This is a genomic window from Ruminococcus sp. AM26-12LB (assembly GCF_003480785.1).
GTDB lineage: Bacteria > Bacillota > Clostridia > Lachnospirales > Lachnospiraceae > Blautia_A > Blautia_A fusiformis.
Genome location: NZ_QUJX01000018.1, coordinates 1,834 through 59,504 on the forward strand (window position 1 = coordinate 1,834; position 57,671 = coordinate 59,504).

Consider the following 57,671-nt stretch of genomic DNA (forward strand, 5'->3'; position numbering starts at 1 on the left):
GAATGGAACGTTGTGCCGATCTGGTTTCTGTATTCTTCGGTACTTATAGTGGTACGCTGGGCCGATCTGGTCCCTGTATTCTTCGATATTTATGGTGGTACGCTGAGCCGGGCTGCTGCGGAGGAGGGGTGATTACTACTTGGGCTGCGGGAGATGGCGTTATTGCGGCAGAGCCTGCTGTCTGAGCCGAAGGCGAGTTCTGTACTTGGCGATCTTTGTGATCCCTTTCACAAAGGTGACCGTCGTCAGCCCTGTATCTCCCGCAAAAATTCCCGGATACGCCGAACTCTCACCCACATAACCATGTGTAACCATTGATGCAGGGATATGGATACGGGTAAGACTTGTACATTGCTTAAATGCACCTGCTTCTACCACCACCCCATTATCCAGAATGTGGATGGAAGAAAGGAATGTACAGCCGGAAAAAGCTCCTCTTCCACTGCCTGTTCCACACTCTCTTCTGCTGAAAAATCAGCTGCACTGACCAGCATTCCCGAATCCAGGCTGCCAGCCAGAAGCGTCATTTCAGCATCAATGCCAGTTTTCTTTTCATACCCAATCCTCCTTAAAAAATATAAAGCAGCCATATTTTATTACTGCTTATTATCCTGATTTTCTTTCTGATTCTTTTCTTTTTTCTGAGCAGCACTGTCGGACTCTGCAGAATCTCCCTGCATGATCTTATTCAGTTCCTGGATCATCTCTTCATCCTTCAAACGGAATTTTACCTCTACACGTCTGGACGCATCCTTATCTACATTTCCTTCTGCATCCAAAACCGGATCTGACATGGAATGCCCATTCACTGTCAGACAATCCTTCAGTTCCTGAACCTGTGAATCCTTCAGAAAATCACTCTTAATATCCAAAAGATACTGCGCTACCGCTAGAGACCTCTTCTGTGACAGCTCCAGGTTATAACTGTAATCTCCGTCTGTATCCGTATAACCATCAATAATGATCTCGCCAAGATATTTCTTATAGGAATCATCCAGCAATACCTTACAATATGTCGGCAGTACCATAGACAATGTCATCTTACCGGAATCGGTAAGCTCTGCCTGATCATAATCAAACATAACATTGGCATTCAACGTCAGCGCACCTGTCTGTGGATCAATATCCACATTGAGGTTCTTTTTCTCAAATTCCTTCTGCAAAGCTTCCACAACCTCCGCTTTCACGCCGATGATCTTGTCGATCTTCTCCTGTTGCTCTTCCAGAAGCTCTGTTTTTTCATCCAGCGCAGACTGCTGCTCTTTCAATGTATCCTGCTGGCTGGAAAGCTTCTTTTTCTGAGAGGCCAGCTTTTTCTGCTGCGCCTCAAGCGTTTCCTGCTGTTTGGCAAGCTTCTCCGCCAGAGAAGACAATTCTTCATCCTGAGATTTGATCTGCTTGTCCTTGGACTTGATCTGCTCATCCTGGCTTTTTAATGTCCCCGCCTGCTCATCCAGCGCATTCTGTTTTTCCAGAAGCTCTTCTGTATATTTTTCCTGAAGAGCGATTTTTTCATCCCGTTCCTTCAGACTGTCCTGATAGCTCTTCTGTGCCTGAAAAAGTGTCACACACATGATCAGAACAAAAAGCAGCAAAACTCCTGCCATCATATCCGAATAAGAACGCCAGACATTAAACCCATGCTCCTCCGGCTTTCTTTTTTTGCGCATTGACAATTCCTCTCTTATTTAAATAAACCAAAACGGCTTTTCTGTGCTGCCTTCGTTGCCTCACGGATACTGCGCTCGATCTCATCCAGCAGCGCTTCCTGTCTTGCACCCTGTCCTTCCAGAAGATCCTCCAGCCCCGTCAGCTTGTCCTTCAGTTCCTGGATACCGGCATTGCTTCCATAGCCCCAGGGCTGTCCGGCGATCAGATGGATATCACGGTTATTTTTTGCCGTCTTGATCTCAGAAAGAAGCCTGCGCACCTCATCCAGAACACTGTTGACCATCTTCTGGCTCTCGGTAAATTCTTTCACTCTGGCTTCAAAATCTTCGATCATCTTCTTATCTTCACGAAGAAGCTCCTCGCTGATCCTATTGGAATCCGCAACTGCTTTCATCCCTTCTGCAGCACTGTCCACATACTGGCGCATAGATGCATTGCAGTTTTTCCAGAGATCTGCGGATTCTTTTTCATTTTCATGCATATGCCGGGCAAACTTTTCGTAATCCTGTTTCTGCAGCTGCTGGATCATCTGATTATCCCGGATAATACGATCTGCAGTCTTCATATAACTGCTCTGCATCTCATCGATTTCCTTAATGGCATCCTTCATGGCACGTTCCTGCTTCGTAAAAGTTTCACTCAGCTGACTGCTCATGGTCTTGTACAATTCTGATGTATATTCTGTATTCTCCTTCTGCGCTTTCTTAAGTTCTGCCAGAGCATCATTAAAATCTTCAAACTGCATCTGAAAGGAACCATGCATCTCGCTTAAAAACGTATCCAGGATCTCCCGGATCGCATCCTGCTGCCCTTTTGTCACAGATGCGGTAAGAACGTCCAGAGAATCATTCATCTTCTGAAAAGTAGGTGTGATCACTTTCTCAAAGCTATCTGCCATCTGCACTGAAAACTGTTCCGCCATCTGTTTCATGGCTTCTGTCTGTGTCTTCTGGCTGGAAACAAGGAGATTCCAGGACTCATTCTCCGCAGTAGGGAGCACCAGTGCGTGAAAACGATCCAGAAAATCTTGCATCGCCTGGGACATCGCAGAATATCCGCTTTTCATCCCAAATGTGTACACAACAGAAAGTGCAACTCCATAAATGGAAGTCAAAAACGCAACTTTGATACCATCTACAAGAGCGGATACCGAGCTTGTCATCACTTCATAATCTGTGGGCTGGAAGTTCTTAAGTCCCCACACAAGACCGATAAATGTTCCAAGGATACCAAGGCTTGTAAAAATGTCCGGAGCCATCTCAAGGAGTCTCTTGTGGATATGTACATCTACATCCTCAATATTCACAAAATCCTCTACTTCAGCGATCCCTTCTTCCGTTCTGCTGATGCTGTCAACAAAATCATCCATCTTTTTGTCGAGATAGCGGTCACCGAAAATCCCTCGCAGCTGCCCAATCTCTTCTTTTCTGGCTCTTCCCGGAAGCTGAAACACTTCTGTGATCTCACCAGAGCCATGCTTCAGTGCTCTTGACAGGTTATCCATCCGATATAAACCTGCAAAAAGCCCCACTGCGTATATGATCAGCATAAGTCCCAGAAATGTAAAATTATAAAGCAACACATTCCCGGAGCCTTTTCCAACATAAGCAGTCAGGGTTGCCGCGGCCACTGTTACTGCCAGAAACAGCACTGTATTCATAAACTTTTTTCCCATAATATGCCTCCCCTGTCTTTATTTTTGAAAAAAGTTACTCTTTTGTTCCCATACTATCATAACATCTTCCCTAAAACAACCAGAAAGGACAATTCCTTCGCCAAAAGAATTGTCCTTTCGTCTTTTTTCTATTTATACTTTTATTTATACTTTTATACGGCAGGCTGCATCATCGCTGATCAGGATCCTGCGTCCGCAAACACCTACGATCACTCCGCCAAGTATCCTGCTTATGATCTGTACGGTCTTTCCTTCACTGACATCATATTGCCTGATCTGTTCCATAGTCTCCGGCATTCCGGTCATCCACTTGATCGTGTAGCTTTCCCCTGCTTTTGTCTCATTTAATGACTGCATATACTCACCCCATTCCATATATCACATCACTATCAGTAATTATCCTCTATCCGTAGGCGGATATTCGCAATCCGCACTTGGTTAAATGATTTCATATAATTCCAACACAATTCTGCATCTTTATATAATTAGTAAAGTTTAACTTTTATTTTTCTGAATTATTCATCGCCTTTATATATTTTATCTCATTTTATCTCAATTAGTCAATCATAACCTGTGAAATTTCACCAATAAAAACAAGCAAAAAAAGAAACGCAGAACAGCCATTACAGTTATTCTGCGTTTCTCATTATTTTCTATGCATAAACTCTATCTTCTTCCAGAAGCGTTGTCTTTCCATTCTTTACTTCCACAAGATTAACACAGCAGTTTGGCGGCACGGAGCCTCTCCAGAAATTCTTCGGATCAGGATCTACATTTTGAAGAAGAGCACGGACTGCACATCCATGAGAGGCAACAAGAATTGTTTTATCCGCAAGAGTCGGATCTGATGTTATTTCATCCCAAAAATCCTTTGTCCTGGTGATCACATCAAAAATATCCTCGCCCTTTTCCGGTCGTTTAAAATTTACCGGATCACGGAAAAAAGTCTCGATCTGCGGATCGATATAATTGCCCTCTGCATCTCTTACCTGATCACCCTCCAGCACACCAAAATCGATCTCCTGGATCCGCTTATCCGGTATGATCGGAACATCACGTTTCCCCAGAACATATTCTGCTGTCTGTTTTGCCCTTGAGAGCGGACTTGTAAAACAGATATCAAACTTCACATTACGGAGAGCTTCTCCGGTTTTTTCTGCAAGAAGGATCCCTTCCTTCGCAAGAGGTACATCCGCTGCCCCCTGAAGCTTTTTTAATTTATTCCACTCAGTCAGGCCATGTCTTACAATGTAGATCAGCATCAGCTTCTCAGCTCGATTCCAAGTCCGTTAAGACCATTCATGATCTTTTTCATTGCTGCGGAGATCTCGTTTTCACCAAGAGTCTTGTCATGGGCACGGAATACCAGAGAATAAGCCATGGATTTGAAACCTTTCTCAATCTGTGCGCCCTCGTAGATATCGAACAGCTGATAACTCTCAAGAATATTTCCGCCTCTCTGATCAAAAATCTCCTCAATCTGTCCTGCGAGAACTGCATGGGGAACTACAAGGCTCAGGTCACGAGTTACAGCCGGATATTTGGCAATTCCTGTATATTTGTGGTTGAAACCAGCAAATTCCAGAACATCCAGAATGTCAATCACTGCGATATATGCTTTTTCTCCGATAGAGTAATTATCTGCAACAGCCGGATGAACCTCACCTAAGTATCCAACTACCTTACCCTCGTAGATCATGTTAGCCTGTCTTCCCGGATGAAGGAATGGTTTTCCGCTGTTTGGATCGTAGGTAACCTTTTTCTTCATTCCGATCTTCTCGAAGAACTCCTCGCATACACCCTTCATATCAAAGAAATCGCCTTTTCCGTACATTCCAAGTGTAAACATGGTACGCTCATCCGGAAGCTCTGTAACCGGAAGGGACTTCGGAAGATAGATATTTCCAAGCTCGTAAAGACGAACATCTTTATTACGTCTGTTATAGTTTGTGGAAAGGGATGCCAGCATACCGTTCAGTGTGCTTGTACGCATGATACTGTAGTCCTCTCCAAGAGGATTGCTGATGGTGATGACTTTACGAAGATCACTGTCCTCAGGAATACAAAGCTTGTCAAATACCTTCGGGCTTTCGAAAGAATAGGACATTCCCTCTGAGAATCCGCAGTATTCTGCGATATCTCTTGCAACCTCCTGGATACGAAGCTTAAATGGCAGCTTACCTGTAGTAGCCTCTCCTGTAGGAAGTGTCATCGGGATCTTATCATAGCCATAGAATCTTGCAACCTCCTCTGCAACATCTGCATTACAGTGGATATCCTGACGGAATGTCGGTGCAACGATCTCGTCTGTTTTTTCATCATAAGCCAGTTCTACACGTCCAAGATAATCGATCATCTCTTCTTTTGTAAGGCTGGTTCCAAGAAGCTTGTTGATCTTCTCAGGCTCAAATTTTACTCTGGATGGCTCTCTTGTCTCGCTGCAGACATCAACCATTCCGCCTACAACCTCACCTGCACCAAGCTCTTCCATCAGCTGGCATGCACGGTCAATTGCAGCCTGTGCATTGTTCGGGTCAAGACCCTTCTCAAATTTACCGGATGCATCTGTACGAAGTCCGATCCTCTTGGAAGAAAGACGGATGCTGGTTCCATCGAAGCACGCCGCCTCAAAAAGAACCGTTTTTACATCGTCTGTGATCATGGAATTCTCTCCACCCATGATACCTGCGATGCCGACAGCCTTCTCACCGTCACAGATCATCAGAACGTTCTCATCCATGATACGCTCCTGGCCATCCAGTGTGACGAATTTCTCATCTTTTCCTGCACGGCGTACAACGATCTCCTGATTTGCGATGGTATCCAGATCATATGCATGCATTGGCTGTCCAAACTCTTCCATTACATAGTTTGTGATATCAACCAGGTTGTTGATCGGGCGGATTCCATTGGAAGCCAGACATCTCTGCATCCACTTCGGGGACGGACCGATCTTGACATTTTTTACAACTCTTGCGCAGTAACGCGGGCAAAGCTCCGGATCCTCTACAGTAACCTTTACATAATCGGAAGCTTTCTCATCATTTTCCTTAACCTCTACAATCGGCGGGCAGAATTTCTTCTGGAAGGTTGCTGCTGCCTCTCTTGCGATTCCAAGAACACCGTAGCAGTCTACACGGTTGGAAGTGATCTCATACTCAAATACCACATCGTCAAGGCCAAGTGCCTTAACAGCGCTCTCACCCACAACTGCGTCCTCAGGAAAAATATAGATTCCGTATTCTGGTGCTTCCGGATACATTTCTCTGGTGCTTCCAAGTTCCTCGATAGAGCACATCATACCAAAGGACTCAACGCCACGGAGTTTGCCTTTTTTGATCTTGATCCCTCCGGGAGTCATTTTTCCATCATGGCCGCCTGCAACACGTCCGCCATCAAGAACAACCGGAACTTTATCTCCTTCTTTTACATTTGGAGCGCCTGTTACGATCTGCACACTCTCAGTTCCGATATTTACCTGGCAGATGATCAGCTTATCTGCATCCGGATGTTTCTCGATCTTATCGATCTGGCCGATCACGATCTTATCGAGATCTGCATCCAGCTCTGTAAAGCCCTCTACCTTTGTGCCTGTTAAGGTCATGGCATCTGTATATTCCTGCGCCGTTACATCCAGATCCGGCACATATGTTTTAATCCAAGATAATGAAGTATTCATTTTGGTTGTCCCTTCTTTTTTCTATATTTACTGTCAGACGGATACTCATGATCCGTGTTCACTGTTTTAGAACTGTTTCAGGAATCTGCTATCGTTCTCATAGAGAAGACGCATATCATCGATCTCATATTTCAGAAGTGCGATACGCTCCAGACCTACACCAAAGGCAAATCCTGTATACTCATCCGGATCGATCCCGCACATACGGAGAACATTCGGATGAACCATACCACAGCCAAGGATTTCGATCCAGCCGGAACCTTTACAGAAACGGCAGCCTTTTCCGCCGCATTTGAAGCAGGAAACATCAACCTCAGCGCTCGGCTCTGTGAACGGGAAATGATGCGGACGGAATTTGGTCTTTGTCTCCGGTCCGAACAGCTCTTTTGCAAACTCCTGAAGGGTTCCCTTAAGATCTGCAAACGTAACGTTCTTATCAATAACAAGGCCCTCGATCTGATGGAAGGAAGGTGAATGTGTTGCATCTACCTCGTCAGAACGGAATACACGGCCAGGTGCGATCATACGGATCGGAAGCTTGCCTTTTTCCATCTCACGTGCCTGCACCGGTGATGTCTGGGAACGGAGCAGAATGGAATCATTGATAAAGAATGTATCCTGCTCATCTCTTGCCGGATGATCCTCCGGAATATTCAGCTTTGTAAAGTTGTAGTCCGCATACTCAACCTCCGGACCTTCCACAACCTCATAGCCCATTCCGATGAAAATACGCTCAACTTCTTCCAGAGCGATAGTATTCGGATGGCGATGACCGATCTTCGCTTTCTTTGCAGGAAGTGTTACATCGATCACTTCTGCCTTCATTTTTTCCTCACGGACCTTCTCCTCGAAATCCTTTTTGGAGGCTTCCAGAAGTTCTTCGATCTTAGCTCTTGTCTCATTGACAAGCTGTCCAACCTTCGGACGTTCTTCCGGAGCAACATCCTTCATACCTTTTAAGATTGCAGTAAGCTCACCTTTTTTTCCAAGATATGCAACACGCACATCATTCAGCTTATCCAGGCCCTCGGATTCCTCGATCCGTTTTCTGGCATTTTCAGCCAGTTCCTGAAGTCTTTCTTTCATATCCATGGTCTATTTCTCCTTTAATTAAAATGATCAAATGATCCGCCGCCCACCCCGAAGATCCAGATATGGGCAATAAAAAAACCGTCCCTTATAAAAGGGACGGAATATCCGCGGTACCACCCAGTTTCCCATGAAAAGATCACGGGCACCTCTTGTCTGCTTAACGCGCAGCTTACGTCATCTCCTACTGTTACTTCAGAGAGGAAGCTCCGGTGGGAAATTCAAGAACCATCTGAACCCGGGGAAGCTTACAGCCGGTGACTTCCCTTCTCTGTGAGAAAATGATCCTCTATAAACACCTTCACAGCTTTTCTGTCTTTTAATACTATGCCACAAGGTCTGCCTTCTGTCAAGCGCAAAGTCAGGATTCTTTGGAACTGTTTTTTTCATTTTCTTTCTTGGAAAGAAGTGTTTTTACAGATCTCTGGGCCTTTCGGAATTCATTTTCGAAGTAGGCATTGATCTCCGCCCCGTAAAGAAGCAGGTTCATACACACATACAGCCACAGCATTACCATGATCAGCGCAGTCAGACTTCCGTACATATTTCCAAAACTCGGAAAAAATTCAAAATACAGGGAAAATCCATAGGAAAATATCATCCATGCCACTGCGATCATAAATGCACCCGGAAGCTGGCTTTTAAAGGTTGCCTTTCGGTTTGGAAGCACTTTATAAAGGACCAGAAACACTGCAAACAGCACGGCAAATACAAGCAATGTCCTGGCCCCTATAACCTTGGCCAGCAGCCTCCCGAGAATCGGAATGGTTCTCTGTGCAGCTACTTGGATCCGATTACCAAGAACCAGGACCAGAAGAGTGACAATGATCGCCAGCACAAACAACAGCATATAAAAAACCGAATAGATTCGGGTCATCAGCCAGTTTCGGGTTTCCTTTACATGATAAATGGTATTTAAGCCATTGGTGATCGCCTGCATTCCCTTTCCGGACGCCCAGAGTGCCATCAGCGCAGACAACGGCACGATGGCTGTACTTCTTTTGTATACTTCTACCACAATGCTCAGCACAAAGGTCTGCAGATTTCCGGGCACAAACCCGATGATGGCATCCCTGACAACATTATAGCTTAACGGTGTATAACGGATCAGCGTTGTAAGAAACAGTATAAACGGGATAAAAGACATGATCAGAAAATACGCTGCCTGGGCCGCATATGCACTGACATGATCTCCGTTTGCCCTGCGCACAAATCCCAGCATGAGCTGGATTATATTTTTCTTTTCCTCGTCCATGCTGACCTCCCTCAGGTTTCTTTTTTCACCAGGAAAAACGTTCAAATCCGATCTTATCCTGGATTTCCGGAAAAAGCTTTACTTCCGGCTGCAGGCTCTTATGTTCGCCTATCATCTTTTCCATCCATACCATATTATACCAACGGTTAAACTTATAGCCGCATCTGTGGAACTCTCCCACACGCTTATAACCGAAATGTTTATGAAAATCCACACTGGCACTGGTCAGGTATTCATCTTCTTTTGGTGCAACTGCAATGCAGGCGTTCAGGTTCAGAATTCCCATCTCTGCAAGAAGACTCTCCAAGGCTCGATAGAGTCTGCCTCCTGCACCGCTGCCCCGCCGGTCATGTCTCACATAAACAGACATCTCCGCACACCAGCCATAAGCAGCCCTCGGGTGAAACGCCGAACCATAGGCATATCCCAGGATCTCTCCCTTCTCTTCTGCCACAATATACGGATATTTCACCTTTATATCATGGATTCGCTGCGTAAACTCTTCTATGGAAGGTGTTTCGTATTCAAATGTGATCGCAGTTTTTTCTACATAGTAGGAATAAATCTCTAAAAGTGTTGCTGCATCTCTCTCTTCTGCCACACGTATCTGCATTGCCTTCTCGCACCTCTTTTAATTCTGTTTGTCTGTTATTTCACAAAGAAACGGTAAACCGTTTCAGAGCTGTACTCTTCACCGGGAAGCAGGATCGGAGAATGGAAATCCTCTACATTGACTGCATTTGGCTCCACCTGTGTCTCTAGGCAGAATCCATAACGTTCATGATAAACATGACCGTTCTTTCCCTTCTCATCCTTAACAAAATTGCCTGCATAGAACTGCACACACGGGCAATCGGAGGAAACCTCCATACCGATACCGGATTCCCTGCAGTATGCAGTAGCGATCGAACGGACATTGCCCTTTGCATAATTATCGGTTACATAGTTATGGTCATAACCGCCTGTAAACTTCAGCTGTTCAAAGTCCGCCTCAATGTCTCTGCCGATTGGTTTGGAAACATTGAAATCCATCGGTGTTCCCGCCACCGGTGCATATTCACCGGTAGGAATGGACTGGCTGTCTTTTACCGGTGTAAAATACTTCGCATGAATACATACTTCCTGGTCAAGCACATCTCCGCTGCCTTCTCCATTCAGATTAAAATAAGAATGGTTGGTCATATTGGCAACGGTAGCTGCATCAGAGCGTCCTCTGTAAAAAATCTTCAGTTCGTTTTCCTCTGTGAATTCATATTTCACAACAATGGAAAATTCTCCCGGAAATCCGTTCTCTCCATCCGGACTGATGCGGAAGAAATCCACGCTGTTCTTCTCCTGGGAAATTTCTTTTACCTCCCACAGCTTTTTCTCAAAACCATCCGGACCGCTGTGAAGATTGTTATGATTCTCATTCTCTGCAAGAACCACTTCTTTATCATCAATAAAAAATCTGGAATTCTCGATACGGTTTCCACTTCTTCCAATGATCGCACCGAAAAAGCATCCATTAATCTCATATCCCCGGATATCGTCATATCCAAGGACCACATCCTTCAGATCTCCGTTCTTATCCGGAACACATATCTTCACCAGGATCGCACCATACTGAAGCACTTCCGCATAGGCACCTTTTTTATTCTCAAGATGATAGATTTTTACTTCTTCTCCTGTAGGAAGTGCCCCAAATTTCCTTTCAGAAACACTCATGTTTTAATTCCTCCCATATATGAAAAAAGAGCCACTAACCGGCTCTATGTCTTTAACCGATTAATCCCGGGATGCCGTTCCCTTATTTTTGACGCCTAGCAGATGCTAGGTGGGTATCCTCAACAGTGTCTTCTGCCTACCACGACGTGAGGTCTGACATCCAACCTGCGATTTTGGATTCCCAAAATGTCAATGTAGGTTCAAAAAGAAAAGGGGGATCGAACATTCCAGGATTCGGTTTTCGTTGTTTTTATTATAAACCAGTATTTGTGCTTTTTCAACAGAAAATACATTTTCTTACTGATTTTATTATCAATTATTATTTGATCTTAAGGATATCCTTTACTGCTGCCGGCATATCCACTGCATCTACCACCCTGTCATGAAGAACCGGGGCAGTACGGATTTCTTCAACTGCACGTGGAACAGGTACTCCGGAAAGCGCACTTAATGCGTCTACAAGGCCAAAATCATCCAGATCTTTATGCTCCTCACCAAGTGCTTCCATAACACTTCTTGTGAATTTATACGGACTTGCAGTAGAGGCGATCACTGTCGGAAGATGATCCGCTGTCTCACTTACATACTTCTTATATACGCCGGCTGCAACTGCAGTATGCGTATCGATCACATAATTGCTGTTTTTGTAGATATCACTGATGGCCTGTGCAGTCTCATCTTCACTACAGAAATTACCATAAAAATCAACAAGCTGTGCTTTCATATCGTCAGTAATGGTATATTCGCCGCCCTCACTTAAGGATTTCATAAGCTCTGCACATTTTTCAGCATTTTCTCCGGTAAGACGATAGATCAGTCTTTCCAGATTGCTGGAGATCAGGATATCCATGGAAGGAGATGTCGTAAGGATGAAATCTCTCTTTCTGTCATAGGTTCCTGTGCGGAAGAAATCATAAAGAACACGGTTCTCATTCGATGCACAGATCAGCTTGTGGATCGGAAGTCCCATCTGTTTCGCATAGTATGCAGCAAGGATATTTCCGAAGTTTCCGGTAGGAACTACCACATTGATCTCCTGTCCGTCTTTGATCCTGCCGTCGCGTACCAGTGATGCGTAGGCATATACATAATATACGATCTGAGGAACAAGACGACCGATGTTGATAGAGTTTGCAGAAGAAAACTGGAAGCCTGCCTGATCCAGCTCTGCTGCCAGCTCATGATCATTGAACATCTTCTTAACTGCAGTCTGGGCATCATCAAAGTTACCGGTAATACCTACCACATAAGTGTTGGCACCCTTCTGAGTTACCATCTGTTTCTCCTGGATCGGGCTGACACCATGCTTCGGATAAAATACAATGATCTTCGTTCCCGGCACATCTGCAAAGCCTGCCATGGCAGCTTTACCGGTATCTCCTGATGTTGCGGTAAGGATCACGATCTCATTCTTAACATTATTCTTCTTCGCTGCAGTTGTCATCAGATGCGGAAGAATGGAAAGTGCCATATCCTTAAATGCAATGGTCGCGCCATGGAACAGTTCCAGGAAATATGCCCCGTCCGCTTCATGAAGAGGCGCGATCTTTTCTGTATCAAATTTGCTGTCGTATGCTTTGTTGATACAGTTCTTAAGCTCATCCTCGGTAAAATCTGTAAGGAAACGGCTCATTACCTCATATGCTGTCTCCTGGTAGGTCATCTGTGCCAGCTTGTCCATTGGTACATCCAGCTGTGGAATGCTTTCAGGCACGAACAGTCCGCCGTCCTCAGAAAGGCCCTTAAGTATGGCCATAGACGCTGTAACTGCCTGCTCTTTTCCTCTGGTGCTCTTGTACAATACCTGCATTGGTGTTCCGCCTTTCTATTGTAAGATATTCGTTTTCTTTTCAACGTTATCACATTATAGCATGGAATTATGGAAAATGCCACCACTTTTAAAAAAGAATCTGTCTTGCCCAATCCCCCCCTGTGATCAGACAGATATTCACAGCTTTCGGATAAAAAGAAACCGCCGGTCTGTTTCTGCCGGCGGTTGGTTCCTTCTGTACTGCATCAGTTCTTCCTATTTATATGTATAAAATTCATGGACCCCGTATTTAAAGAGCCTCTTCAGGTCCTTTTCAAACCATTTCACATTATGTTCCTCTGCTGCAGATTTCTGGATAAAGAACAGTGCACCTTCAGAATAATCCGTACCCTTCAGCGCCTGCTTGACCGCTTCCCTTGTTTCATCGGAAACTGCAACTTCATTGATCCTGCCATCATAGGTCGGTGAAAACTGTGGAACGCCGTCACTGTTATCCCAGACAACCTCTGTCACCGTATTCGGAAAATCTTCGCTTTTTACACGGTTCATGATGACATTGGCCACCAGAACACGGCCCTTGATATCTTCACTTCCTGCTTCTGCCTCCACGATCCTCAGAAGTGTATCATAGTCTTCATCTGACATCAGTGTGGGATTTTCTGCCAGTGTGATCGACCTTGCATCAAGTTCATTTACTTTGTTTTCCATAGAGGAGCTTACATTAAGATCTGCAGCAGTATTGGTTACTTTCTGTACTCTCTGGCCTACGATCACCTGCTCACAGGAACTTCCGATCCTTGTAACCGTGCTTCCGGATAATGGTGTATCCGTAACTCCTGAAACCACACCTGCGATCCCGGTAGGAACAGCAACCTCTTCATAGGGAGAGCTCTCTCCTCCATCTGAAGCTGCATAAACCCTGCCTCCCTCACTTTCTGCAAATGTCCTTGTCCCCAGAGAAATAACCATCGCCAAAACTGCACATAATGTCAGCACTGCAAAACTGCGCGCGGAATTTCCTCCGGTTTTTCCATTTCTACGTTCATCCTGCACTCCGTCAGCCTCGCGTAAATCTTTCTCAACTTTCATAATCTCATTCCTTGCGTTTCATTTTCTGTAACAGCCCATAATCCTCCGATGCGATATCACAGCCCCCATTATCATCGCTTCCCGGATAAATACGGATCATTACGATTTCCTTTACATGTTTGTAACATTTTTGTAATGTATGGGAAAATTATATTTAATAATATTGAATATGTCAAGCTTTTTCCCGTATTTAACGCTTCAACGGCGGTATTTGTGTTTTATCCACACCTTATCCACATGTATTCCACATAAAATCCACATAAAACCGCAGAGTTATCCACACTCATGCCGTATTTCATTTCAGAAAAAAAGGCAGATAGCGTCTCCATCTCCTTCCAATGTTGTACACCCACTTTCCGGAAATCGTACTTCTATCTGCCTGTTTATCCTTTTTCAGAACAGTTTTTTCCTCTGTTATTTACAGATTTGATTATAATATTTTGTTTTCAGTCAGTCAAGGATTTTTGCTCGACCAGATCCGACACCTTATGCAAAACGGCACAGGGCCTGCACGAAAAGTGTCGCATAAACACACAGATCGATACTCCAGGCTCCCAGAAACAGTCCCCATGGTGTTTCCCCGGCTCCTTCGGCAAACCGTTTGGGCTTCAGCGCAAGGATCAGTGGAAAAAGAAGCGGCAGAAAATACCGTCCCTGCACACCCAGGATCTTATCGTAGCCATAGGCTGTCCACTGTCCGTATAACGTTACAAAGATCAGCGCAAATACCAGGAGACTGACTCCTCCCAGAATGCTCTTTACCGGAAGATCCAGACGGATTCCCGACATATCATCATTCCCGGAAACCTGAAGGACCAGGATCAAAAGATATCCCATTGCCAGCAGGGCACAGACAGGAATGTTCAGCCATCCAAGATTACTTCCTATCATTTCTGTAAGATAGGTCACACCAAAATTATCCAGGCTCCGCACAAAAGTCAGGACAAAGGCAGCCGGATCCTTCAGGATCCCCACAAGCTGTGCAGCTGTATCCACACCTGGCTGTGACTCACAGAGATATCGGGACGCAATGGCCAGCCAGCCGAAACTTAAGATCAGGATCACAGCTCCTGCACAGACCACATGAAACCAGTAATTTTTCCTGCTTTTAAACCGTTCTTTCGGAATCAAGAACAGGAGCAGGCAAAACGGCATGTAAACCACTTTGCAAAGACACAGAAATCCGGTCAGTACGTACATCCATATCAGCTGTCTTACACTCATAACTTCTTTTTGTTTATATCGCATGGCCAATACAAAAGCAGCCAGAGCAACCGTCAGAGCCAGGGCAAGGGCATCTGCTGACATGGAATTTGCTGACTGGATATTCACAGGTACCAGCCCCAGAAGTACGAGGAAATTTTTCCCAACAGGCGTCAGACGAATGGCAAAGAAAAAGAGCAGTCCAAACATAAGCATATTGGCGATCCTTCCCGCATAGGCAAGAACCATCGGCCGGTCCGTAAACAGATCTGCAATGCGGATCCCTACTGCCTGGGGAAGATACGAAGTAGGTGCATACAAGGCTGTATTTCCAAATCCGTAAAACTGTGTTTTTTCCCGGTCGATACGCTGATCTGCATTCTCTCCGATATCCCATAATGATACATGATCCTTGGCGGAAAATTCCGGAACCAGACCACTGTTAAACGTCCTTCCATATGAGAATAAGTCGTTTCCTCCGTTGCCTTCCGACGTCAGATATCCTCTGGAAACCTCATAGCTTCTCAGATAATGGCTGTACTCATCCGGCGAATTAAAGGCCGGAACCGCCGCCAGCGTACAGATACTCATAAAAATATAAACAACGGCAAACACCACTTCTGCCCGGAGCTGTCTGCGTTTCAGAAATGCAAAGATCACCAGCATCACAGCTGCCGCCGCTCCAATCACCAGAAACACCAGTGATTTTGGAAATGGCCTGGAAATGATCCGATAGGCAAGTGTCTGTGTATCATCCTTCTGGCTCACCAACCCTGCAGCCACTCCGGTATCCCCTTTTGCGCCATCTAAAACGATCCGGAATTTCTGCCCCTTACATTCCGTAAGCTTCTGGTCAAGCCGGAAATACGTGGTATCCCCCGACGATATGGTCAGTCTGCTGGCCTGCCAGCTCTGGATCTCCCTTTCATTCTGATACAGCGTTATCTGAAACGTTCCAGCAACCGATGCACTCTCTGTAGAAAGAAAAAGCTCCACACCGGACAGACGGTTCGTTTTGCAGGTAAACTCCTCTTCAAAGCTTCCTCCCGCACCGATCATAGACCAGGTATCCGGTCTTGCCTGCTGCTTTACATTTCCGAGGATCTCCGAATCACTAAGCAGATATGCGGAAAAGATCAAGATCATTCCCCATATCAGCAGATATTTCAGAGCGTTTTTCAGCTCTGCAGACAGGCTGTATGAGCTTCTGTTTTTTTTCTTATTTTTCATAATATCCCTCTTACTCACTGTTATTTTCACATTCCGCACTATTATAGCATCTGCACGGCAAAAAAAGAAGCTGCGTTTTATGGCAGCTTCTCATTTTTTGTAAACCTATCCGGAACCGGATGCTTATCGATTGTTGATCGCAGTTACCAGTGCATCAATAGAGGCACGGATGATATCCTGATCAACACCCGCTCCCCAGGCAAGCGTTCCATCCGGTTTACGGATTCCCACATAAGCGATAGCCTTGGAGGAAGAACTCTGCTCCAGAGCATGCTCCTGATAAGTCTCCAGTGTGTATTTCAGTTCGTAAGCTTTCTTCAGTGCATTGCTTACCGCATCCAGACGACCATTTCCGGAAGCCTCTGTAACGATGGTTTTTCCACGGAATGTAGAAGTAACCCGTGTTACGATGCCGTCTTCCTTCTGCTGGAAATGAACCTCACTGATGCTGTATGGTTCAACCACATTTTCGAAGGTAGATTTGAACAGACTGAAGATCTCGTCCGGATGAAGCTCTTTGTGCTTGTGATCGGACACTGCTTTGGCTGCATAGCCCATAGCCTCGCGCATTTTCGGAGGAAGGTTCAGGCCAAACTTTGTCTCCAGTATATAGCCTACACCGCCCTTTCCGGACTGGCTGTTGATACGGATAACATCTGCGTCGTAGTTTCTTCCCACATCTGTCGGATCGATCGGCAGATACGGAACAGTCCAGTGCTCCAGATCTCCGTTCTCTCTCCAGTGCATACCCTTTGCGATGGCATCCTGATGAGATCCGGAAAATGCAGCAAATACAAGAGCTCCACTGTACGGACTTCTTTCATAGATCTGCATTCCGGTACATTTCTCATAAACCTCACAAATATGCGGCATATCAGAAAAATCAATCTTCGGGTCCACACCCTGGGAATACATATTCATACCAAGTGTTACAATATCCACATTACCGGTACGCTCACCATTTCCGAACAAAGTTCCCTCAATTCGGTCAGCACCCGCAAGAAGACCCATCTCAGAATCTGCAACGCCACATCCACGGTCATTGTGCGGATGAAGAGAAACGATCACGTTTTCACGGTATTTCAGATTATTACACATGTATTCCACCTGGCTTGCATACACATGCGGCATAGAATGCTCAACAGTAACAGGCAGGTTGATGATCGCTTTGTTATCTGCAGTGGGCTGCCATACATCCAGAACCGCATTGCACACCTCCAGCGCATACTCAGGCTCTGTTCCCGTAAAGCTCTCCGGGCTGTACTCAAACTGAAAATTGCCTTCTGTCTCATCAGCCAGCTTTTTCAGAAGTGCAGCGCCATCTACTGCGATCTTCAGAATCTCCTCTTTTGATTTTTTGAATACCTGCTCTCTCTGAGATACGGATGTGGAATTGTATACATGAACGATCGCTTTTGGGGCGCCTTTAACAGCTTCAAAAGTCTTACGGATAATATGCTCTCTTGCCTGAGTCAGCACCTGGATCGTTACATCCTTCGGGATCAGATCCTGCTCGATCAGCGTACGGAGAAACTCATACTCTGTCTCAGAAGCAGCCGGAAATCCAACCTCGATCTCTTTAAAACCAATCTTTACAAGAAGCTTGAAAAATTCCACTTTCTGCTCCAGGCTCATCGGGATCACAAGTGCCTGATTTCCGTCACGAAGGTCTACAGAGCACCAGATCGGGGCCTTATCCACATATTCTTTCTCCGCCCATTTCATACATTTCACCGGCGGCATGTAATACTGACGTTTGTACTTGGATGGTGTCATCATTTTGTTTTCCTCCACTTTCTGTTTCCATTAAAATTTCTCTTTGGTTTCTGTTTTTGATATAAAGACATAAAAAAATCTTCCGACTCTGCAGATTCTGCAAGAGACGAAAGACAACTGCTGTCCTACGCGGTACCACTCTTATTTCATGAATAAAAATTCACACACTTGACAGATACGGAATGTATATACATCCTTATATCCTCTCCGGATAACGGCGGACACCGTCTGCGTCTACTCTCTTATATAATATATAAAGATTTCAGGCAGATGCTCCGAGGCGAGTTCCACAAATCCCTTCCGCTGCTTCTCACCGGCCAGCAGCTCTCTGTGCTCCGTTCTCTTGTGTACTATTCCTCATCTACGCATTTTCTTTTTGAAACTGGTATTAGGTTAACACGTTATGGAAGATTTGTCAACGAAATTTTAGCGATGCACCGTGCAAAAATTTCAGTGCATCACTCACGAACAGCAATCCGGGCTGATTCTTTTCTCTGTCTTCCTGCTATCTACGGCAGACATTATTCGGCTCCCCGCCTGACTGAAAGCTGATGACCAATCCAGTACACAGCCCCGCCAATACCTCCTCCAAGAGTATTATATGTCAGATCAGAAACCTGGAACGTCCCAAGCCTCAGGAAAAGCTGCAGAAGTTCAATGGACAGTGAGAATACAAAGGTAATCTTAAGTCCGGTCCACACAATATTCAAGAATGTTGTTTTTTTCAATATTTTCTTTCCTGCGGTCCAGAACAGCAGGATCGTGAACGGAATGAACAGCATCAGATTCTCAATACACTCAGTTGTGAGATATCTGGTACCATCCTCTCCATATTTCCAGATCCACCAGTTCGCCATCACATCCGAAAGGGGATTCATCCACATATCCCGGTTCAGCAGCGTGCGAAACAAAATCATGGTTGTATAAAAGGTCAGAAAAAACAGCTTCCGAAAAAAAGCATTTCCTCTGAAATACTGCCACCACACGGAAAAAGCTCCCCTGATTCCCCTTCCACCTGTCTCATTATGGTAGGCAAAGAGATAAAAAAACAGTACCATCACAGACAGGATCACAGAAAACCAAAATGGCTGGTACAAAGCTGTCAGTACACTTGTAATAATACTTGATATGATGTCTTTCATTATAAGTCCTTTCACATAAGCCAGACAGTCGACCATTCTTCTGTCCGGCAGCTCTGTCATTATTCCTACCTATATTACTACACTCTTCCCACAAAAGCCAGAAAAAGATATCTCTCACCGCTCTGTCAATCGACCTGCATATCGTTTTTATATTCCTGAAAATGTGAGGGTCATGCGGATATTCGCAATTGAAGCAGGGAACTTACTTGATTCGGCTAAACTGCAATATTTTTTTATTTTTAACAAATTTTTGTTATATTTTACCAGCAAAACATGCTATAGTTCATAGTAAGAAAAACATTTCGGAGGTATTTTTAATGAAACGTGATCTGAAAAAAATCGTAAGCCAGATGACACTGGAAGAAAAAGCCGGCATGTGCTCAGGTCTTGATTTCTGGCATCTGAAACATGTGGAACGCTTGGGGATCCCGGAAGTAATGGTCAGCGACGGCCCTCACGGACTTCGTAAGCAGGATGACAAGGGCGATCATCTTGGAATGAATGACAGCATCAAAGCTGTCTGCTTCCCACCGGCCGCTTTAAGCGCCTGCTCCTTTGACCGCAAGCTGGTGGAAGAAATGGGCAAAACCATCGGAAAAGAAGCTCAGGCCAACGATGTATCCATAGTTCTCGGACCGGCCGTAAACATCAAACGTTCTCCTCTCTGCGGAAGAAACTTCGAATATTATTCCGAGGATCCATATCTCGCAGGTGAGATCGCAGCCGCTTTTATAAACGGAGTACAGTCCCAGCATGTAGGAACCTCTATCAAGCACTTTGCAGCAAACAACCAGGAATATCACCGCATGAGTAATTCTTCCGAGGCTGATGAGCGCACTTTACGTGAGATCTATTTCCCTGCATTCGAAACCGCAGTAAAAAAAGCTCAGCCATACACCTTCATGTGCTCCTACAACCAGATCAATGGCACTTTCGCATCTGAGAATAAATGGCTTCTCACAGATGTTCTCCGCGGCGACTGGGGCTTCAAGGGCTATGTAATGTCCGACTGGGGTGCAGTCAATGACCGCGTCAAAGGTCTTGAGGCAGGTCTTGAGCTGGAAATGCCTTCCTCCAATGGGGTCAACGATGCCCTCATCGTACAGGCCGTAAAAGACGGTTCCCTCAAGGAAGACATTCTTGACCAGGCTGTTGAACGCATTCTACGCATAATTTTTGAATATGCAGACAACCGGACACCGCAGGAATTCACCATGGAAAAAGACCATGAAGAAGCACGCCACATTGCCGAAGAATCTATGGTTCTTCTGAAAAACGATGAGCAGATCCTCCCTCTGAAAGCATCCGAGAAAATTGCTTTCATCGGTGGTTTTGCAAAGAAGCCTCGTTTCCAGGGCGGCGGAAGCTCTCATATCAACTGCTTCAAGATCACAAACGCACTGGATTCCGTTCCTTCCGATGCACAGGTTACTTATGCAGAAGGTTTTCCTGCAGACAAAAATCTCTACGATGACGCACTTGCAGCTGAAGCGATCAAAACTGCTGCCGCCGCTGACAAGGTTGTGATCTTCGCCGGACTTCCGGACAGCTTTGAATCTGAAGGATACGACCGTTCCCACATGAGGCTTCCTGAATGCCAGAACCGTCTCATTGCTGAGATCCTTAAAGTACAGCCGAATACCGTGATCGTCCTCCACAACGGTTCCCCCGTGGAGCTGCCATGGCTCAATGATATAAAAGGCCTTCTGGAAGCATACCTCGGCGGTCAGGCAGGCGGTACCGCTGTCGCAAACATCCTTTACGGAAAAGTAAATCCCAGCGGCAAGCTTGCCGAGACAATGCCGCTCAAGCTCTCCGACAATCCATCCTACCTGAACTTCGGCGGCGGTGAAAAGGTTGAATACCATGAAGGCGTATTCGTAGGCTATCGCTACTACGATACAAAAGAAATGGATGTAGCATATCCGTTTGGCTATGGACTCTCCTACACTACCTTTGCCTGCAGCGACCTGAAGATCTCCAATGAAAATCCTACAGACAAAGACACCATCACCGTTTCGGTTGATGTAACAAACACAGGAAATATGGCAGGAAAAGAAGTCGTACAGCTCTATGTCAAAGACTGTACCAGTTCCGCGATCCGTCCGGAAAAAGAGCTCAAGGGCTTCGAAAAGGTTTTCCTGAATCCAGGCGAAACCAAAACAGTAACCATGGAGCTGGACAAGAGAAGCTTCGCATGGTACAATACGGAGCTTCACGACTGGTTCGCAGCCAGCGGCGAATATAAGCTCCTTGTCGGTACATCTTCCAGAGATATCCATCTTGAAGGCAGGATCCATCTGAACAGCAGCCAGGAGCTTCCGATGCATGTTCATATGAACACCACCCTGGGCGAACTGTTCCGCAACCCGAAAACAAGCGAAACAGCAAAAGAACTGACAGCAAAATATATCTCAGCCATGAACGTTGGTGAAGAGTCCTCTTCTGAAGCCGCTTCCGAAGCTATCACTGAAGAAATGACAGAAGCCATGACCGACTCCATGCCATTACGTGCGCTGGTAAGCTTCGGCGGATATTTCAGAGAAGAACTTACAGAAATTATTGAAAAATTAAATAAACTGGTATAATTTCACAGGACATCCTCCGCCGAACGAATTATACTTACATAAAAAGCTGCATAAAACGGCACAAAAAGCGACATAATTGGACCGCTATGGCAGTTTCAGATCGCTTGACAAGCATTAAAGCGGATGTTATCATTACATATGGTTCAAAATCTTGGATCAAACAACAGAATAATCCGAAAAAATCACTGTCGCTTAATTTAACATTAAGCGGCAGTTTTCACATTCTCTTCATTTTCCTTTCACACAATGCACACATTTTTTTACTATATTATTAACTGTAGATAGCAAATGCTAAACAATCTTTTTCTTTTTCATACTTTTTTGCCGGGAGTCAGCACAACTCCCGGCCTCCTTTTTTATTCTTCAGGTAGTTCGCCTGCATTTTCTATTATTATTAAAGATATAAAAATATGTCTTGTTTTTTCTTATTATATATATTACACTAGTTAAGAACTTATTGTTCCTGCCCATTTTGTTCTTTGATAATTTCATAGACTTCACACTCGAAACATGATACAATATCCGCACAGAGAAATATGCGGTACAATTTTTATAGGAGGATGCGCATATGCTAGATCAGAAAGATTTGGAATTATTAGCCGGTATGATAAACCCGATCAATGTCCAGCTGGGCAATATAAATAACCGATTAGATGGTATCGACGCCAGACTGGATGCAGTGGATACTCGTCTCGACGGTATCGACGCTCGTCTCGATGCTATGGATGTTCGTCTTGACGGTATCGACGCTCGTCTCGATGCTATGGATGTTCGTTTTGACGGTATCGACGCTCGTCTTGATGCTATGGATGTTCGTTTTGATGAAATAGATGCCCGCTTCAACCGGGTAGAAAACAGACTTGAAATGATCGATCTGAAATGTGATACCAACAGAAAACGCCTGGACGACCTTTCACTGGATGTTAAGCTTGCAGAACGAGATATCCGAAAAGATATCAAAAATTTACAGGACACAACAGAAACTCTTGTCGTTGTACTTCAGGGAAGAGGTATTTTACCTGACCCAGGTAACACAATACAGACAGCCTGATCATATCATGTAAAGAGTGTGAAGCCTATGAAAGTATCAAGGGATCACACTCTTTATTTCATCCCTATAACCATCTTTCTCCTCAAAAAATGGTTGCATTTACAATTCGTTTATGTTATAGTTATATGCGTTGCGGGGTATGGCGTAGCTTGGTAGCGCGCACGGCTGGGGGCCGTGAGGTCGCAGGTTCAAATCCTGTTGCCCCGATTGAACATCATAAATATTATAACAGCTAAGGTTTCCGAGGTCTGATGACTTCGGATTTTTTTATTACCTTTATTACCTTACTATTTTTCGAAAGGAAGGTTTTGCATGCAGGATAATCTGTCTCTTTATCATATTTTTTATACGGTAGCACGTACCGGCAGTATCTCCCACAGTTCCCGGGACCTTTATATCAGTCAGCCTGCTATCAGCAAGGCGATCCAGAAGCTGGAGCAGAATCTGGATACCGTTCTTTTTAAACGCAGTTCCCGGGGTGTCACTCTGACTCCGGACGGCGAGCTTCTTTTTGAAAAAGTAAAAGAAGCTCTTTCACTTCTGGATGAAGGAGAAAATTCCATTCGCCATAACCGTTCCCGGGACATTCCAAAGCTGCGTCTGGGCGCCAGTTCTACTCTTACCAGATATGTACTGCTCTCCCACCTGGAAAACTATATTGCACGTTTTCCTCATGTACGTATCACAATTTCCTGCCAGTCTACTTATCAGACGCTGCAGCTTCTGGATGAGGAAAAAATCGATCTGGGACTCATCGGACGGCCGCAGAAGCTTCGGGGATATTATTTTCAGCCTCTTTTGAAAATCCAGGATACCTTTGTCTGTACACAGCAGTATCTGGAAAATCAGAAAAAGCTCTATCCGGATGAACCTCTGATCCAGGCAGCAACTTTCATGATGCTGGATGAGGACAATATTACACGTCAGACCGTGAACACTCAGTTGAAAGAACATCATGTGGAATTAAGTCATATTCTGGAAGTAACAACTATGGATCTTCTGATCCAGTTTGCGGAAATTGGTCTTGGGATTGCATGTGTGATCCGTGATTTTGTAAAAAAAGAGCTTGAAGAAGGAACTCTGGTGGAAGTACCGGTAGGATTTTCTTTTCCGCTGCGTGAGATCGGGTTTGTATGCAGACAGAAAGATGCTGATTCGGCTTTGATCGCGCCATTTTTTGATGATGAAACAGAGCATCCGGATAAATAAAGGAATGTAAAAAAATTCCCATCTGATCATTGCGACCAGATGGGAATTCTAAATTTCAAAAAAGTTTCCTACCACTGTATTACGTGTGTGACTTTTTTGACTCAAACTTCGCTGCGCTTCGTTCGAGTAGCGCAAAATTTATTGCGCCTGCAATAAATTTTGCTTAGTTATTAATAAGCTTATCCTCGCCGTTCCAGCTGTAGAGTTTACGGATCTCCTCGCCGACTTTCTCAGACTGATGCTCAGCAGCTAATTTTCTCATAGCCTTGAAGTGTACCTGTGCACCTGCATCGGACATGTCGAGTAAGAACTCTTTTGCGAATGTACCATCCTGGATATCGGAAAGAACTTTCTTCATTGCTTTCTTTGTATCCTCTGTGATGATCTTCGGTCCTGTGATGTAATCGCCATACTCAGCTGTATTGGAGATAGAATATCTCATTCCGGCGAATCCTGACTGATAGATCAGGTCAACGATCAGTTTCATCTCATGGATACACTCGAAGTATGCGTTTCTTGGGTCATAACCAGCTTCAACAAGTGTCTCGAAACCAGCCTGCATAAGTGCGCAAACACCACCGCAAAGTACAGCCTGCTCACCGAAGAGGTCTGTCTCTGTCTCTGTACGGAATGTTGTCTCAAGAACACCAGCTCTTGCTCCGCCGATTCCAAGTGCATATGCAAGTGCGATATCCTGAGCTTTACCTGTAGCATCCTGCTCTACAGCGATCAGACAAGGAACACCTTTACCAGCCTGATACTCGCTTCTTACTGTGTGTCCAGGTCCTTTCGGAGCGATCATTGTAACATCAACATATGCTGGTGGTTTGATGCATCCGAAATGAATGTTGAAGCCATGAGCGAACATAAGCATGTTGCCTTCCTCAAGGTTCGGCTCGATATCGTTCTTGTAAAGTGCAGCCTGTTTCTCATCGTTGATCAGGATCATGATGATATCTGCTTTTTTAGCTGCTTCAGCAGATGTATATACCTCGAAGCCCTGCTCCTCAGCTTTTTTCCAGGATTTGCTTCCTTTGTAAAGGCCGATGATTACATTACATCCGGACTCTTTAAGGTTCAGTGCATGTGCATGTCCCTGGCTTCCGTATCCAATAATCGCAATTGTCTTACCATCTAATAATCCAAGATTACAGTCTTCCTGGTAAAAAATCTTATTTGCCATTTTACTTTCCTCCTCTGATGTTTACAACATCTTCTTCATAAAAATTATTTATCGTTAAGAGAGTAGCTGCTCTCCTAGCAAACATATGTAAAAAATTTACAGGTAACGGACATCGTCACTGCCTCGTGACAGACCTGTGATTCCCGTTCTTGCAAGCTCAAGGATCTCATAGTCAGCCATCAGCTCCACAAACGCCTTCAGCTTGTTCTGGCTTCCGGTCATCTCCATAATAAGAGAATCCTTACTTACATCCACCACCTTGGCACGGAAGATATCTGCAACAGAAAGAGCTCCCTGCCTCTGTTCCGGCTTCACAGCAACCTTGACGAGCATCAGCTCACGGGCAACGCTGTCGTCCTGTTCAAGGACCTTAACATCCCGTACATCTTCCTGCTTCGCCAGCTGCTTAGTGATCTGCTGGAGCATCTGATCATCTCCCTCACAGACAACTGTCATACGGGAATATCTCTGATCTGCAGTCACTCCTGCGGTAATGCTGTCAATATTATATCCACGGCGGCTGAAAAGACCAGCCACACGGCTAAGGACTCCGGAGGTATTATCCACAAGGATGGATAGTATTCTCTTTTCCATAATACACCTGCTTTCAACACTTTTATGTATAGAAAACCGACTTCGTCAGTTAACGCTTTAATCTAATAAACCCTTGCTTTCTTACCATTATAACAACTTCGAAAATTTTGTCAATCAAAATTTCCTGCAAAATTCCTTCAGGATGATAAGAAATGTTTTTATCCTCAGATCAGATATTTTTTCTTAAGCTCCTCGGATGCCTTTGGTGTCAGATAGAGTTTTTTCCGAAGGAATCTTTCAATTCCTCCGTTTTCTTTTTCGATGACATCAAAAACTGTATTGATATAAGACTCCTTCACCTGATAGAAGGCTTTCAGATCTGCAAGCTTCCGGCTGTTTTCCGGCCAGTCTGCCCGGTAAAGCCTGCGCATATATTTCAGTTCATCTTCCAGACATGGATTCGACCGCATATAATCCCTTCGTATCGTTTCCTTAGGTACACCCAAAGCAAAGAGCAAAAGTGCTGTTCCGACTCCTGTCCGGTCTTCTCCTGTGGCACTGTGAAAAACAACAGCTCCATTCTTTACATGAAGCAGGACATCCAGAAAACGTGCATACTGCTTCAGAGAATACTCATCCGTAACGAAATTCCGGTACCAGTCCTGCATATACCGGTCTACATCACCATAGCAGGACATCACATGTTCAAAAAAGCTGTTTCCACTGCTGTCCTCATCCCGGATTGGAATGTGATAATACTCCACTCCTGCCATGATATCATCCGGTTTTTTCTTTACTTCTGCAGCTGACCTGAAATCGATCACTGTTTTTACATTATATTCTTCTGAAAGGATCCGGTTGTCTGCAGCAGAAGCATGATAGATTTCTCCACTGCGCAAAAGCTTTCTGGGAAGAATATGCGAACCGTCTACTGTCATCAATGCACCCAGATCTCTTGTATTCGGAAGATTCTGAAGCGGAAGCCTGCTTCCTTTTGGAAAACCAACCGCAAGATCCGGATTCAGTACTTTAAGAAGCTGAAGGCAATCCTGTACCTCCTGCTCTGTCATATCAAATTTATAACGCTTCTGACGTCTGGTTATGATCACCAGATAATTGATGATCAGCTGCTTTTCACCGGTTTTATCGGTCCCCTCACGGCGCATGTACGCCCAGAGAATATCTTTACACGGAAGACTGTTGAGCATCATATGTCTGGTAAACACAAAAAAGCCATCTTCGATCCGTATTTTTCCGTATCTCATTTTCTTTCCTTTCTCCTTCTCAACCCCTGTGCTGCTTTCTTCGCAACACTTTTTATCATACCAGAAATCTCCAGTCCCGTATACCTCGTTTGACAATTTTCGTAGTTTGGATATAATAAACAGAGAAATTTTACCACAGGGAGGCTTTCTTTTATGGACAATCTTATTTTCTGTCTGAATGTTACCGTGCCCATCTTTCTTACACTGCTCCTGGGATATTTTTTCCGGAGGATCGGACTGTTTGATGAAACATTTGTCAATCGTATGAACAAATTTGTGTTTGTCATCCCCCTGCCTGTGCTTCTGTTTCAGGACATCGCTAAAATCGATATCTATGAGGCCTGGGATCCCAAGATGGTTCTTTTCTGTTTTGCGATCACATCGCTCAGTATTATGATCTCCGTGCTCCTGTCCCGTTTTCTCCACCCTTCCGATATCCGGGGCGAGTTTATCCAGGCATCCTACCGCAGCAGCGCAGCGATCCTTGGTATCGCCATTATCCAGAACCTTTACGGAAATGCAGGTATGACACCACTGATGATCATTGCCAGCGTCCCTCTTTACAATGTAATGGCTGTTGTAGTTCTCTCTGTCTTTAAACCAGGTCAGGGAAAAATAGATGGTACCGTTCTGAAGCGCACTTTAAAGGGAATTGTCACCAATCCCATCATTCTCGGCATTGCAGCCGGTACACTCTGGTCCCTTCTTCGTCTTCCATTTCCGAAGATCCTGGACTCTACGGCAGGCAATCTTGCAAAAACCGCCACTCCTCTTGGCCTCATGGCTATGGGCGGATCTCTGCACTTCGGAAAAGCCTTTTCCCGGCTGAAAGCATCTGTTGCCTGTACATTTATGAAACTTGTCGGTTATGAAGCACTTTTTCTTCCTCTTGCCATCCGTTGCGGTTTTACAAAGGACAAGCTGGTTTCCATCATTATCATGCTGGGGTCTGCCAGCACCGTTACCTGCTTTGTCATGGCAAAAAACATGGGACATGAGGGTTCTTTTTCTTCGGGAGTCGTGCTTCTTACCACATTATTCAGTGCCTTTACCCTGACACTCTGGCTGTTTATCTGCAAAGGTCTGGGACTGATCTGATATTGCAGCTTCTGCATATTATCTACCCGGAAAAATCTATAACATAAAATGCTGTAAGAACTATGATTTCTGGTTCTTACAGCATTTTTTTATAAAAGCATATTCACATAAAGCTATCATTTCTGATGTGGATGTTTCTGTTCTTACAATCTCATAGCCTACAAAACAAACGAAGCATTCTCTCAGATCAGCTTCAGATATTTCAAGCCATCCCGAATGCCGTAGTGGAACATATCAGACGTAACATAATCTGCCAGTTCTTTGATCTTCGGAGAAGCATTTCCCATGGCAACCTTTGTTGCAGCGTATTCAAACATGGCAAGATCATTGTTGCTGTCTCCAAAAACAACGGTATTCTCCCACGGAATATCAAACAGGCGGATCACAGCTGCGATCCCAACAGCCTTGTTAAAGCCCTTTGGCACCAGTTCAATGGTATTTCCCACAAACGAACTGCTGCCTTCATGGCGGATGATATCATAGTATTCTGATAAAATGGATAACGCTGCCTCCGCATCACATCCCTCCGTCATTTTTGCACTGATCTTATTGATCCGCATACAATCCTCATTTCCACGGATAGGCCTCCATTTATCGCCCAGGGATTCTGTGATCAGACTGGCATACCAGTTCACTTCATCGGTATACTCCTCTTTGTCATAATACATAAAATCCGCGCCTTCCATTACCGGGATCAGTCCGTATTTTCTGAGAACCTCCACAGAAAGCTTTGCAACCTCCGGCGTCATCTCTTTATTAAAAAGTCTCTTCCCGTCCTTCTCAATGGTGGATCCGCAGGCACTGATCATTCCCGTAAAAGGGATCTGCTCCAGATACCAGGATACAAACGCACGACTTCTTCCTGTGCAGAGCCACGCTTCATGTCCGTTATCTACCAGCGCACGGATGGCTTCTATGGCACTGTCCGGCACTCCTTTTTTCATATCACAGACTGTTCCGTCCGCATCAAAAAATACTGCTTTTCTGCTCATTTTCCTGTCCTCCGATATCACCTGTAAAATACCTTTGCCGCACGGATCAGGCTTTCCGTATCTTTCACTCCAGCTGTTTCATAAGCGGAATGCATCGCCAGCTGCGGCAAACCGATATCGACCGTATTTATGGCTGCCTGGGTATTGGAAATATTTCCCAGAGTGGAACCACCGGCAATATCAGAACGGTTCACAAATGTCTGATATGGCACATCTGCCTCTCTGCAGAGTTCCTTAAAGATTGCTGTGGAAATCCCATCGGTACAATATTTCTGATTGGCATTATATTTGATCACAATTCCACCATTCATCACCGGACGGTTTACAGGATCTGCCTTGTCTGTATAATTCGGATGTAATGCATGTGCATTGTCCGCAGAAATCATAAAGCTCTCCGCAAGGGCCATCAGATAACTTTCCTGATCTCCGCCAAGGGCCAGATTGATACGAAACAGTACATCTTTAAGAAATGTGGATGCAGCTCCCTGCCTGGTAGTGCTTCCCACTTCTTCATTATCCAGTACACAGTGGACTGCAATGCCCTTCTTCTTATCTGCCTGAAGAAAGCCTTCCATTGAAGCGAAAGCACACTGAAGATCATCTAATCTTGGACTGGAAACAAATTCATTCCTGGATCCCCAGATCGTTCCGGGCATCCGGTTATAGAGAAACAGATCATGGCCCAGGATATCCTCCGGACGGATCTCTGCCTCTTCTGCCAGCATCCGCATGAAGTTTCCTTTTTCGCCACTGCCACTGTACAATGGAAGCATATCCTTCTGGACATTATAATGATAGCCTCCGTTAATATCTCGGTTCATATGGATCGCAAGGCTCGGGATCATGACCAGATCTCTATCAATATCTACAAGCTTTTCCAGAATTTTTCCGTTTTTGTGGACGATCATGCGACCTGCCACAGAAAGGGGACGGTCAAACCAGGTAGAAAGGATCATTCCTCCGTACCGCTCCACATTCAGCTTCACATAAGCTCCGTTTACAGACATCTCCGGATTTTCTTTTATTTTAAAAGACGGGGAGTCACTGTGACTTGCAATGATATGATATCTCCTGCAGTCATTGACAGGAATGGAAAATCCGATGATCGCGGAATGATTTCTCATGACAAAATATTTTCCGCCCTTTTCCAGCTCCCAGCGCTCCTCTTCCTTCAATTCTGTAAAGCCTTCCTCCAAAAAACGTCTTCTTGTTTCCTCTGCCGCCTGAAAGGCTGTAGGACTTTTACTGATAAATTCCAGCAGTTTTTCTGTTGTTTCTTCGTACATAATCTTCTCCTCTGTCGGCCCGGTAATATCCAGGCTGTTATGCTATTACCCATTATACGGCAAAACTTTTTTCAGGGCAATATCTCAGATTTCTGCACTCTTTCGTACCCACATATGCTGCACAAGCTTATCCCCAAGCTTATTTGCGAGCATAGTATAAATTGAACTAAATACATTGGCTCCAATACGGAGCAGCACTGCTGCCGGCATTCCAAACAGTCCTGATGCAATGGACAGTGCTCCAAATGTATTAAATGCAGTCTGCCACGCATAACCTGCGGAATATCCCACACCGATTCCTCCGATCATTCCAATATAGGGATACATAGATTCCGGAAGTATCAGATAAAGCACTGCAAACAGAATACAGCCAACGATGTTGAACATAGCTCTTTTTCCGGCTCTTCCCCTGCAATCCGCGGTAAACGGCAGACACACGGACATACAGGCAATTCCGGCCCACATTGCTCTTGGGAGTCCCAGAAGAGACATGATCAGCATAGCGCTGGAAACGATCAGCGTCAGTCTTAAATACCACCTGCCTCTTGCGGAATGCAGATCAAATTCCCGGAACAGGTCCAGAAACGTCCTGCGATACGGGCGGTTTTTCTGATTCTTATAAAAAACTACCATGCAGAGAACCATTCCGGCCAAAAGCCCCTCTACACGAAGCAGATACGCCTTTCCGGTTACGTCATATCCCATCAGAAGCAGATATCCGAGAACAAATGTGGAATGGTTATACATAATTACATTATGGCATCCCAGGATCATCAGTAACAGGATGCTTATCGCATTAACAAAAAATGCCGGTACCGGTGAAACCATATTGGATAATCTCGGTCCTGCGATCAGAATACAGAAAATCCCGGCAATGGACAACAATCCGTGGGACGTCCGGATTCCGAAATCCGCCTGTCTTAAAACCAGCACTGCCAGTAGTACGGTTACTCCTACAACACTGTTGTCATTGCCGGTTATCTTACTGTACAATGTCACAACCGCCACACAAAATGCCATGACAAGATACACTTTAAAATTATAGATCAGAATATGCCTTCTTTTCTCCTTTTTGTCTGTGGTATTTCTGATCAGCTGTTTTGATCCGGTTGAGCTTAACTGCAGTTCCTGATAAAATGTCATTTTCATCACTCCTTTTGTAAAGCAGACATTCTCATTTCGCTTTTTTCACATGCTCATAAACGCAATCTCTTTACAATTTACGTTCAAAGATACAAACAGCCATTATACTTGGTTTATTCTAAAACGTCAAATATTTTTTCTGAAATCATGTTCACGCATTACACCTCAGCCCCGATCAGATCACTCCGAAAATGGCCAAGAACATTTTTATTATTTTTATATTTACTGCAGCTCCGCTATCCTGGTCACTGCTACATAAATGTCCTGTATCTTATACCAGGTTGGATAATCCACCACTCCGGATGCAGGAAGCCCGAATATATTCTGGAATTTTTTTACAGATGCAGCGGTAGCCGGACCATAAATACCATCCACAGTCACTGACGGGATGGCAGGATAGGCTTTTGCTATGGCATTAAGCTGTTCCTGGATCTGCTGTACCTTTTCTCCGGTAACACCGATAGTCAGGTCATATCCCGGCCAGGATGCGGGAATCCCGGAAACTGCTTCCGCCACATTGATATACATATCGTTTCCATAGAAGCTCCGCAGGATCTCAATGGCGGAATATCCCTGATCTCCCAGAGCTTTGCTTCCCCACTGGGTCATCCATCCCCGATTCCTGCACTGCACCTGGCGTCCGTCACAGTACTGGGTCAGGATCGGCTGACGTACATCCGGTCTGGAAAGGTAGTTTTCAAAAAGTTCATCCACGATCCGGTCGATACTCTCAAAAATATTCCTGCCATGGATCCATTTGTGGTCGTATGCTGTGGAGGATGTAATGGTGAAATCATAACCCTTATTTCGGTACCACTCTGTATAAACTCTGTTCAGAGTAAACGACATGATTGCCAGAACATTGGCACGTATCGTGTCCTCCGGCCAAGTTGCGTAGATCTCACTGCTGGCCACGTTTTTGATATAATCCTTATATCTTACATAATAATCCTGTGCAGAGGTATCCCCTATTGGCCCGTCGTGGACTACGATATACTCCGGGATCACCACTTTGTTTAATACGATCTCTCCGGTTTCATTTATCGGCTTGATCTCTGCTTCCGGATTTTTGGGAGGATATTCCCCAAAAAGCGTATGGGGTCCGATGACGATCCGCTGATAGTCCTCTCCACTACCCTGCTGTCTGCTAAGGGATGCTCCCTGTCTGGCAATGGAATGGGGAAGAACTTCTGTCCCGGCAACTTCTTTTGGTGTAAAACCCTCTGCACTGATCCGAACTGTATATTCTGCATAAGGCTGCTGCTCCACCGGTTTCATGCTGTATTCCAGTGGAGGAGCTGCCAGCTCCAGCATGGGCGTTTTTCCGGAGGAATCCGTACGGATTTCTTCGATCACATTATCCGGGACTCCTGTGTACGAGATCCGCACTGTAGCATTTTCCACAGGACGGTTACTGGCACTGTCCAGCACCGTCACCTGCAGCTGTCCCTGATCCGGCATATCCTGCTGCATGGAAATATAAGAATGATTTTTCATAAACAGAGGCTCCTTTTTGTGCCTGAAAGCACACTGGTTCTCTGCTAGTATATGTTTGCATAAAAAAAATGTCTCTTACCTGATATACAAATAAGAGACACCTTTTTCAGTTACAGATTATAAATTTTTTCCACCTCTTCAAAGTTCTCTGACTTCTAGCGTTCCCGCAATTTCCAAGAGCTGTTCTTCATTGACAAAATTGCTGATACAGCCCATTCCCTGAACACACGCACTTCCTGTTACATTTCCAAACTTAATGCACTGTTCAATTGGATAATGATGATAAAGTCCATAAATAAAGCCACTCATAAATGCATCTCCTGCTCCTGTTGCATCAATAGCTTTTACATTTTGTACAGAAGATATGATTTTTATTCCATCCTTATTTTTAAGCAGGCACCCTTCCTTGTCCATTTTGATCGTCACGTCAGAAAAAAATTCCGACAGAATGTCAGCAGCCTCTTCCACACTGGACGTTCCTGTAATCTTCATGGCCTCTTTCTGGTTGGGAATATAATAATCTGCAATTTCCAGATAATCCTTGTATTTTTCCAATGTCAGATCATCTTCCCATCCCGTATCAAAAATCTGGATACAACCATCTTTTTTCAGTCTTTTATACACATCTAAAAATCCAACATGCATATCTACCACATATGCACCTTTCAGATTTTCATAAACTTCATCCATAACAGCATCATTAAGATCCATTCCGTCTGTATATGAAATAAAACTTCTGTCACCACAATATAGCAAGGTGGAAGACAGCACCACCGGCATCTTGTTTCCTTTATAAAGATTCACAGTTTTTACCGGATAGCTATTCAGTGTTTTTTTCACAAATTCCGAAAAAAGATCATGCCCTGCAAAAGTAATAATTCTGGACTCAACTCCAAGCCTTGAAAGATTGATCATGGTAGCCGGAATCCCACCACCAAACTGCATGGAAAATCCTCTGGCGAAAATCTCCTCTCCCTTATCAGGCAGTCTATCAAGACCAGAATAGATCAGATCAATATTGGAATAGCCTACGCCACCTACAAAACTCATATCAGTTCCATTCCTCCATATAGTCTTTATTTGTGGCTAAATATGTTTCCACCAGTTTCTTGGCCAGTGAGTAGGAATTGACAAGAGGATGCACCATAAGGCAGTCAATTGCTTTACTAATGCTTCTTGTACGGATTGCTTCAGAAGCCAGCCTTTCGTAAATCTTCACCCTGCGAATAAGTTCCATCTGCAATTCCCCGGGATTTGGGACTTTATGCGGAATCATCTCACCATCTTTAAGATCACATGTAACTTCCACAATGTCTGTATTAAGGAGTCCCGGAATTGCTCCGTTATTCGGTACACAAAGGATCATCTCACTGTCTTTTCCACTTAATTTGGAACGGATATATTTCAGGGCAACACCTGCATAGCCTCCATCATCCTTTGCATAAACATCAAAATGATAGGGTTCTTTTGCTCTGGATACGCCGGTCTCATTTGCCATATAAGCATCTTCACGTTTGCCATACCACTTATCATAAACCTTCAGGCAGTTTTCAAAATCATTTTCGACATCCATGTGTGACAGTTCCTCCGTCATATGGATATTCACATCACGGATCACTTCTCCCCTGGTGATACCCGCATCCAAAATATGCTGAACTGCTTCTTCTCTGTAATAAAAATAATACAAATATTCATTAAGAATACATCCCATATGCTCTACCAGATCTTTTTTAAAGAAACGCATATCTGTATCCGTATACAATCTTTCATCTTTTAAAAGCTCCGGCAAAATCTCTTTTCCATCCAGCTTAATACTGTCAAAAAAAGAAAGATGATTCAATCCATAGCAGTCTCCCGTCACAGAATTTTGCGGAACCTTATACATTTTTGCAAAGGAATGGAGAAGACTACTTGGAGCATCGCAGATACCATAGGTAAAATCATATCCCATATCACGCAGAGTCTGAGATACTACTCCCGCTGGGTTGGTAAAGTTAAAGATCTTTACATCCGGAGAAGCGTATTTTTTTGCAAGCTCACAATATTTTACCAGAGCCGGCACAGAACGCATAGCAAAAGAAAACCCTGCCGCACCGGTAGTTTCCTGCCCCAGAACCCCCAGATTCAGAGCTACTCGTTCATCCTGGATACGCATATCATCCTCTCCAACACGAATCGTTGTTATGATATAATCTGCATCTTTAATGGCTTCTACAGGGTCGCCGGTAAGTTCCAGCTGCAAGTCTGGCTGCAGACGTTTTGCAACCTGCTGTGCCATTTTACCATAGATATTAAGCTTCTTTGGATCATTATCCATAAAAATCACTTGGTTGATCCCCAATTCCAAACTGCTCTGAGCAAGGCTTTTTGCCAAAAACATGGAACGTACTCCACCACCGCCGATTACTGCTATTTTCATCTGTAATTCCTCCTCTTTCTGTCTTTTTAGTAGTCTGCCTCATTCATCTTAAACAACCGATTAATGGCACTTACTACAATTACCCCTGCAATAATAAGAATTACTCCCATCATGTTGGCATAACCATAATTATTATCTGTCATAGATGTTTTGTACAGGTATAGTGGAAGATTCAGTGTTGTATCTCCCGGCCCTCCGTTGGTTGTCAGATAAATGAGTTCAAATTCTCTCAGCATACTGGTTGCCGCCAGAATCTCACAGGTTCCAATAATAGTACGGATCAGTGGGAGACGAATCTTCATATTGATCTGCATGTCTGTAGCACCATCGATCTTGGCCGCTTCCACAACATCCTCGGGAATGGACAGAACACCTGCAAGCACAAGAATGATGATCATTCCTGTATACAGAAGCCAGCTCCATGTAACTGTGATAAAGGCACTGTTCTGATCAAAGAACCAGTTTTTCATAAATGGTTTCCCGGTTACTGTTTTTACAAAAGAATTGATAATACCATACTGCGCATTAAATACATTCAGGAAAATAACAGCCAGTGCCGCTGCAGATACCACATTCGGGATCATATAGATAGTTCTGAGGACTTTCCAACCTTTTTTTCTTTTTGAAAGCATAAACGCGATCACAGTTCCTAGCATCACATGCACAACAGACTGAAGCACAACCCAGATTCCCGTATTCTTCAGTGCTGTAAGCATTCGTGCGTCGTTCCGGAAAGCATTGATATAATTATCCAGTCCAATAAATTTAAATACACCGCCTGCTTTCCATTCAAAAAATGAACTTCCAAACACCATACACATCGGAGCCAGGTAAATCAATGCAAAAAGGAGCAGACACGGCAAAAGAAAGCTTGCCAGTTTCCATTTTTTAACTTTCATTTCTCATCTCTCCTGTTTCAGTCTGTTCTTAGCCTCCGGCGACTTCAGAAGAAGGTATGTCCTGCCGAAGCCGCGGAAATCATATAATTATCAGTTTTTCTGTGCAGCGTCTGTAAGAGCCTGTGCGAACTCTTCCGGAGTAATTTCACCCTGCGCAAGAAGCGGATACTGAATACTGATCTCATCCACTACATTTGCATACCAAAGGCTCTGGAAATCATTAATACTGTGCGCTGCTTTATCGCCGTTTGCGATGACTTCATTTACAAGTGGCTTTACATTATCAGATGTAAGACCCTCCATAGCCGGAATATCGCCTGTAATTTCAAGCATTTTAAGCTGGCTCTCCTCATTTGTGAGGAATTTTACAAATGTAAGAGTTGCATCCAGTGTTTTCTCATCCTTGGAAGCAACATTAAAGCCAATTTTTCCACTGTTATACATAACATCACCAGGATACATTGCAGTACCGACTTTATCTGCAAATCCATCTTCAACCATAGAAGTATCATAGAAATCGCTAATCATCCAAGGACCATTTGCAATGATAGCTGTCTGTCCCATAAAGAAGTTGCTTGCAGCATTCTCATATTTTCCACCAACTGCATCCGGAGTTGTATATTTCTGAAACATGGTCTGAATCCTGGTTGCTGCATCGATAAATTCTTTTGTATTATAATCTGTCGGGAGCATGGTATTCATAAACTGTTCTCCCTCATTGCTCTCACCAATCATAGCACCAAGCATCAGTGAAGTTACCCAACCGGAATCTGCAGTATCCATGGAAAGCGGTGTAATGCCTGCATCCAGAAGCTTGTCACACTGCTCAAAGAACTCGTCCCATGTCTTTGCCGGTTTCTCAATTCCTGCCTGAGCAAAGAGATCTTTGTTGTAGAAGTATCCTATTACCTGTCTGGTATAAGGAATTCCATAAATCTTACCATCGCGGGAGTTTACATCCCAGCATGCATCAGTTGCAAGTTTTTTCCAGTCATCATCTACATAATCAGTAAGGTCGACAAGTTGATCCTTCATTGAATCAATCAGATTATATCCACCTGTACTGAATGTATCCGGAAGAGAATTGGAAGAATACAGAACTTTCAGCTTATCCACATAGTTCTGATCACCTGCGATTTCTTCCACATTGACCTTGATACTGTCACCGTACTCCTCATTAAAAGCTTCCAGACGATCCTGGAACCATTCTGTATTAACACTGACACCAACCCAGGATGTAGGAAATGTGATTTCTGTCACATCATCCGCTTTTACTGTTGTGGCCATGCCTCCTGCCATGGATAATGCTGTCACTGCTGACAATACTGTGGCCATCACCTTTTTTGTTTTCATATTAATTGCCTCCTTTTATATAATTTATAAATTTTCATCTTCAACCTTTGACAGATCCTGCTACCATACTGGTAGTAACCTGTTCCTGCAGCAATACATAGATTACGATACTTGGTAGAATTACCATAGTCAATGCCGCAAACATCGCTGTATAGTTAAACGAAAACTGAGATGTAAAATAATTCAGAGCAAGAGGAAGGGTCCTTACTTCTGTGCTTTTGGTAAGAACGAGTCCGAACATGAACTCATTCCATGACGTCAGGAACTGTAAAATTGCCCCTGTTGCAAGTCCTGATTTAGCCAATGGAAATACAATTACAAAGAATGTCCGATAAAACCCGGCTCCGTCAATATAGGCAGCTTCTTCCAGTTCCTTGAGGATACCCTGAAAATAGCTTTTGAATACGAAAAGTGAAGTAGGAAGTCCCAGTGCCGCATACACAAGTACAAGCCCTGACCTTGTATCAAACATTCCGATTCCCATCATGATCTTATAGATTGGCATCAGAAGTGCTGAAGTAGGTACAAGAAGAGACGCAGATAAAAGCAATGTGATAAAGGTACTTCCCTTAAACGTATATCTGGCCAACACATAGGCAGCCATGGAAACAATCAGGATATTTAGCAGGGTACTTGTGAAAGAAATCACAACACTGTTTCCATAAAACTTAAAAATTGGAGCCAAATCCAATGCAGCCTTATACCCATTAAAGCTTAATGATGTAGGCAGTGCAAATGCAGATGATAGGATCTCCTTATTGGATTTAAAGGATGACATCACGATCCATACTAATGGTCCTACTGAAATCAGTGCCATAAATCCCAGGAAAACAAATCTAAATATTTTCCAAAGAATATCTTTAAAGCTCTTCCCCCCCATTTTATATTTCCTCCCTTCTGAGTACAGTTCCTCTTTCCAATAATTTATAGGGTAGTGTATACTCTATATTTTCTTCTCTGTTTCTACTTTTGTTACACAAAATCTCAAGAGTCCATTCCACCATCTTATCCAGTGGCTGATAAATCGTAGTAAGTTTAGGAACCACCCGCTCTGATATACTTAATCCATCAAATCCCAAAACGGATACATCTTCCGGAACCTTCAAACCATGTTCATTTAGCGCTGTAATTGCTCCTACCGCAGTCTCATCGGAAAAAGCAAACACTGCAGTGAACTTCTTTTTCTTTCGCAATGCACTGTTCATAGATCGATAGCCTTTTTCGAAGGTAAGCTGACCGTATTCTGCCATGTCATCACTGAACATAAGTCCATATTCCTCCATTGCCTTCTTACAGCCAACTAACCGCTGGAATCCTGAACTGATGCTTGTAGAAAGATCAGTCAGAATCAGTATCTCCCTGTGTCCCATTTCAAGAAGATATTTCATTCCCTCGTAAGCAGCCATCATATCGTTAATGTGTACCATATCGCATCTGCTGTCAAAAGCTGCGCCTCCCAGCATAACCACTTTGATATTCTTTGCCCGGATATATCGTATCACCTCACGGTCAATCTCCTCCTCCAGATAAATAACTCCCATCACATACAATTCCTTCAGGATACTCTTATAACTATCATCTCCCGGAAATGTAGGAAGAAATATCACTCTACATTTGTATTTTGGCATCTGCCGGATAATCTCCTTTATAGATTCACTGAAATATCCAAATTCCAGATTAGGAATCAGAACTACGATCACACCATCTGACTTACGTGTTGGATGATTTGGCACATAACCAACCGTATTAGCTGCCTCCTCAATTCTTCTGGATAATTCATCACTCACTACATTCTGTCCTGAAAAATATCTTGAAACAGTTGCTGGAGACACATGTGCCATTTGTGCAACCTTTCTGATTGTACCTGCCATTGTCTCATCTCCTTATGTGATTTTTTCTTATTATTTGAGATTTATTCCTTATTTCTTTTAGTATTTTGCACGATTTAATATCGCTATCTACATTTTTGATTGTACAAAGTTACAAATAGAATGTCAATCTTGTTTCATGTGTTTCATCTTGGTTTCATATGTTTCATTAAAAAAAGATGGAACAATCCGGACATCTTCCTGACCATTCCATCTTTTATATATCTTTACTTCATAATCCTCATCAGAATATCTTCAGAATATCATTATACATAACGATAACCATCAACGCCATCAAAAGCATCAGCCCTGCAAAATGGATCATGCCTTCTACCTGACGGTTTACCGGTTTTCTCCGGATCGCTTCTGCCACCAGAAATACCAGCCTTCCTCCATCCAGCGCAGGAAGAGGAAGAAGGTTCATCACTCCCAGGTTTGCAGAAAGAAGAACTGCCATATTCAACAAATTCATCCAGATCATCAGCGTTCCCTCACTCTTGGACTGTTCGTAAGTGTCGCCAATGGCATCCGCAATACCCACAGGACCACTTAAGTCTTTCATTCCAAGGTGACCGGTCACAAGCTCTTTCAGGCTTAAGATCGTAGTACGGATCATGTATTTCACTTCCACAGCACCATATTTCAGAACATTAAAGCCGGAAGTCTTTTCACTGTATGTGTTATATCCGAAACCGGAAACCGGTGTTCTGTATTCCCTTGGTGTTATCTCTGCCTCATATTCCAGTCCGTTACGCTCATAGGTGATCGTCACAGGTTCCTTGGATAACGGATGCTCCTCGATGTATTTTTCATATGCATTTCCGTCCGGAACCCCCACACCGTTGATCTTCGTGATCACATCGCCGGCTTCCAGACCTGCCTCTTCCAATGGCATTCCCTTGATCAGTGATTCCACTGTCATGGAATTTACATCGGAACGGTTAAAGCCAAGAAGATACCGCACATTTACATCTGGTTTATAGGAAATCTCCTGTTCCTTTCCATCACGTTTTACTTTCAGCCGGATGGTATCTCCCTCTTTCAGTTCGTTGAGATACGAATATACATAAAGATCTTTCCCCAGATCAATATGATAGCCCTGATATTCCGTGATCACATCACCCTTTTTCAATCCTGCCTTTTCCGCAGCAGAATTTTGGGTTACTTCTAATACGGTTGCCGGATCATAGCCCATACAGCCTACAATGATCACAGACAAAACAAATGCCAGCAGAAAATTAAATATCGGACCTGCAGCAACCACTGCGATCCTGCCCCACACAGGAGCCGAATTAAAGGTTCCCGGACTGTCATCTTCCGCATCCTCTCCGGCCATGGCGCAGGAACCTCCAAGAGGAAACAGTTTCACGGAATAACGTGTGCCGCCCTTTACCGTACTTATGATCCTGGGTCCCATACCAAGAGAAAATTCCAATACCTCGATATGGTTCTTTTTTGCCAGAAGAAAATGTCCCAGCTCATGGATCAGTATCACAACACTGAAAATAATTACAGCAATCACAAATTTCAATTTACCACCTGCTTTCGATCCACTGATAAGTATCCTGCTCTACAGAAAGGATCTCATCCAGATCCGGATGTGCGATTTTTTTATGTCTTTCCATAGACTGTGCAATAATCTCATAAATATCCAGAAAGCCGATCTTTTCCTCCAGGAATTTCTTTACTGCAAGCTCATTGGCTGCATTAAAGACAGTCGGCATACTTCCGCCCTCCCGGGATGCCTGGATTGCCATAGGAAGTCCCCGGAATGTCTCCATATCCGGAACCTCAAATGTGATCTCATGAAGCTTCGTGAAATCAAGGCGGTCTCCGTCCAGATATCGTCTGTGCGGATAGTACAGAGCGTACTGGATCGGAAGTCTCATATCCGGAGTTCCAAGCTGTGCCATGATCGCACCATCCTTAAACTCCACCATGGAATGGATGATACTCTGCGGCTGCACCACCACCTGAATATGATCCAGATCCATGTCAAACAGCCATTTGGCTTCCATAACTTCCAGCCCTTTGTTTACCAGGGTTGCGGAATCTACGGTGATCTTTCGTCCCATTACCCAGTTTGGATGCTTCAGAGTATCTGCAACAGTGACCCTTCGCAGCTCTTCTGTGGTACGTCCGCGGAAGGGACCACCGGATGCCGTGATCAGAAGCTTGTGGATCTCTTTGTTTTCTTCTCCGTGGATAGCCTGGAAAATAGCGCTGTGTTCACTGTCTACCGGAAGGATAGATACGCCATATTTCTTTGCCATGGGCATGATCAGATGACCGGCTGTGACAAGGGTTTCCTTATTTGCCAGGGCAATGTCCTTTCCGGCACGGATTCCCTCCATAGTAGGACGGATCCCGATCATTCCCACGATCGCAGTGACAAGAATTTCTGATTCCGGCATGGACGCAAGTTCCAGAAGTCCCTCCATTCCGCTGACTACCTTTGTATCTGTGTCCGCAATACGCGTTTTCAGATCCCGGGCTGCTTCTTCATCCCAGACTGCTGCCAGAAGCGGATGAAACTCACGGATCTGCTCTTCCAGCTTCTCCACACTTTTGCCTGCACTGACTGCAACAACCCGAAGGTCTTCGTTTTTTCTTGCCACATCCAGTGTCTGGGTCCCGATGGAGCCGGTAGAACCTAAGATTGCAATATTCTTCATTTTAATGTCTCCTAAATTCCAAGAATCATTTTTGCAAGATAGTAAATAACAGGGGCTGTGATGATCACACTGTCAAAACGGTCCAGGATTCCTCCATGGCCCGGGATCAGCTTTCCATAGTCCTTGATGTTCTGGTTTCTTTTGATCGCAGATGCAGCCAGATCACCCACCATGGAGATCAGAGCTCCAACTGCGCAGATCAAGGCATACTCAGCCATTTTTCCCTGTGTTGCTGCTGCATAAATCACTCCAAGAAGCGCCGCTCCCGCAACGCCTCCTACAGCTCCCTCGATGGATTTCTTCGGGCTTAAAACCGGCGCCATTTTATGCTTTCCGATAAGCATTCCCACACAGTAAGCACAGGTGTCACATCCCCAGGAGCACAGGAATATCAGCCATACCAGGAATTTTCCGTCCGGAAGGCTTCTGGTAAGATAGATAAAGGAAAGCATCACAGCAACATATACAACTCCAAAAAATGCTGCCATCACCTGTTCTGCATGGTATTTCGGATAACCGAATACATAAACAAACAGGATCAGGATCATACTGATGATGATCGCCATTGTTCCGTAATTTCCAAAATCAGCTTTCATGGCAATATAATAAAGCACTGCTCCAAGATATCCTACAAGTTCCAGCACAGTAACATGCTCATCGCTTACCTTCATTACCTTGTAAAGCTCTCTCATTCCGATCAGTGAAACAGCCAGAAGTGTAAAAAATAAGATCCAGCTTCCGGAAATGATAGTTGCCAGGGCAATAATGACAAGGACGATACCACTTATCAGTCTTGTCTTAAACATGATCTACTCCTCCTTGACGCCACCGTAGCGTCTGTCTCTCTGATTGTATTTCTCGATGGCTTTGATCAGCTCTTCTTTATTGAAATCCGGCCATGCAACCGGTGTAAAATAAAACTCGGAATAGGCAAGCTGCCAAAGCAGGAAATTGGAAAGCCGCTGCTCACCGCTTGTGCGGATCAAAAGATCCGGATCCGGTACACCTGCAGTATCCAGATAGCTCTCAATCGTATCTTCTGTAATGCCATCCGGCTCAACCTTTCCGTCTTTTACATCCTGTGCCATCCTCTGCATTCCACGGCGGATCTCATCACGGCTTCCGTAATTTAATGCCAGCTGAAAATAAATACCGTCAAAATCTTTGGAATATTCCTCCAGTTCCCGGACACTCTGCTGGATATCCGGTGCAAAGGCAGTAACATCTCCGATGACTTTCATCTTCATATTATTTTTCTTGGAAATCTTGATACATTTCTTAAGATAACCGCGGAACAGTTTCATCAGTGCTTCCACTTCTTCTCTGGAGCGTTTCCAGTTTTCTGTGGAAAAAGCGTAAACCGTAAGATATTTCACCCCAAGGTCTTTGATATCATAACAAATGTTTTCAAGATTGGCGCATCCCTTTACATGTCCGTAGGTTCTCGGCATTCCTCGTTCCTTTGCCCAACGTCCGTTTCCGTCCAGAATGATCGCGATATGATTTGGTACGTTCATAAATCTCCTCCATACAGAAAGAGAGCTTCTTCAAAGAAGCCCTCTCTATCCTCGTATTTCTTACAATTATACAGTCAGAATCTCTTTAGACTTGTTCTCGATCGCCTTGTCAACTTCCTTGATGTACTTATCTGTAAGTTTCTGGATCTGATCCTCAAGCTCTTTGATCTCATCCTCAGAAACATCCTGTTTTGCAAGTTTCTTAAATGCATCGTTGGCATCACGACGGATATTTCTTACTGCAACCTTGGCACCCTCGCCTTTTTTCTTAACGTCCTTCACCAGCTCTTTACGACGTTCCTCGGTAAGCTCCGGGAAAACAAGACGGATCATTTTTCCATCGTTGCTCGGGTTTAATCCCAGATCAGAGCAAAGGATCGCTTTCTCGATCGCTTTGATCATGCTGGATTCCCACGGCTGGATCTGGATCATACGTGCCTCCGGTACAGAAATGTTTGCAACCTGCTGGAGCGGAGTCGGTGCTCCATAATAATCTACGGTAAGTTTGTCAAGAATATGCGGGTTTGCACGGCCGGCTCTGATGGTTGTCAGCTCACTCTCCAAAGCATTCAGTGTTTTTCCCATTTTTGTTTCGTATACCTGAATTCTCTCATCCATTTCACATATCTCCCTGTATGGTTTTTTTTATTATTCCCTTTTGATCACACGGTTACCTTTGTTCCGGAGAACTTGCCATGTACGGTATTGACGATGCTGTCCTTTTCATCAAGACCGAATACCAGCATCGGCATCTTCTGCTCCATACACATGATGGAAGCGGTAAGATCCATAGCTGCCAGCTTCTTTGCAACTACTTCATCGATGGAAATCTCATCATACTTCTTGGCATCCGGATTTACCTTCGGATCACTGTCATAGATTCCGTCAACAGCCTTGGCAAGAAGAATGGCATCTGCACCGATCTCAACAGCACGAAGTACAGTAGCTGTATCTGTAGAGAAATACGGATGGCCGGTACCACCTGCAAAGAATACAACCTTTCCTTCTGCGAAGCTCTCTTCTACAGCATCCTTGGAATAAAGTGTGGTAAATGCACCACATACAAACGGGGTAAACACCTCTGTCTTAAGTCCCACATATCTGCAGATGTCAGACACATAGATACAGTTCATGATAGTAGCAAGCATGCCGATCTGATCCGCCTTGCTTCTGTCCATGGCTCCGCTGGTACGTCCTCTCCAGAAGTTTCCACCTCCGATCACGATACCAACCTGAAGTCCTTCATCCACGATCGTCTTGATCTGTTTGGCAACCTCTGTAACAGTTGCTTCATCAAAGCCTCTCTTCTGCTCTCCTGCAAGAGCCTCTCCGCTTAATTTCAGTAACACTCTTTTCATATGTTTATTCTCCTTTACCATACGCCGGATACAACTTCATTGCCGTCATTGTCAAAAGTTGTGGATACCGTAAACGTATCATAATAATAATAACCTGTCTTACCGGACTCCGGCTCGTCCTCATAATCACTGCCATTTGGGCTGCCGCATGCATTCTCAAGCTCAGACATGGACTGACCGATATATCTTGCTGCTACAGATGCCGGATCATCCTCGCCGGATGGTGCTTCCGTAGGATCCGGTGCATCGGAAGAATCAGAGGAAGCTGGTGCAGATGTTGGATCCGGTGTGGATGTGGAGTCCGAACTGCCGGACGAACTGCTGTCTGTACTGTCTCCATTATCATCAGAACTCTCCGGAGTCGGAGTCACAGCCGTACTGTCTGAAGAATCTGTACTGTCACTGTCACTTTCACTGTCATCCTCAATGCCAAGCCTTGCCTTTACATCCTTCAGGGTAGACACCTCCTTAGTGCTTCCGCTCGCCAGATATGTAGCATATGGGATTCCGTCTTCACCCTCACCATCCATGCACAGGCTCAGCTGTGAGATCGTCAGAAGCGGCAGCTGGCGGAAGAAACATTCATTCTGCTCTTCGTCAGTAAATGTGATCCTTACATCAAAGCTTGTTGCTGTATCTCCGTTATCGTCCTTCTGGCTCTTCTCCATATAATAAACAGCCTTGTCGTTGGAAGCCAGTGTGAATTTACCATTTACAAGATCACTTCCCCAGGTCTCATCACTGTCATCGCCATCATCTCTGGTCGGACGGACATAAATTGCAGAAATCGTGGAGTTCATCTTATTGGTAAATACAATACTGGTAGTGGTCTCACTCTTGGTTCCCATTACGTTCTTGATATTTGCTGTTTCATCCGTAGAGGTCTGCATCTCCACCACATCCGTTTTCGCAGCTTCCGTTACCGTCGGGGTTGCCGTTGCCTCCACCTTCTGCTCCGGTGCCACAGAGTTCTTCTTTCCGCAACCGGCTGCAAGCATGCTCGCTGCAAGAATTCCGGCAAGAATCAAATAACGTTTTTTCATTATATCTCCTCCATATAAAATGGTCCTATTCGCTGTCAGGTTTTCCTTTTCTATTATTACAGAGTATCACTTTCTTGTCAACCTGACCGTTCTGAATTTCACAGAATCTTTAGATATTTTAAACTATGTCAAAAATTGGAACAGCTGAGGTCAGAACCCGTTTTCCCTTCGCTGTCTGCGCATATCACGGCGCATTTTCGCAGCTTCATTCCGGGCTTTTTCCGCTTCTGTGGTAATGATCAATTCCGGCACCTGGATCGGTTTCTGGTCTTCATCTACAGCCACCATCACAAAAAATGCCCGGTTTACAGTATGACGCATGCCATCCGGCTGTTCCACATACGTATCGATCTCGACCTCCATGGAAGTTCTTCCCACATAAGTCACATATCCCTTAAGTACTACGATCTCTCCCTCATAGATCGCATGCTTGAACTGAAGATTGTCCACTGCCGCAGTTACCACCCGATATGTCTCCGCATGACGCATAGCTACCACTCCGGCAACCTCATCCAGCCACTGCATCAGTGCTCCGCCAAAAAGTCTTCCGCCTCCGTTCAGATGCTGCTGCATGATCAGATGAACCTGCTCCGTCATCGATGCTTCTACCGTTTTTTTACGTCTTTCCTGTACCTCTGTCATTTCTCATTCCCCGCATTTTATCATACTTTTACTTTTTCAGTTGAAACCAGCCGATCAATAAAGATTTTTTACTTTAAAGTCTCGCTCCGCTTCTCTTCTCTGATCCTTCTTTGCAATATCCTGGCGCTTGTCATAAAGCTTTTTACCACGTGCCATGCCAATCTCTATTTTTACCAGGCTGTCCTTGAAATAAACCTTCAGTGGTACCAAAGTCAATCCTTTTTCCTTTAATTTAGCTTCGATCTTATTGATCTCGTAGCGATGCAGCAAAAGCTTACGCACACGAAGAGGATCTTTGTTAAAAATGTTTCCTTTCTCATAAGGAGTGATATGCATTCCATATACATAAACTTCTCCGTTTTCCACACGGACAAAGGCCTCCTTGATGCTGCATTTACCGGAACGTAAGGATTTCACCTCGGTTCCTGCAAGTGCGATCCCGGCCTCATAAGTATCCTCGATAAAATAATCATGAAAAGCCTTTTTATTATTTGCGATCAGTTTCATTCCTGTTTTTTTTGCCATTTCGCGCTCCCTCAGTCTTCCTCAGCCAGGACAAAATCCACGGTTTTCAGCATTTTATCCGCATCTGCCACACGGACACGGACCTTCTGCCCAAGACGGAAGATCTTTCCTGTCATGTCTCCCCGCAGTTCATATGCATCCTGGTCAAATACATAATAGTCATCTCGTAATGTATTGATATGGATCAGTCCTTCCACGGTATTCGGAAGCTCCACATAAAGTCCCCATCCTGTAACGCCGGAGATGATCCCCTCATACTCCTCTCCGAGATGATAGGACATATACTCTGCTTTCTTCAGCTTATCGGATTCTCTTTCTGCTTCGTCTGCACGCCGTTCGCACACACTGGACTGGCGTGCTACTTCATCCAGGATCTCCTTGTAATGCTCGGTACGTCCTTCCCTTACCAGTCTGCCTCTCAGACGGTCATGGATGATCCTGTGGATCTGAAGATCCGGATATCTTCGGATCGGAGAAGTAAAGTGGCAGTAATACTTCGCTGCAAGTCCGAAATGTCCGCTGCATTCCGTAGTATATTTTGCCTGTTTCATGGTACGCAAGGTCAGGCGGCTGATCTGTGCCTCATTGGGCATTCCCTCAATACTTTCCAGGATCTCCTGGATCTCACCAGGCGTGATCTCCTGTCCGGATTTCTGTATGTTGACTCCTTCATTATGAAGAAGCATCAGAAGACTTTCAATCTTTTCCGGATCCGGATTTTCATGCGTTCTGTATACAAAGGGATAATCTCCGGTGCAGTATTCCTGTGCCACAGTTTCATTGGCAAGAAGCATAAAATCCTCAATGATCCTGGTTGCCACATTGGCCTCATAGGGCTGCACATCAATAGCTCTTCCTGCCGCATTCAGGATGATCTTACTCTCCGGAAAATCAAAATCAATGGAACCTCTTGTATGCCGACGGCTACGCAGGATCCCGGAAAGCTCTTTCATCAAGAAAAACATGGGGATCAGAGCTTCATAGCGTTTCTTCGCCACCTCATCAGTATCTTCCAGAATATTTTTCACATCTGTGTAACACATACGCTCATCTACACGGATCACGGTTTCTGCGATCTTATGGGAAATCACCTTTCCTTTTTCATTAACATCCATCAGACAGCTTAAGGTCAGACGGTCCTGTCCCTGGTTCAGAGAACAGATACCGTTGGAAAGCCGCTCCGGGAGCATGGGAATGACACGGTCTGCAAGATAGACGGAGGTTCCGCGCTTCAGTGCCTCTCTGTCAAGGGCACTGCCGCCCTGAACATAGTTGCTCACGTCTGCGATGTGCACACCCAGATGGTAGATTCCATCATCCTTTGTCAGGGAAATGGCATCATCCAAATCCTTTGCATCCTCACCGTCAATGGTGACTGTAACAAGATTTCTGAGATCCAGTCTTCCATCCAGATCCGCTTCCTGTACATGATCCGGCACACGGTCAGCCTGACGAAGTACTTTGTCAGGAAATACACTTGGTATGTTAAAGCTCTTCACAATAGCAAGGATATCTGTTCCAGGTGAACGTAAGTTTCCCAGCACCTCCGTGATCTTTCCTTCCGGCTTCCGGTTTCTGGAGCCGTAATCTGTGATCTCTGCAACTACCTTGTCTCCGTCCTTTGCTCCCATGGAGTTTTTTCTGGAAATAAAGATATCTTTGGAAAATTTGGGGTTATCACTGATCACAAAGCCATAATCACGGCTGCTCTGGTATGTTCCCACGATCGAAGGCATTCCCCTTTCCAGAACCTTCAGCACAACGCCTTCCTGACGTTTTCCCTCTTTATGTCCGTTCCGTACAAGAATCTGCACCTTATCCTGATGCATGGCGCTTCCCGTGTCATTTTCCGGAATAAAAATATCCTGTTCCTGACCCTCCACTTCCACAAAGCCAAAACCTTTGTAATGGCCAATAAAAGTTCCTTCCATGAGGGTTCCGTCCTTCTCAGAGAAATGATGTTCCTCATGATCCTTCTCTCTGCGTTCTCTTCCCTTACGGCCACGCTCCGACTTTTCTGCCTTCAGAGCTTCTTTATTCTTTCGTCTGTCTCTGCGCTTGCCGGAAACCTTGCTGTATCTTCCTTTATTATCTACTTCAGCTTTGCCCTGGGCGCAAAGCTCGTCCAGCACGTCAAAAAGCTCTTTTTTCTCACTCTTATCCAGCTGAAGAAGAGATGCGATCTCACGCAGGCGCATGGGCTTATACAGCGGATCTCCCAGAAGCTCCATTATAAACTTTTTTCTTTTTTCAAAATTTTTCGATCTTTTCACATTTTCTCCTGTTTCATATTTATATTTCATTTTACCCTGTTATCATTCCGGAGGAAGGCTCACCCGTGCCCCTGTATCAACGCAAAAACACTCCTGCTGATTAACAAAAGAAGTCCCCATCCGAGTTTCTTCTGCATGCTAACGCAGCAAGAGTGTTACCAACTTCTGTTCTGCCCCTGGCAGATCAGATAATGTTCAGTACGATTGACAGTACAAAGAAAATAACTCCCATGATAATGGTACCTCTTACAAGACCACCTTCCATGGAACGGCCCTTATTCTTACCCCAGTAAGTATCAGCTACTCCGGCGATAGAGCCAAGACCCTGCTGCTTGCCCTCCTGCATCAGTACGACAACAGTCAGAGCAATACAATCTATTGCATAAATTACAGTCAGAATAATTTTTAAAATGTTCACGCGGTTACACCTCCTAATCAACTAGAGGTTATTTTACCATAGCTAAACCGGGATTTCAACCATTTTCCGTTTATTTTATGCAGGGCTTTTTCTGAGATTTTTTTGCAAAAGGATCTTTATATCTTCCAAGAGCTCCGAGCTGTTCGTGGATCCGCAGAAGCTGGTTATACTTGGCGTTCCGGTCCGAACGGCAGGGTGCGCCTGTTTTGATCTGTCCCGCCCCACAGGCAACTGCCAGATCTGCGATAAAGGAATCCTCTGTTTCCCCGGATCTGTGAGAGATCACTGCACGATACCCGGCATGCTGAGCCATCTCCACCGCATCCAGAGTTTCCGTGAGAGTTCCGATCTGGTTTACTTTAATAAGGATAGCATTGGCAACATCAAGTTCGATGCCACAGTGCAGCCGTTTGATATTGGTGACAAACAGATCGTCGCCTACCAGCTGGATCTTTTTTCCCAGGTGTTCCGTCAGATATTTCCAGCCTTCCCAGTCATCCTCCCAGAGACCGTCTTCAATGGAAACAATGGGAAATTTTTCCACCAGTTTTTCATAATACTCTGTCATCTCACCGGCATCCCGGTAGATCTTTTCTCCTTTCATGCGACTCTCCCCAGGGAAAAAGTACACGCCCTTTTCCTCATCATAAAGCTCGCTGGAGGCTGCATCAATGGCAATGGTGATCTCTTCTCCTGGTTTATATCCTGCTTTTTCTATGGCATGAACGATCAGGGTAAGCACTTCCTCCGAATCTGAAAGATCCGGAGCAAAGCCGCCTTCATCTCCAACCGCTGTGGAGAGTCCTTTTTCCCGGAGAAGAAGCTTTAAGTGCTGGTAGACTTCCGCACACATGCGGATACCCTTTTCCAGACAGCAAGCTCCTGTTGGCATGATCATAAACTCCTGAAGATCTACCGTATTGTCCGCATGCTTTCCCCCGTTTAAAATATTCATCATCGGCACAGGGAGCTGCAGGGTATGACAGCCGCCCAGATACTGATAAAGAGGAAGCCGAAGGGCCCCGGCTGCTGCACGGGCTGCTGCCAGAGATACTGCCAGCGTGGCATTGGCTCCTGCGCTGCTTTTGTTCTCCGTTCCGTCGGTTTCGATTAGAAGATGATCGATCCATGCCTGGTTCAGGGCATTCTCTCCGATAATGGCATCTGCCAGACGTGTATTGATATTTTCCACTGCTTTTTTCACACTCTGTCCCAGATATTCCTCCCGGTTTCCGTCCCGCAGCTCCACAGCCTCAAATTTACCTGTGGATGCTCCGGACGGCACCATGGCTCTTCCTGTGTATCCATTAATCCCCACAATTCCTTCACCTACCGTCACTTCCGCTTCCACTGTAGGATTCCCCCTGGAATCAAGGACCTGTCTTGCATGAACTTTTCGAACAGGCAGATAACGTAGCATAAGTTTTTCCCTCCTTGAAAATAATAATACTGTTTATGATCTCCTGCGCTTTGTGATTCTCTTCTTATGTTCATAAAGGTATCTTGTCCGAAAAGGTTTTGGTCTATACCTTTTATCTGGTTTCGATATTATCTGATTTTTTTGTTGTTTTATTTTTATTGTTTTTCTTTTTAAATATATTTTTATTATTTTTAAAATTTAGTGTTGACATTTTCCATTTTATCTGTTATAGTTTAATCATCAAATAAAACAAACGGAAAACAAAAAACTAAATCAAAAAGGAGCGTGAACCCACCGAAAACATAACTTACTTCCCATAATCTAAGAAAGAGAGGTACAGTCCACCAGAAGATTTAAAGATTTTCCATCATAATTAAAACAAGGAGGTACGGACCACCGAGAACGTAAATTTTAATTCCGTATAAGTTTTAAATCTAAGAAATGAGAGGTATATTCCATTGGATAATGAAAATTAAAAGAGTCATCGGCAGAAGAAATCAATCGCTGATGGCTCTTATTTTTTGCTTATTTTTATCCCTTTCTTACAAACATAGTCTTATGATCTTCTGCTTTCATATCTTCTTCTCTGTGTTCATAAACATATTAATAACTCCATTTTCTCTGAGGTTCCCATGAAACAAAAACACATCTACCGTCTTATTTTTTTCTTTGTCATGGCTTTTGCTCTTGGCAGTCTTGTAGGAAAGATCTATTCTCATTTTACTTCCGACCCACGATCCGATCCGAATTCTGCCGAAAACAGCCAGACCTCTTCTGCTTCTATGACATTCCAAAATGAAAACTGGGGGCTCGGTTTTCAGGAAGAAGGCAAACGGCCCACAGGAAATGCTTCTATGGAAGAATTAAAAAAATACAATGCCTGGTATGCAGCCGATACCGATGAGAAAAAAATCTATCTTACCTTTGACGCAGGCTATGACAATGGAAATATGCCTGCCATTCTGAATGCCTTACATAAGCATCAGGTACATGCCACATTTTTTGTTGTGGGAACACTGATCCGTGAAAAACCGGAACTGATCCGTGAGATCGTAGATGCAGGCCATACCATAGGCAACCACACCATGACACACCCGGATATGTCCGGCATCTCCACAAAGGAAGCCTTTCAGAAGCAGCTTGAAGATGTGAAGGTTCTTTATAAGGAAGCCACCGGAAAAGAAATGACAAAATTTTATCGCCCGCCCCAGGGCATTTACAGCGTGGAAAATTTAGAGATGGCAAAAGAGATGGGATACCACACCTTTTTCTGGAGTCTGGCTTATGTGGACTGGTATCAGGATAAGCAGCCTTCGAAAAAAGAAGCTTTTGAAAAGCTTCTGGGACGGATCCATCCGGGTGCCATCGTGCTGCTGCATAGCACCTCTTCCACCAATGCTTCCATTCTGGATGAGCTACTGACAAAATGGGAAGAGATGGGATATACCTTCGGAACATTAGAAGAACTTGTGGCATCGGAATCCGCCTGAAAAAAATCGCACATGATCCATGCATCCTCAGTGCCATCGACACGGATCTTCCCACTTTTGAATTCTCCAGATAAGCACACAAAAAATCTGCCCCGGGACTATGTTCTCATATGTTCCGGAGCAGATTTTTCTGTGCTATTGATTTCAGAAAGTGTTCTTCTTATTTAATTGTCTTATTTACTGGACAGCCTTGAATGCCTCATCAAGATCCTGGATGATATCATCGATATTCTCAGTTCCGATGGAAAGACGGATTGTATTGGGCTTGATTCCCTGATCAAGAAGCTCTTCCTCTGTGCACTGGCTGTGTGTTGTAGTAGCCGGATGGATAACAAGGGATTTCACATCTGCAACGTTTGCAAGAAGTGAGAACAGCTCAAGGTTATCAATGAAATCTTTTGCCTTCTGTGCATCTCCCTTGATCTCGAATGTAAAGATGGAACCGCCGCCGTTAGGGAAATATTTCTTATAAAGCTCCTGCTGGCTTGGATCTGTGGATACAGACGGATGATGAACCTTCTCTACCTGCGGATGATCATTCAGATACTGTACAACCTTCAGTGCGTTCTCAACATGACGCTCTACACGGAGAGACAGTGTCTCAAGTCCCTGAAGGAAAATAAAGGAGCTCACCGGAGAAATTGTTGCTCCTGTGTCACGAAGAAGGATCGCACGGATCTTTGTAACAAATGCAGCCGGTCCGCATGCTTTTGTGAAGCTTACGCCATGATAGCTTGGGTTTGGCTCTGTAAGAGATGCAAATTTGCCGGATGCCTCCCAGTCGAACTTACCACTCTCTACGATCACACCACCGATAGTAGTTCCGTGGCCACCGATGAATTTTGTTGCGGAATGAACAACGATATCTGCGCCGTACTCAATTGGTCTTACGAGGTATGGTGTTGCAAATGTATTATCTACAACAAGCGGAATTTTATGTTTGTGAGCGATTTTTGCAAGAGCCTCAATATCTACAACATCAGAATTTGGATTTCCAAGAGTCTCAATATAAACAGCTTTTGTGTTCTCCCGGATCGCATTCTCCACTTCCTCGAGATTGAATACATCAACAAATGTTGTTGTGATTCCGTATGCCGGAAGCGTATGCTCCAGAAGGTTTGTTGTACCGCCGTAAATATTTTTGGCTGCTACAATGTGATCTCCCTGCTGTGCAAGGTTCTCGATCGTGTATGTGATAGCTGCTGCACCGGATGCTACTGCAAGTGCTGCGGAGCCACCCTCAAGTGCTGCGATCCTCTTCTCAAATACGTCCTCTGTCGGGTTTGTAAGACGTCCGTAAATGTTACCGGCATCTGCAAGTCCGAAACGTGCTGCTGCATGATCGCAGTTGCGGAATACATAGGAAGATGTCTGGTAGATTGGTACTGCTCTTGCATCTGTAACCGGATCCGGCTGTTCCTGTCCTACGTGAAGCTGTAATGTCTCAAATTTGAATTTTCTCTGATCTCTTGTAATTTTGCTCATGTGTTTGTCCTCTTTTCTTTTATTCTTATATTCGGTAAAATAGTAATTGCTTATCTTATAATCATCTGCTTATCAGCGACAACAACACATTCGCTTTTCTTCGATAAACACCCTTGTTGACTTCTGTAAAACCTTCATGATTTCCTCCTAATCATCACGTTGCTCACCTTGTTTTGTGTGCTCCGTTTTTTGATGATGCAATCATATCACCCTTTTCCTAGTATGTCAATGGGGTTTATCTATTTAGGTTCTCACCTTTATTTATGACTGGCTATAGATTTTATTTATAACGCCACCGCCTACAACCTCATCTCCGTCATACATCACCACAGCCTGACCTTTTGTGATAGCTCTCTGCGGTTCATCAAATTTCACATGAAGGATGCCATCCGGTGTCTGCCATGCAGTGGCAGGCTGCTCTTTGTGACGGTAACGGATCTTGGCAGTCACTCTTTTCGGCTCAGCTAAGCAGTCCACAGAGATCAGATTTACACTGTCTGCCTCCAGTTCACTACTGAAAAGATCTGCGTTGTCCCCGAGAACTACCGTATTGGTCTTCGGAGAGATCTCACAGACATAAAGACGGCTGGCCGCCGGAATGCCAAGGCCGCGGCGCTGGCCGATCGTGTAATGGATGATCCCCTTATGGCGTCCGATATAGTTTCCCTCTTTATCTACAAAATCACCCTCCGGTGTTTTTTTGCCTGTGTACTTCTCAATAAATTTCGCATAGTCGCCGTCCGGCACAAAGCAGATATCCTGACTGTCATGCTTTCTGGCATTGATAAAGCCATGTTTTTCGGCAATGACACGAACCTGGTCCTTCCGGAGACCTCCAAGCGGAAGCTTTACATGTGCCAGCTGTTCCTGGGTCAGCATATAGAGAACGTATGACTGATCCTTTGTATCGTCCACTGCTTTTTTCAGAATGTAGCGGTCCCGTTTCTCATCGTACTCCACTCTTGCATAATGTCCGGTTACAATATAATCGTAGCCGATCTCCTGCATGCGGTGAAACATTTTATCAAATTTCAGATATCGGTTACAGTCGATACATGGATTAGGGGTGCAGCCGTTTTCGTAGGCATCTACAAACCTGTCCATAACCTCTGTATGGAAATCTGCGGTAAAATTAAACACGTAGTAAGGCATATCCATCTGATAGGCTACGCTTCTGGCATCCTCAACATCGTCCAGGGAACAGCAGGTCTTTTCCCTGTGGACACCGATATCTTCGTTGTTGTAAAGTTTCATGGTAGCGCCGATGCACTCGTCACCGGATTCCTTTGTCAAAAGAGCTGCCACGGAGCTGTCTACACCGCCGCTCATTGCTATGATCGCTTTTTTCATTTATATCTTAACCTTTCCTGATGATTGATGATTTCTCAGCTTTGCAGCCTGTATCTCTTACGGTTACTGCAATTTCGCATTTATTATAATATGGCAGTTATTCTTTGTCCACGATTTTTCACCCGGAACCTTTGCTTTGCTTCTTTCCTACAGGCTCTCTTTGGTATATAATAGAAAATATTTTTCAGAAAAGGATGTGACTATATGAAGCTTTCCCTGTTTTCCACGCTGCGAGGATATCGGAAGGAATACCTTCCCAAAGATATTTTCTCCGGCATCATCATAGCAGCTGTTTCCATCCCTATCTCCATGGGATATGCCCAGATTTCCGGGATCCCGGCGGTATACGGACTATACGGTTCTGTTCTGCCGATCCTTTTGTTTGCTCTATTTTCCACTTCAAGACAGTTTATCTTCGGAGTTGATGCGGCACCTGCTGCCATTGTAGGTGGTGCACTGTCTACTCTGGGCATTGCTGCAGAGTCAGAAGCTGCCATGGATTATGTTCCTGCCATCGCACTTTTTGCAGGTCTGTGGCTGTTTATCTTCTTTCTGCTTCACGCAGATAAGATCGTGGACTTTATCTCCACACCTGTTATGGGCGGTTTTATCAGCGGTATCGCAGTTACCATCATCCTGATGCAGATCCCGAAACTTATGGGAAGTCCTGCAGGATCCGGAGAGCTCCTGGAACTGGCAGAGCATATCTTTGCTGCTGCCAAAAATATCAGCTGGCTTTCCCTCTTCATGGGGCTTGGTGCTCTGGTGCTGATCCGCACATTTAAAAAGCTGGCGCCGAAATTCCCCATGGCTATCGTTATTATGGCTCTGGGTGTTCTTTCCACCATTATTTTTCATGTAGACGAAAAAGGCGTAGTCCTCCTGCAGTCTGTAGAACGTGGGCTTCCCTCCCTGGTGATCCCGGATTTCGGAAATGTTGATCTGACCCAGGCGGCAGGCCGCGGTCTTATGGTTGCTGTTGTCATTATGGCAGAAACTCTTCTTGCAGAGAATACCTTTGCGTTCCGCAATGATTATAAGCTGAACGACCGTCAGGAAATCCTGGCCTGTGCCGCCGGAAATATTGCTGCCGCCGCAGTAGGCTGCTGCCCAGTAAACGGCAGTATCTCCCGCACCTCCCTCAATGAACAGTACGGTGGAAAATCTCAGGCGGTTTCCATCACTGCCGGGATCACCATGGCTCTGATCCTTCTTTTCGGCACCGGTTTTATCGGATATCTTCCGGTTCCTGTACTGACAGCCATTGTGATCTCTGCTTTGATGGATGTGGTGGAAACCCATCTGGCTGTACGTCTTTTCAAAGTAAGCCGCACAGAATTCTACATCTTCATGGCTGCCGGTTTCAGTGTGCTCTGTCTTGGAACCATTTATGGGGTTATCATTGGTATCCTGCTCTCTTTCGTAGCTGTGATCCTGAAGGCCACCAACCCGCCGCGCTCCTTCCGTGGTATGATCCCTGGAAGAGATGCTTATTTTGATCTGTCCAAAAACCGTTTCGCCTACCCTATTAAGGGCGTTGTGATCTACCGTTTCAGTGAAAACCTGTTTTTTGCAAATATAAAGATTTTTCAGGAAGATATTGAGAACAGCATCCGAAAAGACACCAGGGTAGTGATCGTAGATGCCAGTGCTATCAACAGCATTGATATCACAGCAGCAGACCGTCTGGATGCCATCTCCGCAAGCCTGAAAAAACGTGGGATCCGTTTTTACCTCACAGAGCATTCCACCCAGATCAATGACCAGCTGCGTCAGTTCGGCATCGGTCATATGATCAAGGAC

General features: G+C 44.6%; 49 protein-coding genes, 1 tRNA gene, 1 other RNA gene and 2 other annotated features (1 of these 53 running past the window's edge). Of the genes, 7 read left to right on the forward strand and 44 right to left on the reverse strand.

Annotated elements, in window-relative coordinates:
* Window positions 1-159: 159 nt before the first annotated feature.
* From DW694_RS13555 to DW694_RS13635, 17 genes are all read right to left on the reverse strand, one after another.
* The gene (locus tag DW694_RS13555; protein WP_250789769.1) at window positions 160-378 is read right to left on the reverse strand and encodes a leucine-rich repeat domain-containing protein; all 219 of its coding nucleotides are present in this window, start codon (window positions 376-378) and stop codon (window positions 160-162) included.
* Window positions 372-590, reverse strand: coding sequence for a hypothetical protein (locus DW694_RS13560; RefSeq protein WP_021652915.1), 219 nt, complete (start codon window positions 588-590; stop codon window positions 372-374). The genes DW694_RS13555 and DW694_RS13560 overlap by 7 nt, the downstream gene beginning before the upstream one ends.
* A gap of 6 nt (window positions 591-596) precedes the next feature.
* The gene (locus DW694_RS13565) at window positions 597-1,670 is read right to left on the reverse strand and encodes an OmpA family protein (RefSeq protein WP_118753186.1); all 1,074 of its coding nucleotides are present in this window, start codon (window positions 1,668-1,670) and stop codon (window positions 597-599) included.
* A gap of 14 nt (window positions 1,671-1,684) precedes the next feature.
* On the reverse strand, window positions 1,685-3,346 hold the full coding sequence (locus DW694_RS13570) for a MotA/TolQ/ExbB proton channel family protein (RefSeq protein WP_118753187.1): 1,662 nt from the start codon (window positions 3,344-3,346) through the stop codon (window positions 1,685-1,687).
* A gap of 144 nt (window positions 3,347-3,490) precedes the next feature.
* A complete protein-coding gene (locus DW694_RS13575) occupies window positions 3,491-3,703 on the reverse strand; it encodes a ferrous iron transport protein A (RefSeq protein WP_044962386.1) in 213 nt (70 codons plus the stop codon).
* A 296-nt stretch (window positions 3,704-3,999) separates the two neighbouring features.
* On the reverse strand, window positions 4,000-4,608 hold the full coding sequence (locus DW694_RS13580) for a histidine phosphatase family protein (protein ID WP_182465504.1): 609 nt from the start codon (window positions 4,606-4,608) through the stop codon (window positions 4,000-4,002).
* Complete coding sequence (gene pheT, locus DW694_RS13585; protein ID WP_015526758.1) at window positions 4,608-7,025, reverse strand: phenylalanine--tRNA ligase subunit beta; 2,418 nt, start codon at window positions 7,023-7,025, stop codon at window positions 4,608-4,610. The genes DW694_RS13580 and pheT overlap by 1 nt, the downstream gene beginning before the upstream one ends.
* 66 nt (window positions 7,026-7,091) lie before the next feature.
* Window positions 7,092-8,111, reverse strand: a complete 1,020-nt coding sequence (pheS, locus tag DW694_RS13590) for a phenylalanine--tRNA ligase subunit alpha (RefSeq protein WP_044962388.1) — start codon at window positions 8,109-8,111, stop codon at window positions 7,092-7,094.
* Between the two features lie 95 nt (window positions 8,112-8,206).
* Window positions 8,207-8,428: a binding site (T-box leader), on the reverse strand.
* A gap of 47 nt (window positions 8,429-8,475) precedes the next feature.
* Window positions 8,476-9,369: a YihY/virulence factor BrkB family protein gene (locus tag DW694_RS13595; protein WP_059086355.1), complete on the reverse strand. Its 894-nt coding sequence runs from the start codon at window positions 9,367-9,369 to the stop codon at window positions 8,476-8,478.
* 25 nt (window positions 9,370-9,394) lie between these two features.
* Window positions 9,395-9,982 (reverse strand): GNAT family N-acetyltransferase, encoded by a 588-nt coding sequence (locus DW694_RS13600; protein WP_118753189.1) that lies wholly within the window; start codon window positions 9,980-9,982, stop codon window positions 9,395-9,397.
* Window positions 9,983-10,017: 35 nt separating this feature from the next.
* Window positions 10,018-11,076: an aldose epimerase family protein gene (locus tag DW694_RS13605; RefSeq protein WP_118753190.1), complete on the reverse strand. Its 1,059-nt coding sequence runs from the start codon at window positions 11,074-11,076 to the stop codon at window positions 10,018-10,020.
* 59 nt (window positions 11,077-11,135) lie between these two features.
* Window positions 11,136-11,313, reverse strand: a non-coding RNA gene (gene ssrS, locus DW694_RS13610) — 6S RNA.
* An 82-nt stretch (window positions 11,314-11,395) separates the two neighbouring features.
* Complete coding sequence (gene thrC / locus DW694_RS13615) at window positions 11,396-12,886, reverse strand: threonine synthase (RefSeq protein ID WP_059086358.1); 1,491 nt, start codon at window positions 12,884-12,886, stop codon at window positions 11,396-11,398.
* A 216-nt stretch (window positions 12,887-13,102) separates the two neighbouring features.
* Window positions 13,103-13,936, reverse strand: a complete 834-nt coding sequence (locus DW694_RS13620) for a cell wall hydrolase (protein ID WP_118753191.1) — start codon at window positions 13,934-13,936, stop codon at window positions 13,103-13,105.
* A 486-nt stretch (window positions 13,937-14,422) separates the two neighbouring features.
* On the reverse strand, window positions 14,423-16,369 hold the full coding sequence (locus DW694_RS13625; RefSeq protein ID WP_118753192.1) for a DUF2142 domain-containing protein: 1,947 nt from the start codon (window positions 16,367-16,369) through the stop codon (window positions 14,423-14,425).
* A 123-nt stretch (window positions 16,370-16,492) separates the two neighbouring features.
* Window positions 16,493-18,148: a 2-isopropylmalate synthase gene (locus DW694_RS13630; protein ID WP_182465505.1), complete on the reverse strand. Its 1,656-nt coding sequence runs from the start codon at window positions 18,146-18,148 to the stop codon at window positions 16,493-16,495.
* A 96-nt stretch (window positions 18,149-18,244) separates the two neighbouring features.
* Window positions 18,245-18,518, reverse strand: a binding site (T-box leader).
* A 148-nt stretch (window positions 18,519-18,666) separates the two neighbouring features.
* The gene (locus DW694_RS13635) at window positions 18,667-19,347 is read right to left on the reverse strand and encodes a VanZ family protein (protein WP_227589151.1); all 681 of its coding nucleotides are present in this window, start codon (window positions 19,345-19,347) and stop codon (window positions 18,667-18,669) included.
* Window positions 19,348-19,604: 257 nt separating this feature from the next.
* On the opposite strand from DW694_RS13635, the gene DW694_RS13640 reads away from it, so the two are divergent.
* The 4 genes from DW694_RS13640 (at window position 19,605) to DW694_RS13655 (ending at window position 24,135) form a co-directional block, all read left to right on the forward strand.
* Entirely contained in the window at window positions 19,605-21,875 is a 2,271-nt protein-coding gene (locus DW694_RS13640) for a glycoside hydrolase family 3 C-terminal domain-containing protein (RefSeq protein ID WP_118753193.1), read from the forward strand.
* Between the two features lie 568 nt (window positions 21,876-22,443).
* Entirely contained in the window at window positions 22,444-22,926 is a 483-nt protein-coding gene (locus DW694_RS13645) for a hypothetical protein (protein ID WP_092070733.1), read from the forward strand.
* 133 nt (window positions 22,927-23,059) lie between these two features.
* Window positions 23,060-23,133, forward strand: a tRNA-Pro gene (locus tag DW694_RS13650).
* Between the two features lie 105 nt (window positions 23,134-23,238).
* On the forward strand, window positions 23,239-24,135 hold the full coding sequence (locus DW694_RS13655; protein ID WP_021652931.1) for a LysR family transcriptional regulator: 897 nt from the start codon (window positions 23,239-23,241) through the stop codon (window positions 24,133-24,135).
* 163 nt (window positions 24,136-24,298) lie between these two features.
* On the opposite strand, the gene ilvC is transcribed toward DW694_RS13655, so the two are convergent.
* The 3 genes from ilvC to DW694_RS13670 form a co-directional block, all read right to left on the reverse strand.
* Window positions 24,299-25,318: a ketol-acid reductoisomerase gene (gene ilvC, locus DW694_RS13660; protein ID WP_021652932.1), complete on the reverse strand. Its 1,020-nt coding sequence runs from the start codon at window positions 25,316-25,318 to the stop codon at window positions 24,299-24,301.
* A 96-nt stretch (window positions 25,319-25,414) separates the two neighbouring features.
* Window positions 25,415-25,912, reverse strand: coding sequence for an acetolactate synthase small subunit (gene ilvN / locus DW694_RS13665; RefSeq protein ID WP_015526774.1), 498 nt, complete (start codon window positions 25,910-25,912; stop codon window positions 25,415-25,417).
* A gap of 164 nt (window positions 25,913-26,076) precedes the next feature.
* Window positions 26,077-27,117, reverse strand: a complete 1,041-nt coding sequence (locus DW694_RS13670; protein WP_118609078.1) for a tyrosine-protein phosphatase — start codon at window positions 27,115-27,117, stop codon at window positions 26,077-26,079.
* 153 nt (window positions 27,118-27,270) lie between these two features.
* Here DW694_RS13670 and DW694_RS13675 point away from each other — a divergent pair, with 153 nt between their 5' ends.
* Entirely contained in the window at window positions 27,271-28,215 is a 945-nt protein-coding gene (locus tag DW694_RS13675) for an AEC family transporter (RefSeq protein ID WP_118753194.1), read from the forward strand.
* A gap of 182 nt (window positions 28,216-28,397) precedes the next feature.
* Here the strand turns inward: DW694_RS13675 and DW694_RS13680 are convergent, their stop codons facing one another.
* From DW694_RS13680 to eno, 22 genes are all read right to left on the reverse strand, one after another.
* On the reverse strand, window positions 28,398-29,207 hold the full coding sequence (locus tag DW694_RS13680) for an HAD family hydrolase (RefSeq protein ID WP_015526778.1): 810 nt from the start codon (window positions 29,205-29,207) through the stop codon (window positions 28,398-28,400).
* Window positions 29,208-29,224: 17 nt separating this feature from the next.
* Entirely contained in the window at window positions 29,225-30,493 is a 1,269-nt protein-coding gene (locus DW694_RS13685) for a M18 family aminopeptidase (protein WP_015526779.1), read from the reverse strand.
* Window positions 30,494-30,577: 84 nt separating this feature from the next.
* Window positions 30,578-31,636, reverse strand: coding sequence for an FUSC family protein (locus tag DW694_RS13690; RefSeq protein ID WP_015526780.1), 1,059 nt, complete (start codon window positions 31,634-31,636; stop codon window positions 30,578-30,580).
* 222 nt (window positions 31,637-31,858) lie between these two features.
* The gene (locus DW694_RS13695; RefSeq protein ID WP_022426515.1) at window positions 31,859-33,133 is read right to left on the reverse strand and encodes a peptidoglycan-binding protein; all 1,275 of its coding nucleotides are present in this window, start codon (window positions 33,131-33,133) and stop codon (window positions 31,859-31,861) included.
* Window positions 33,134-33,271: 138 nt separating this feature from the next.
* The gene (locus DW694_RS13700; protein WP_021652941.1) at window positions 33,272-34,183 is read right to left on the reverse strand and encodes a carbohydrate kinase family protein; all 912 of its coding nucleotides are present in this window, start codon (window positions 34,181-34,183) and stop codon (window positions 33,272-33,274) included.
* Between the two features lies 1 nt (window position 34,184).
* Window positions 34,185-35,552, reverse strand: coding sequence for a family 4 glycosyl hydrolase (locus tag DW694_RS13705; RefSeq protein ID WP_021652942.1), 1,368 nt, complete (start codon window positions 35,550-35,552; stop codon window positions 34,185-34,187).
* A gap of 26 nt (window positions 35,553-35,578) precedes the next feature.
* Window positions 35,579-36,451, reverse strand: a complete 873-nt coding sequence (locus tag DW694_RS13710; protein WP_110103627.1) for a sugar ABC transporter permease — start codon at window positions 36,449-36,451, stop codon at window positions 35,579-35,581.
* 90 nt (window positions 36,452-36,541) lie between these two features.
* Window positions 36,542-37,804 (reverse strand): extracellular solute-binding protein, encoded by a 1,263-nt coding sequence (locus tag DW694_RS13715; protein ID WP_118753195.1) that lies wholly within the window; start codon window positions 37,802-37,804, stop codon window positions 36,542-36,544.
* 40 nt (window positions 37,805-37,844) lie between these two features.
* Window positions 37,845-38,684 (reverse strand): carbohydrate ABC transporter permease, encoded by an 840-nt coding sequence (locus tag DW694_RS13720; RefSeq protein ID WP_118753196.1) that lies wholly within the window; start codon window positions 38,682-38,684, stop codon window positions 37,845-37,847.
* Between the two features lies 1 nt (window position 38,685).
* Window positions 38,686-39,675, reverse strand: coding sequence for a LacI family DNA-binding transcriptional regulator (locus tag DW694_RS13725; protein WP_021652946.1), 990 nt, complete (start codon window positions 39,673-39,675; stop codon window positions 38,686-38,688).
* 241 nt (window positions 39,676-39,916) lie between these two features.
* Window positions 39,917-41,194, reverse strand: coding sequence for an RIP metalloprotease RseP (rseP, locus tag DW694_RS13730; RefSeq protein WP_286187142.1), 1,278 nt, complete (start codon window positions 41,192-41,194; stop codon window positions 39,917-39,919).
* A 10-nt stretch (window positions 41,195-41,204) separates the two neighbouring features.
* Window positions 41,205-42,347: a 1-deoxy-D-xylulose-5-phosphate reductoisomerase gene (gene dxr / locus DW694_RS13735; protein ID WP_015526782.1), complete on the reverse strand. Its 1,143-nt coding sequence runs from the start codon at window positions 42,345-42,347 to the stop codon at window positions 41,205-41,207.
* 11 nt (window positions 42,348-42,358) lie between these two features.
* Window positions 42,359-43,153 (reverse strand): phosphatidate cytidylyltransferase, encoded by a 795-nt coding sequence (locus DW694_RS13740; protein ID WP_015526783.1) that lies wholly within the window; start codon window positions 43,151-43,153, stop codon window positions 42,359-42,361.
* Between the two features lie 3 nt (window positions 43,154-43,156).
* Window positions 43,157-43,864, reverse strand: coding sequence for an isoprenyl transferase (locus tag DW694_RS13745; RefSeq protein WP_118753198.1), 708 nt, complete (start codon window positions 43,862-43,864; stop codon window positions 43,157-43,159).
* 66 nt (window positions 43,865-43,930) lie between these two features.
* Window positions 43,931-44,482 (reverse strand): ribosome recycling factor, encoded by a 552-nt coding sequence (gene frr / locus DW694_RS13750; RefSeq protein WP_015526785.1) that lies wholly within the window; start codon window positions 44,480-44,482, stop codon window positions 43,931-43,933.
* 44 nt (window positions 44,483-44,526) lie between these two features.
* Window positions 44,527-45,222: a UMP kinase gene (gene pyrH, locus DW694_RS13755; protein WP_021976283.1), complete on the reverse strand. Its 696-nt coding sequence runs from the start codon at window positions 45,220-45,222 to the stop codon at window positions 44,527-44,529.
* A gap of 14 nt (window positions 45,223-45,236) precedes the next feature.
* The gene (locus DW694_RS13760) at window positions 45,237-46,265 is read right to left on the reverse strand and encodes a hypothetical protein (protein WP_118753199.1); all 1,029 of its coding nucleotides are present in this window, start codon (window positions 46,263-46,265) and stop codon (window positions 45,237-45,239) included.
* A 150-nt stretch (window positions 46,266-46,415) separates the two neighbouring features.
* Entirely contained in the window at window positions 46,416-46,907 is a 492-nt protein-coding gene (locus tag DW694_RS13765; protein WP_021652953.1) for an acyl-CoA thioesterase, read from the reverse strand.
* A 54-nt stretch (window positions 46,908-46,961) separates the two neighbouring features.
* A complete protein-coding gene (gene smpB, locus DW694_RS13770; protein ID WP_021652954.1) occupies window positions 46,962-47,432 on the reverse strand; it encodes an SsrA-binding protein SmpB in 471 nt (156 codons plus the stop codon).
* Window positions 47,433-47,443: 11 nt separating this feature from the next.
* Complete coding sequence (gene rnr, locus DW694_RS13775) at window positions 47,444-49,705, reverse strand: ribonuclease R (RefSeq protein WP_330611371.1); 2,262 nt, start codon at window positions 49,703-49,705, stop codon at window positions 47,444-47,446.
* Between the two features lie 184 nt (window positions 49,706-49,889).
* A complete protein-coding gene (secG, locus tag DW694_RS13780; protein WP_021652956.1) occupies window positions 49,890-50,123 on the reverse strand; it encodes a preprotein translocase subunit SecG in 234 nt (77 codons plus the stop codon).
* 70 nt (window positions 50,124-50,193) lie between these two features.
* Window positions 50,194-51,543: a phosphopyruvate hydratase gene (eno, locus tag DW694_RS13785; RefSeq protein ID WP_118753201.1), complete on the reverse strand. Its 1,350-nt coding sequence runs from the start codon at window positions 51,541-51,543 to the stop codon at window positions 50,194-50,196.
* A gap of 632 nt (window positions 51,544-52,175) precedes the next feature.
* Between eno and DW694_RS13790 the strand changes: the two genes are divergently transcribed.
* Window positions 52,176-53,033: a polysaccharide deacetylase family protein gene (locus DW694_RS13790; RefSeq protein WP_118753202.1), complete on the forward strand. Its 858-nt coding sequence runs from the start codon at window positions 52,176-52,178 to the stop codon at window positions 53,031-53,033.
* A 177-nt stretch (window positions 53,034-53,210) separates the two neighbouring features.
* On the opposite strand, the gene DW694_RS13795 is transcribed toward DW694_RS13790, so the two are convergent.
* Together DW694_RS13795 and mnmA are read right to left on the reverse strand one after the other, a co-directional pair.
* Window positions 53,211-54,518 carry an O-acetylhomoserine aminocarboxypropyltransferase/cysteine synthase family protein gene (locus tag DW694_RS13795; RefSeq protein WP_059086385.1) on the reverse strand — a complete coding sequence of 436 codons (1,308 nt, stop codon included), beginning with the start codon at window positions 54,516-54,518 and terminating at the stop codon, window positions 53,211-53,213.
* A gap of 261 nt (window positions 54,519-54,779) precedes the next feature.
* Window positions 54,780-55,868 carry a tRNA 2-thiouridine(34) synthase MnmA gene (gene mnmA / locus DW694_RS13800; protein WP_118753203.1) on the reverse strand — a complete coding sequence of 363 codons (1,089 nt, stop codon included), beginning with the start codon at window positions 55,866-55,868 and terminating at the stop codon, window positions 54,780-54,782.
* Window positions 55,869-56,072: 204 nt separating this feature from the next.
* Here mnmA and DW694_RS13805 point away from each other — a divergent pair, with 204 nt between their 5' ends.
* Window positions 56,073-57,671: the 5' portion of a SulP family inorganic anion transporter gene (locus DW694_RS13805; protein WP_114002730.1), read on the forward strand. It continues 561 nt past the right edge of the window; 1,599 of the gene's 2,160 nt are visible here — the first part of the coding sequence; it begins with the start codon at window positions 56,073-56,075; its stop codon lies beyond the right edge, outside the window.

Bases quoted from the DNA above. Each gene is read 5' to 3' on its own strand.
- DW694_RS13690 (WP_015526780.1), bottom strand. From the start codon at position 31,636: ATGACATTTTATCAGGAACTGCAGTTAAGCTCAACCGGATCAAAACAG.
- DW694_RS13685 (WP_015526779.1), bottom strand. From the start codon at position 30,493: ATGTACGAAGAAACAACAGAAAAACTGCTGGAATTTATCAGTAAAAGT.
- DW694_RS13580 (WP_182465504.1), bottom strand. From the start codon at position 4,608: ATGCTGATCTACATTGTAAGACATGGCCTGACTGAGTGGAATAAATTA.
- DW694_RS13760 (WP_118753199.1), bottom strand. From the start codon at position 46,265: ATGAAAAAACGTTATTTGATTCTTGCCGGAATTCTTGCAGCGAGCATG.
- pheT (WP_015526758.1), bottom strand. From the start codon at position 7,025: ATGAATACTTCATTATCTTGGATTAAAACATATGTGCCGGATCTGGAT.
- eno (WP_118753201.1), bottom strand. From the start codon at position 51,543: ATGCTACGTTATCTGCCTGTTCGAAAAGTTCATGCAAGACAGGTCCTT.
- DW694_RS13725 (WP_021652946.1), bottom strand. From the start codon at position 39,675: ATGGCAGGTACAATCAGAAAGGTTGCACAAATGGCACATGTGTCTCCA.
- DW694_RS13720 (WP_118753196.1), bottom strand. From the start codon at position 38,684: ATGGGGGGGAAGAGCTTTAAAGATATTCTTTGGAAAATATTTAGATTT.
- DW694_RS13680 (WP_015526778.1), bottom strand. From the start codon at position 29,207: ATGAGCAGAAAAGCAGTATTTTTTGATGCGGACGGAACAGTCTGTGAT.
- DW694_RS13715 (WP_118753195.1), bottom strand. From the start codon at position 37,804: ATGAAAACAAAAAAGGTGATGGCCACAGTATTGTCAGCAGTGACAGCA.
- smpB (WP_021652954.1), bottom strand. From the start codon at position 47,432: ATGGCAAAAAAAACAGGAATGAAACTGATCGCAAATAATAAAAAGGCT.
- DW694_RS13740 (WP_015526783.1), bottom strand. From the start codon at position 43,153: ATGTTTAAGACAAGACTGATAAGTGGTATCGTCCTTGTCATTATTGCC.
- pheS (WP_044962388.1), bottom strand. From the start codon at position 8,111: ATGAAAGAAAGACTTCAGGAACTGGCTGAAAATGCCAGAAAACGGATC.
- ilvC (WP_021652932.1), bottom strand. From the start codon at position 25,318: ATGGCAAATAAGATTTTTTACCAGGAAGACTGTAATCTTGGATTATTA.
- DW694_RS13630 (WP_182465505.1), bottom strand. From the start codon at position 18,148: ATGATGACACCATCCAAGTACAAACGTCAGTATTACATGCCGCCGGTG.
- dxr (WP_015526782.1), bottom strand. From the start codon at position 42,347: ATGAAGAATATTGCAATCTTAGGTTCTACCGGCTCCATCGGGACCCAG.
- DW694_RS13620 (WP_118753191.1), bottom strand. From the start codon at position 13,936: ATGAAAGTTGAGAAAGATTTACGCGAGGCTGACGGAGTGCAGGATGAA.
- DW694_RS13705 (WP_021652942.1), bottom strand. From the start codon at position 35,552: ATGAAAATAGCAGTAATCGGCGGTGGTGGAGTACGTTCCATGTTTTTG.
- DW694_RS13695 (WP_022426515.1), bottom strand. From the start codon at position 33,133: ATGAAAAATCATTCTTATATTTCCATGCAGCAGGATATGCCGGATCAG.
- DW694_RS13700 (WP_021652941.1), bottom strand. From the start codon at position 34,183: ATGAGTTTTGTAGGTGGCGTAGGCTATTCCAATATTGATCTGATCTAT.
- DW694_RS13795 (WP_059086385.1), bottom strand. From the start codon at position 54,518: ATGAGCAAAATTACAAGAGATCAGAGAAAATTCAAATTTGAGACATTA.
- ilvN (WP_015526774.1), bottom strand. From the start codon at position 25,912: ATGGAAAAGAGAATACTATCCATCCTTGTGGATAATACCTCCGGAGTC.
- DW694_RS13710 (WP_110103627.1), bottom strand. From the start codon at position 36,451: ATGAAAGTTAAAAAATGGAAACTGGCAAGCTTTCTTTTGCCGTGTCTG.
- frr (WP_015526785.1), bottom strand. From the start codon at position 44,482: ATGGATGAGAGAATTCAGGTATACGAAACAAAAATGGGAAAAACACTG.
- DW694_RS13670 (WP_118609078.1), bottom strand. From the start codon at position 27,117: ATGAGATACGGAAAAATACGGATCGAAGATGGCTTTTTTGTGTTTACC.
- DW694_RS13560 (WP_021652915.1), bottom strand. From the start codon at position 590: ATGGCTGCTTTATATTTTTTAAGGAGGATTGGGTATGAAAAGAAAACT.
- DW694_RS13790 (WP_118753202.1), top strand. From the start codon at position 52,176: ATGAAACAAAAACACATCTACCGTCTTATTTTTTTCTTTGTCATGGCT.
- DW694_RS13765 (WP_021652953.1), bottom strand. From the start codon at position 46,907: ATGACAGAGGTACAGGAAAGACGTAAAAAAACGGTAGAAGCATCGATG.
- DW694_RS13675 (WP_118753194.1), top strand. From the start codon at position 27,271: ATGGACAATCTTATTTTCTGTCTGAATGTTACCGTGCCCATCTTTCTT.
- thrC (WP_059086358.1), bottom strand. From the start codon at position 12,886: ATGCAGGTATTGTACAAGAGCACCAGAGGAAAAGAGCAGGCAGTTACA.
- DW694_RS13625 (WP_118753192.1), bottom strand. From the start codon at position 16,369: ATGAAAAATAAGAAAAAAAACAGAAGCTCATACAGCCTGTCTGCAGAG.
- DW694_RS13565 (WP_118753186.1), bottom strand. From the start codon at position 1,670: ATGCGCAAAAAAAGAAAGCCGGAGGAGCATGGGTTTAATGTCTGGCGT.
- mnmA (WP_118753203.1), bottom strand. From the start codon at position 55,868: ATGAAAAAAGCGATCATAGCAATGAGCGGCGGTGTAGACAGCTCCGTG.
- pyrH (WP_021976283.1), bottom strand. From the start codon at position 45,222: ATGAAAAGAGTGTTACTGAAATTAAGCGGAGAGGCTCTTGCAGGAGAG.
- DW694_RS13595 (WP_059086355.1), bottom strand. From the start codon at position 9,369: ATGGACGAGGAAAAGAAAAATATAATCCAGCTCATGCTGGGATTTGTG.
- DW694_RS13745 (WP_118753198.1), bottom strand. From the start codon at position 43,864: ATGAACGTACCAAATCATATCGCGATCATTCTGGACGGAAACGGACGT.
- DW694_RS13635 (WP_227589151.1), bottom strand. From the start codon at position 19,347: ATGACAGAGCTGCCGGACAGAAGAATGGTCGACTGTCTGGCTTATGTG.
- DW694_RS13600 (WP_118753189.1), bottom strand. From the start codon at position 9,982: ATGCAGATACGTGTGGCAGAAGAGAGAGATGCAGCAACACTTTTAGAG.
- DW694_RS13645 (WP_092070733.1), top strand. From the start codon at position 22,444: ATGCTAGATCAGAAAGATTTGGAATTATTAGCCGGTATGATAAACCCG.
- DW694_RS13640 (WP_118753193.1), top strand. From the start codon at position 19,605: ATGAAACGTGATCTGAAAAAAATCGTAAGCCAGATGACACTGGAAGAA.
- DW694_RS13655 (WP_021652931.1), top strand. From the start codon at position 23,239: ATGCAGGATAATCTGTCTCTTTATCATATTTTTTATACGGTAGCACGT.
- DW694_RS13575 (WP_044962386.1), bottom strand. From the start codon at position 3,703: ATGCAGTCATTAAATGAGACAAAAGCAGGGGAAAGCTACACGATCAAG.
- DW694_RS13570 (WP_118753187.1), bottom strand. From the start codon at position 3,346: ATGGGAAAAAAGTTTATGAATACAGTGCTGTTTCTGGCAGTAACAGTG.
- DW694_RS13605 (WP_118753190.1), bottom strand. From the start codon at position 11,076: ATGAGTGTTTCTGAAAGGAAATTTGGGGCACTTCCTACAGGAGAAGAA.